Genomic DNA, 56441 nt, shown 5'->3' with positions numbered 1-56441 from the left:
ATAAGTTGCAACTCATGCTACCTCAGGGCGATGTCTGTGCGGTCGAATCCGTCGCTGACCTCAATAGTGAAAATGCGCTTGCACCTTCAGTTGGCAGGATTGCTTATTTGGGTCAAAGTTGGCCAGTATTGAGTCTGAACGGTGAATTGCAGACGCTGGACAACATACCTGCGGCACGCCGCGCCTGTGTCATGCTGGCTACCGGCAAGGGTTTCCTTGGCTTGCTGTGTGATGATGTCAGGGTACTCAATCAGCAATCTGGCAGTGACTATGCCTTGCCTGCCGCCATGCGCACTGCCAACACACCTATACAGGCTATCATGCCCTTTGAAAACGGCCTGGCCTGCCTCAGTGATGCCAGACACTTGCTGCGATATGGTGCGTTCGCGCAAGTCACGTCTGGACACCTGGAGAAAGAATATGTCTAGTGCAAATGCCTGGTTACTCGATATAGGTGATGGCAGACAAGTCGCCATAGGCCAGCGTGAACTGATACAAATCATGGATGCACAAGACAGCTTTGAAGTGCCGCTGGCACCTGTGCATATGCGAGAGGTAATTTTCTGGCAAAAACGAGCAGTGCCGGTCGTGCAATTGCCCTTGCGTTTGGGCGAAAGGGCTTGTACTGGCAATATCCTGGCCTTAGTGGCATTTCATGATACTGTCAGCAATAGCGCCGGCCTGGGGGCGATACATCTGGCAGCACCACCAGTGCGCGTACTCGTCGATGATGATCAAGCCAGCAGCCTGGATGAAATTGCTTGGGAAGACATGGCAATTTCCTGCTTTGAACAACAGGGGAAAAGCATACCTGTGCTGGATTTGAGTCGTCTGTTCGCAGCAATCCACTAACGCAGTCCATACCTGCGCATTTTGTTCAGCAAACCGACGCGGGATATCCCCAGTTGTTTTGCTGCATGCGTGTGGTTGTGCTGATTGTCATTCAATGCGCCAACGATAAGGCGCTTCTCCAGCGCGGCCACCTGTTCTTCCAATAAACCGGAATCCACCACAGGCGCATCGCTTGCGACCTCACCGCAAGCCAGGGCCAGATCATCCACTACGATTTCGTTCATTTCACCCGCCAGTGCCATTGCCGTTTGCAGGCAATGCTGCAATTCCCTGACATTGCCGGGCCAGGCATGAGATACCAACCACTCCTGCGCTGCAGCCGTCAGGCGTTTTGGTGGCGTCGATCTGGCCGCAATTGCCTGGGCTATCAAGGCAATGTCTTCTGCCCTGTCTGCCAGCGCCAGGGTGCGCATTTGTATGCCTTTGAGGCGGTAATACAAATCGTCCCTGAAACTTTTTTCTTCAACCATGACGGCCAGATCACGATTCGTGGCCGCGACGATGCGCGCATCGACACGCAATTCGGCTCGTGCACCTATGGGGAAAAAACTGCCAGACTGCAAGAAGCGCAAGAGCTTGACTTGCATGGGCAGGGGCATTTCACCGACTTCATCAAGGAATAGCGTGCCGCCATCAGCCGCAGCGATCAGGCCTTTGCGGTCACGGTCGGCACCGGTGAAGCTGCCTTTGCAGTGACCAAATAATTCACTCTCGAATAATTCTGCGGGTATGGCGCCGCAATGCACGGCGATAAAGGCTTTGCCAGCCCGCTTGCCCTGAGCATGCAGGGCGCGTGCCACCAGTTCTTTACCTGTGCCACTGGGGCCAGTGATCATGACCGGGACATCGGTAGGCGCAATACGCCGTATCAGCGAGCGCAATTCTGCCAGTTCGGCACTGATACCTATCAGGCCCATGCTGTCGTCGTCTGGCAGGGCGCGGGCACGCCATACTGCCAGTTCCCGCTCCAGCCGGCTCTTGTTGAGGGCGCGGTCAACGACGACCCGTAAGATGTCTGGGTCGAGTGGCTTAGGTAAAAAATCCCATGCTCCCAGTCCTATGGCGCGCAGCGCCAGTTCACGGTCTGCATGACCAGTCATGACGACTACTGGTACAGGTGCAAATGCAGGCAGCAGGGCCAGGCCTTCATCTGGTGTGAACGAGGGTGGCAGAGCCAGGTCCAGCAAGACCAGGTCAAAGCTGTTCTCTGCAAGCAAGGCATGTACCTGCTCTGCCGTGGCCGCGACTTTGACGATATAACCCAGGCTGGCCAGCCAGTTGCCGCACAGGCGTTGAAAGGCTGGTTCATCATCGACCAGTAAAATAGTTTGCATGCTCATGGTGTCATGGTGATTTGGGGAGATAAAGTTCAAAACAGCAGTTCCAGCCTGAATTACTGACTAGTGCAATGCTGCCGCCATGGGCTTCCACCAGCCTGCGTACTATCGCCAGGCCCAGGCCTGTACCACCAGGGCGGCGGCTCTTGAATGCCTGAAACAAATCGGTTATCTGTTCTGTTGGTATGCCGGGGCCGTTGTCGCATATGCGCAGTCTCAGCATCTGCTTATGTGTAGCCGCTTCGATGTGGATACGGGCATCTGGTCTGCCGCGCAACATCGCCAGTGCATTATTGAGCAGGTTGTTCAGAATTTGCTCAGTGCGCATGCGGTCTATATTGCCGTGTAAATTTTGTTCGATTTCGCTGCTGATTTGCACGCCATTCGCCATGGCAGGAGGACGAAGTTGCGCCACGATGTTATCAATCAGTTCTGCCACGTCCACTGGTTGGCAATTCAGGCGCACCTCACCGGAATAACTGAGCAAATCCTGTATCAGATGATCTGCTCTCTCTATCTGCTCGCGTATGTCATTGCGCACTTCTGCCGGGCAGGAAATGGCAGCCATGCTGATGATGTTCAGGGGGTTGCGCAATTCATGGGCGACAGTAGCTGCCAGCCCACCCAGTTCCGTCAGATGTGCCTGTTGCAGGCGCTGCTTTTCCTGGTCTGCGTACCGCAGCAACTGATCAAGGCGTCCGGCAGCGGCTGCCAGCAGGGCACCGAATACTGCGCCCACTCTTTGTACACTGGGGGTCGCTCCTTCCCAATGACGCAGTTCGTAATGCCATTCTGCCTGGGCGGCTTGTGCTTGCTGTCGGTAACAAATCACACAGGTTTGTTCAGCGGCACTGCTGCCGGGTGCACCATCACGGGATAGAAAAACAGGCATGGGCTGGCGCAGATGGGTTTCCAGTAAGTCAGAGGCGGTTGCCTCGAGTTCTTGCCAGCTAGCCGCCGCCTCCAGTTGTACGCGCCAGTTGCTCAGGACCGCCGCCTCCAGATGCGCACCCGGGAAGATCAGTTTCTCCATGAAGCTGCGCATGGGTCTTTCCAGCATCAGCATGATGAGCAGCATGCCTGTACCCAATAACCATAACTGCCACAGCGGCAATGCCGCCAATGGACTAAAGCCGGTTTGTGCTACCAGGCTCAGCACCAGACCCGCAATGGCTACCGTCAACAGACTCAGGGCCAGCCAGGCCAGGAAGCGGTTGGCCCACAGGTTCACCGCCATCATGTCATATCGCAATATGCCGAGGACCAGCAAGACCGCATAGAAAGGCAACAGAATCACACTGTATGGGAAGATGGGTATGCCAAATGAGGCATTCAGGAACATCAGCGTAGAAGCTGAACCCCATACCCCGGCCAGGCAAACCGCCAGGATTTGCCCGCGCTTCTTCGGTGCTGCGGCAGGCCATGCCATCAGTAAGAGCAAGTACGCCCAAGTACTCAGGCCACTGACAAAGATGCCGGGTATCCAGCCCCAGACTGGAAACACGTAATAGCGCTGGAATTCCAGCCAGGGCAGGAGGTTACCCATATCAAAGACGGTGATACCCAGCACCACCAGTAAGGCAACTGCATACCAGGCGATGATGCGTGCAGGCTGCAAACGGCCCAGAAACCGCAAGACAAAATGTAGAAAGAATACCGCATTCACTGGGCCGGTATTGACGAGCATCTTGCCCAATTCGCTAGTCCTGGCATCCCCCAGATTGATGGCTAGTTGCCCGGTTGCCCACAGGCCTATGCCCACGCAAAACAGAGCCAGGGCTTTCATGCCCGGCTGTTGCCCAGCTTTTACCCACAGCCAGATCGCCAGCAAGGGGCTGATGATGCCCTGCAAGGCGAGTGAGAAAAAATAGAGTCCGTAGGTATTCATGGGAAGTAACTGTCAACAATCTTGATAGTAAATTTCAGTCAACTATATAGCAAGCTTACAGTTTTGCTGATACGTAAAGTAAATTTCCTTAAAAAACAAGGGCTTATAAATATTTTCTGACTGGCACGCGGTTTGCGAATAAGGAGATAGGCAGTTTTCGTACCTGCCACCCAAAAAAGCCGGAAACCATATAGCGCCGCAGGAAAAATCATGAACTCAACGACATCAAGCTTCCCACATTTCACTTTGCTCACCAAGGCCAACTGGGTCAGGCTCAACCGCATCCTGGCCTGGGCCATGCTCATCACGCCTGTGCTGCAATTTTTTGTGAGGGCGAACCTTGCTCACGCCTTGCTGGTGGATCTCGGTCTCTTGCTTGCGCATGGGTTTTTGTCGTTGATTTTGTTTGGCATGCCCAAAGTCAAACATAAAAATTTTATTTTTTCCATGCATGTCATGGGTTTTCTCCCGCATCCTCTGAGTCTTCGTCATGATTTCCTCATGACGGGCTACCGTGTAGCACTAGCTAATTTCGCCAGCTTGCTCTTGTTTATTCCTGACGTCAGATGGCTGTCACTACTGTTTTTATATCCTTTGTTGAGGGCGCCGATTTCTGTTAGGCAACATTTAAAGGGCGCAATTAGCTATGCACTAAAACGCTGGGGGGGGAGAGATATACAGCAGCCTGGTAGTGGGAATCTATTTCTTCTTTTTCATCACCAACTTGCTGCGTGCCTGATCAGGAGCATGAACGTGATCCATAGTGCTACCCTGACTGATGCGGTCTTTCCTGTCGTCCGCCGTAGTGCAGTCATATCCCACAAGCAAACTGCCATAAGCACGCTCAACCGCCGCCAGGCAGGCTTGCCTAATCTGAGCAGCCTAGGCCTGGATTTGTTGAATGCCAGTAAATTACAACGCCTGTTCTGGCCAGTGCTGCCACTACTGACCCTGGCTGCCTATGCCACAGTTTTTTCCATGCAGTTATACCTCTTGCTGCCACTGGTTTTCGTCTTGCACTTTCTGGTCTCGGTGACTTTCACCCATGACGTATTGCATGGAGCTGCTGGTTTCAAGCCACGTAGCACAGAATGGATCTTGTTTGCCATGAGTATCCTGTTGTTGGAAAGTGGTCATGCCTTCCGTCAGGCGCATTTGCACCACCACAGCCATTGCCTGGAGCATGATGATTTTGAAGGCAGCCCTGCGCATCTGAGCTTGCTGGGTGCGCTGAAAGCCGGGCCTACTTATATCGCCCGTCATTGGCTGCATGCCTATCGGCTTGCCAAAAGCCCGGTGCAAAAGCGCTGGATGCAGGCAGAACTATGTGCGGCCATCCTGGGCATTGTGATTGCCATACTTGTGCTGCCCTGGACTGCCGCGCCACTGACCTATTGCGTCTTCATGTACATAGGCTCTTGCCTGTATCCCATTACTACAGCATGGTTGCCCCACTTTAAACCCGACAGCAGCATACTGGGGCAGGCCAGAAGCTTGCGTGGCAAGATCATCCCTGCCTTGCTGTTCAATCTTTCGTATCATCTTGAGCATCATCTATATCCACAAGTGCCCAGTTATAACTTGCCACAGCTGGCAGACCGGCTGGACCCCTATTTCGCCAGACTGGGTGTGTCAGTATTACATGTGGTTTGAATAAAGCATTTGATGCAAGTAGAAATACGGGGGAGCCAGGCTTGCCCGATGTTAGGGGTAAAATGATGGAATTACGGTGCCCCAAGGAAAAACAAAATGAACGCATCATTGCCCAAGCAAGTCAAAATCGTCGAAGTAGGTCCTCGTGATGGCTTGCAAAATGAAAAAGAAAGCATACCCGCCGACGTCAAAATAGAGTTGGTGAACCGTCTGACCGCCGCTGGCTTTGTGAATATCGAAGCAGCTTCTTTTGTGTCACCCAAGTGGGTGCCGCAAATGGCAACTTCGGCAGAGGTCATGGCTGGCATCACGCGCAAGCCTGGTGTCGTCTATTCGGTGTTGACGCCGAATATGAAGGGTTTTGAAGCCGCACTGGCAGCCGGTGCCGATGAAGTAGTCATCTTTAGTTCAGCCTCGGAAGCCTTCGCACAAAAAAATATCAATTGCTCGATTGCAGAGTCGATAGAGCGTTTTCGTGAAGTGGCAGAAGCCGCAAAACAAAACAAGATTCGTTTGCGCGGCAGCATCTCTTGCGCTTTCGGTTGTCCTTACCAGGGGGAAGTTGCCGTTGATAGCGTTTCAGATGTAGTGCAGCGTTTGCGTGACCTCGGTTGCGATGAAATCGACATCGCTGACACCATAGGCGTAGGCACGGCCAGACAGGTGCAAAACGTCATGCAAACAGTGGCAAAGGATTTTCCTGTTGCGGCTTTGTCCGGTCATTTCCATGATACCTATGGTCAGGCGCTCGCGAATATTTATGCGAGTCTTGAAGTCGGTATTTCCATCTTCCATTCATCGGTTGCCGGTCTTGGTGGTTGCCCCTATGCCAAAGGTGCAACCGGCAATGTATCGACGGAAGATGTACTCTTCCTCATGCAGGGTCTCGGCATACAGACAGGTATAGACTTGAATGCAGTGGTGGATGCAGGGCAATTCATTTCTGCCCATTTGGGCCGTAAAGCAGTCAGCCGCGCTGGTAATGCGCTAGCAGCAAAACGTCTGGCCTGAGTGTAGGGATGGTGGCAAGGTTGTAAAGAATTCTACTATCTCGTATGCCTTTAACTGATATTCAGGGCAAGACTTCTACCCCGCGCCAGAAGGCGATGTAGCCATTTATTACTTTTGCTGCATCCTTGGGCTCAGGGTAGTACCAGGCAGCAGCGGCATTGACTTCGCCATTAACGACGACATCGTAATAGCTGGCTGTGCCCTTCCATGGACAAACCGTATGCTTGTCACTGTCGCGCAAGTGCTCAGGATTAACCCTATTTTTAGGGAAATAGATATTGCCTTCGAGTTTCACAATCTCGCCATCACTGGCCTGGGCGATGACGGTATTTTTCCATTTTGCGGTGGGCATAAAACTACTCCTCAATAAGTGAACGTGCCAGGCGCAAGCCTGTCAGTTGCCAGCGTGATGTTGCCGGGAAAAAGTTGCGATAAGTGTGGCGGCTATGGCCGGCCGGGGTAAAGGCAGAAGAGCCGCGCAAGACATATTGATTGACCATGAATTTGCCATTGTATTCACCTACTGCACCAGCAGCCGGAACAAAGCCGGGGTAGGGGCTGTAGCTGCTGCTGGTCCATTGCCAGCAATGATCAAATAACTGGCTCAATTGACCTTCGAGCTCATGTAGCTGTGCTGCGTATTCCCATTCGGCTTCGGTGGGCAGGCGCGCACCTGCCCAGGTCGCAAAGGCGCTGGCTTCGAAATAAGAGATGTGGCCAAGCGCTTGCTGTGGATTCAGCGGCAACAAGCCATGCAGCCCAAATTCCTGCCAGTTTTGTTGAAAATCATAACGCCAGTATAGTGGGTGACGCAGGTCCTGTTGCTGGACCCAGTCCCAGCCTTCGGCCAGCCACAGGGCAGGGTTCTGGTAGCCACCATCTTCTATGAATTCCAGGTATTCAGCGTTGCTGATCAGACGTGTTGTCAGCTGGAAAGCTTCAAGGAACTGGCGATGGCGCGGCCCCTCATTATCAAAGGCAAAGCCCTTACCCTCGTGACCAATCTCAAACAGGCAGGCATCATAGTCTTGCCAGCTCAGAGTATGAGATGCGGGCAGGGGTTTGAGCATCTCGCTTGCGGGATACAGGGCCGGGAACAGGGGGTTGCATGACAGCAGATGCTTGATGTCAGTCAGCATGAGCTCCTGGTGTTGCTGTTCATGTTGCATGCCCAGTTCCAGCAAAGATACAAAGCGCGTATCGCTGAGCTTGTCCTGGCAACGCAGCATGCGTTCATCGACATTGCGCCTGTAGGCCAGCACGGTGTCCAGCAATGGCCTTGTCAGCAAGCCACGTTGCGGGCGCGGGTGCTTGTCACCAACACCGTTGTAATAGGAATTGAAGAGTACCCTGAAGTCAATATGAAAAGCCTGAAAGTCGGATTCAAATTGCTCAAGGATAAAAGTCTCGAAAAACCATGTCGTATGCGCCAGATGCCACTTGATCGGGCTGGCGTCAGGCATGGATTGTGCCATGCAGTCTTCGGCAGACAAGGGCGCTGCAATCGCGACTGAACGTAACCGGATTGCTTGCCAGCGTTCAATTATGCTTGCCTGTTGCAGGCTTTGTCCCGGCTCTGTCAGGGAATCAAACAGCTTTGGCGTGGATAACGGCGAACCATTCATTTTTGTCCGTCCAGTGGCAGCTATGGGAAAAACCAGCATCGGCCAGCAAGGCATTAAAACCCTGTATGCTGTACTTATAGCTGTTTTCTGTGTGTATGTGTTCACCCTTGATAAAATTTCTTTGCCCGCCGGGCCAGGTGACATGGATATTTTCCCTGGCGCGCAGATGCATTTCTATGCGGAATTTTTCGGTGTTAAAAAAAGCCTCGTGCTGCCACTGGCTGATATCAAAATCAGCGTGCAGTAAATGATTGATATGGCGTAACAGATTCAGGTTAAAAGCGGCAGTGACACCCAACTTATCGTCATAAGCTGCATCCAGCAAGGTCTTGTCCTTGATCAGATCTACGCCTATCAGTATGCCCGCATCATTGTCACAGGCAGCGCGCAAATGACATAGAAACGCAAGTGCCTCTTCCGGTTCAAAATTACCTATGGATGAGCCCGGATAAAAGAACAGGCGTTTATCACGCCTTACTTCTACGGGTAGTTTCCAGTCCTGTGCCAGATCCAGCCCCAGCGCTGTCATCTCTATATGTGGGAAGCGCTGTTGCAAGCGGCGTACCGCATCCTGCAAATGAGAGACTGAGATATCAATGGGCACATACTGGTCAGGATGCAGCACCGGAAACAGCCGCGCTGCCTTGGCGCAATTACCCGCACCCAGGTCTATCAGGCTGCCACCTATACCGATGACACGCGCCATGTCAGCCATGTGCTGAGTAAAAATCTCTGCTTCAGTGCGGGTGGGATAATATTCCGGCAGCACGCAAATGGCTTCAAACAAGACCGAGCCTACGGCATCATAGAAATATTTGGGTGAGGTATGGGCGGCATCGGCGAGCAGTCCGTTTTCCAGCTCGCGGATAATGTGGGGTGGCGTGGTGCGCACACTATTGGCCGTGTTAGCCAGGCTATTGGATTCGGGCATGGTTTTGGGGCTAAGAAATTCAATCGGCAGGCCAGTGTGGTTTTGGTCTGTGCTTGATACTCAATACGGCCTTTCTTTCAGCCCGCCTTTATGCGGAGCTTGCCTTGGAGTCTAGTTGTGGACTCTGGTGTGGCACAGTGTACAACTTATTGTTTGAAAAATCTTGGGGTGGGGGGGGCTCGGGTGGTTTTCCTACAAATTGCGGTAATGTTAGTAACATAATTTTGTTTGGCAGCAGTCCACTAGGCTGGCGCATTAGTTCGATTTTTCTAGAAGTTGGTCGAGCTGTGAGTCTTCGATTATCTAAACCGTTATTAACGTCATTCCACCGGGCTGGCGCTCCAGCGGCGTTCGTGGCATGCCGTGAAGTCATTTAATTTGTGATTCTTATAGATCTATCTATTTGATTTTTAAATACTTGCACAAGTCATTTGAGTTCGCAGGTCGGGGATAGCCCGACAGCTACATACCTTTCTTGCGTCGCCAAGAAAGGTATGCCAAAGAAGGCGACCCAGGCGTCGTCGCCCCCTGAAGGGGGTTCCCGTTTGTGCGGTACAAAAAATGGGAAGGTCCGAAACTCGCCTGCGGCTCAAACAGCGGCCCTTCTTTTTCCATTTTCTGTACCGCACAAACGGCGTCGACACATGGGAACTGCGGAAAGTCAAAAACAACATCAACACCAAGATCAAAAACAACGTCAATACGACCTGAGTTCATATTCTTAAAGGTAATTGATTTGATTTTTTAGGTGTCCATCAACTCAAAATGAAACACCTTGCTCACAATCTGCCACCTGCCATCCAGTTTTACCAGCGTTAAAAAATCGGTAAAAAACTTATTGGCAATCGCGCATTCGACGCGGGCGAAGGCGGTGACTGGTCCTGCTATTTCCAGGGAAACGATGCGGTCGCGGCGATTTTCGTTTTTGCTGGCGGGTGAGGGGCGTTTGTCGACGACGGGGAAGTATTGCTGCATGTCCAGATGCAGTAAATGACCTTCGGTGGCGCAGTAATAGTGGGCTTCGGGGTGGAATACCTTGGCCAGTATGCTGGTGTCACTATGGTGTATGCCATCGAAATACTGGTTCAGCATGGCGATGATGTCGGGGTAAGCGGTGTCCATTTTTGCCTTTCTTGTTTGACAGGGCGGCTGTCAGCCACCCTGTTTTTCAGTACTGCTAGGTTTGCTGTATTTGACGCAATTGCGTGACTGGTATGCCGCCTACTCCCCAGTTATCTGTATCCACTTCTTCTATGACGACGAAAGTTGTGGCGGGATCTTTGTTGAGTACGCGTACCAGCAATTCAGTGGCACCGGCTATCAGTTCGGCTTTTTGTGCTGCGCTGACATTTTCGCGGGTAACCTGTATGTGTACATAGGGCATGGCTTGCTTTCTTCACTGTTGATGATATCAGGAAGGCAGGCCCTCTGCTTTCAGCGCGGCTTGCACATGTGGCCTGGCCTTGACGCTGGCGAGGAAGTTTTGCAGGTGGGCAAAATCGCTGATATTCAGGTTCACGTGTTTGCTCCAGCCGCTGACGGTGAACAGATAAGCGTCGGCAACGGTGAAGGTATCACCGGTCAGGTAAGTGTGTCCTTCGAGGCGGCTGTTGACCCAGGCGAATTTTTTGCGCAAGAGTTCTGCTACACGCGTCTTGCCTTCCGCGGGCATGTCAGCATCAAACAGTGGTGCGAAGGATTTATGCAATTCTGAGCTGATGTAGTTTTGCCATTCCAGCACACGGTAACGTGGCAAGCCTGATGCTGGCAGTAAATCGCGGTTTTCAGCGCTTTCGGCGATGTACTGGGCAATGATGGAACCCTCGGTCAGTATCTCGCCATTATCAAGTTCTACAGTGGGGACCTGACCTTTGGGATTGATGCTGTAGAAGTCCAGGCCATCGGCAGTTTTGTGAACATAGGTGTCAACTTTTTGCAAAGTGAAATCCAGGCCAGCTTCACGCAGGATGATGTGTGGAGACAAAGAGCAGGCACCAGGGGAGAAATAGAGTTTCATGATTTTGGGCTTTCGATAAAGGTTGACTGGCGGCTCTGCCATGATGAGCAGGGCGTGACGGCATACTATGCCAAACGAAAAAGTTGATAAACTAGGTAAAAGTTACTTTATAAATTACATGGTGTAATGTGAATCGACAATTTCCGGATGTATTGCTGGGTAGCATAGAATTGTTTTGCATGGCCGCCGAGCTGGAAAGCTTCAAGGACGCGGCAAATGCAGCGGGGCTGACGCCAGCTGCTGTGAGCCGTTCGATAGCCAGACTGGAAGAGCGCATAGGCGTGCGCCTGTTTGTGCGCACCACGCGACAATTACGCCTGACCGAAGCGGGGCGTGCCTATTTTGTACAATGCCGTCAGGCCCTGAACCAGCTTGTCGAAGCGGAGCGCGAGGTGTCTGGCCAGCAAATGCAACCGGCGGGTCTGGTACGCATCAGCATGCCCACACCATTTGGGCATTACCGGGTATTGCCTTTGCTGGCAAAATTCCGCCAGATGTATCCACTTGTCAAGCTGGATTTGCAACTCAGTAACCGCAATGTCGATCTGACTGCCGATGGTTTTGACCTGGTGATACGAGGTCGTAACCCGCCAGATTCGGGCATGATCGCACGCCGGCTGGAAGATACCGAGATCGTGGTCTGTGCCGCACCAGAGTATCTGCAGCGCTTTGGCGTGCCGACCAAACTTGAGGATCTGGACCAGCATGAATGCCTGCAATTTATCTTGCCCAGTGCGGGGCAAAATATCGTCTGGATATTCAAGCGTGATGGTGAGGACATAGATTGGCCCACCAGAGGTGGCCTCACCTGTTCAGAAGACTTGCTGGGCATCATCACCCTGGCAAGACATGGCGCAGGATTGATGCAGTCTTCGCGCTTCATGGTGGAAGAGGATTTGCGCTCTGGCCGCATGGTCGAGGTGCTGCAGGAATTCAGCGGGCGTACTAGGCCATTTTCATTACTGTATCCGCGTGACCGTCACCTGCCTTTGCGTGTCAGGGTGTTTATTGATTTTCTGATTGCAGAACTGGCGCAGAAATAGTATCCCATGTCCGTACCTGTTGTATCACCCAGGCCGCATCATCCAGCGGCAAATCATGGCCTGCTGTGGTATGTAGATGCAGGGGGCTGTGCCAAAGCTTTGCCAGCTTGCGTGAGCAGTTTGCATTGACCAGCTTGTCATGCTCGCCTGCCAGTAAAAGCAGTGGGACTTTGCCTGCGTAGGGCGGCGCACGGAAACGCATGGCGGCCAGCAATTGCCGCAGAATGTTGCCAACGCTGATGGGCTTTTCCAGCGCATACGTTGTCCATCGCCTGATGATTTCTTTCGCCTGTTCTGTTGTTTGCAAATTGCTGGTGATGCGCAGGATCAGGCGTTCGCGCTGGGTGCTTGAGCCAAATAACATGGTGGCAATCAGCGCAGGATAATTTGCCGGTCTCAATCTGTGATAAAAGGGATTATGCGGTGCCACACTGGTATTGATCAGTACCATGCGCTGCAAGTCATCCGGGTATTGATTGGCCCATGCCAGTGCCACCATCGCCCCCAGTGACACTGCCAATACGTGCACAGCCTCTGTTACCCCTTGTACCTGCAATTGCCGGTGACAATGATCTGCCATCGCTGCTACCGTAGTCAGGCTATGTTCAGCATGCAATTGACCATTGCCAGGAAAGTCCAGGCACAACACGCGCTCAGCACCTACTGCCTGCTGGAAGCGTGTAGGAAAATCTCCCCAGTGCCTGCTCTCGCGCATGAGGCCGCGCAATAATACCCAGGTTGTCATGGTCGGTACCAGCGTGCGACAGCACGTTCTTGCAGCCGCAAACGGGTAGGGCCTTGTGCCAGCCACTGCGCATGGCCGCAGGTTGCCCGCATCAGGAAGTCCAGCCATGAATTATGCCTGCGCAAAACGCGGCTCAACCTGTGCTGCGCCACCGGGTTGAACATGCCGTGCCGCGAAAATAACTGACGTGGATTTTTCTTGACCCATAACCATGAGCCCATTTCCAGCGTCAGCGGCAGAAAAGTTTTGCTGCTGTCCTGCTGCGCCTGCAGGTAGAGGTAATCCCAGATATCACCATGGGTGCGGTATTGCAGGCTTTGTGGCTCGAATAGATAAGAATGATTGGGGTGCGTTTGTTCAAATAATTCTTCCAGCGCCAGGATGTCGGCCAGATGGTCTATGGGATGTACGCTATGCGCATGCGGGAACCATACACGGTCACGCAAGCCAAAGCCCGAATGACAATCTATCGCCATGCTGAAAGGCCGGGCCAGCAATTCCTGTTGCACGGTGTGACAGAGTGCCAAATTCTCCGCTTCCATCTCTGCACCGGCAGCGCCGCGATACCAGGGCAGGCGCGGGCTATAACGGTGACCACCGAGCAGGAAAGGTACCTTCTCTTGTGCCTCCACCGGCGCATTGCGCATCAGATCAACACCACTTGGATTACAGCGTGTTGCCTGCCACATGCCACCAGGATTGACCAGAGGCATGAATACCAGACGCACATCCTGTAACATATGCTGCAGGCTCTTGTCCCAGGATAGACGTGTCAGCAGACCGCGCAGGAAAGTCAGCAAGACTTGCGTGCCTATGCGCTCCAGCCCGTGTATGCCTCCAAAAAAACCGATGGCTGGCAGGCTGCTATCAGGATTGCCCAGCGCCAGCTTATAGACTGGAAATTGTCTGCTCTTGACTGCAACTTCGCACAAGACATCCACCTCCAGATGGCCGCGGCCAAGGGCGATGATGCGTTCGAGTTCATTCAGTTCAGGCAATGCAGACATGGTGGGTGCTTAAAAGTTAACCATGCCATGCTAGAGGAGCTATACGCAGAATGCAAGAAACACGCAGCTTAGATGTCAAACTCAGCAATTATGACCAACACATGACAGTTTTTAGGCGTCTGGGGAACTTTTCATCTGCCCTGGCCTCTGCATATAGAATTGTGCAGAAGATTTACATAAATCAAACAAATTGAAGGAGTTGCTTTTGTCGAGTCAAATGAAAACTATCACTGCTGATGATGAGGCCTACTGGTCAGATATCCGCGAACAATACACGGTCTCACCTGATTTTATCAATCTGGAAAACGGCTATTTCGGTGTGCAGGCGCGGCCTGTGTTTGAAGCGTTCCAGCGCTATCAGGCGCAAGTGAATGCCGAGACTTCGTATTTCTTGAGAGTGCGTTATGCGCCCATGTTTGTTCAAGTCATGCAGGCGCTCAAGGATTTTTGTGGGGTGGATGAGGGCGAACTGGTGCTGACCCGCAATCTGATCGAGGGCATGAATATCCTGCTGCAGGGTTACCCCTTGCAGGCAGGTGATGAAGTCATACTCGCCACGCATGACTATGATCTCGTCATTGATACCTTGCTGATGCTGGAGAAACGCAAGCAGATACAGCTGCGACATTTGCAATTGCCGTTAGACCCTGCCAGTGATGAAGAAATCGTGGCCCAGTATGAACAGGCGATCACGCCAAAGACTAAACTGATCCTGGTCACTCATGTGGTGCACAGGACGGGGCAGATCATGCCCGTGGCCAAGATCACCACCATGGCCAGGCGTCATGGCGTAGATGTCATGGTCGATGCAGCGCATTCCTTTGCCCACTTGAACTACCGCATGACAGAACTGGGTGCAGATTTTGTCGCGGTTAATTTACACAAATGGCTGGGCGTGCCGCTGGGCGTGGGGCTGCTGTATATACGTAAAAACCGGGTGCTTGATATTGCACCGCTGTTTGGCAATGCCAAGTTTGCCGACAATGAGATTTTCAAGTTCACACAAGTAGGTACGGTGCCACCAGCGAATGTATTGACGGTGTTGGATGCCCTGAAGTTTCATGCATCCATAGGTTCCGCCAACAAGGAGGCGCGCCTGCGTTACCTGACGCAATACTGGGTCAACCAGGTACGCGATTTACCCGATGTGCGCATCATGACGCCAACTGACCCACAACGGTCCTGTGCGATTGCCGGATTTGGCATCGCTGGCAATTCTGGTCATGCCATCGTCGATTACCTCATGCGCGAGCACAAGATATTCACTGTCACACGTGAGCTGGATGGACATGACATCGTCAGGGTGACACCGCATCTTTACACCAGTTTGGAAGACCTCGACAAGCTGGTGGCAGCGATCAAACAACTGACGCAAGCCTGATATAGGGCAAAGGCAATCGAGATAATTTCCAGTTTACAGGATTTTAATATCCTATATAATGGAATTTATGGATATCAATACGATTATTGCCCGCAGGGTGCGCGAATTGCGCGATCAACAAAAGCTGTCGCTCGATGCGTTGGCCAAGCGTAGCGGCGTCAGCCGTTCCAATATTTCCCTCATAGAACGGGGCGAGAGCAGCCCCACGGCGGCAGCCTTGGACAAGCTGGCCGTGGGTCTTGGCGTGACGCTGGCTTCCTTGTTTGAGGACAGTACGCCAGCAACCGTGGCTACACCAGTCTCGCGTCTGGCCGAGCAGGTGTGCTGGACTGATCCTGCTTCCGGTTATATGCGCCGCAATCTTTCACCTGGCCTGATTTCACCCCTGCAATTGGTGGAGGTTGAATTCCCGGCGGGGCAGACCGTGCGCTATGACAGTTTCCATCGCGACGTGGATATACAGCAGCAAGTCTGGATACTGGTCGGTGTGATGCGCTTGCAGGTGGGCGAGCAAGCCTGGGATTTGCAGACGGGCGACTGTCTTTCCATGACACTGGATAAACCAATTACTTTCCATAATCCTGGAAAAGTCGCGGCGCGCTACCTCGTCGCGCTTTGCAAGTAGCCACTTCTTACAGTTTTCAACTCATGGAGCGAATCATGTCTGAGCAAGTCCATATCCAGATTCTTGACGGTGCAGAAGCACAAGCAAGCGTAGCTGCATTGGCAGAAGTATTGACGGACTGTGTGGCCGGTGGCGCGTCCGTCAGTTTCATGTGGCCCCTGCCGCACGAACGTGCACTGCAATTCTGGCAGGATGTTGCCGACGGCGTGGCGCGCAGGGAGCGCATCTTGCTGGTCGCCAGGGATGACAACGGCGATATCATAGGCACGGTACAATTGATTACTGCCATGCCAGACAATCAGCCGCACCGCGCCGATGTCGCCAAGATGCTGGTGCACAGGAAGGCACGTCGCAGGGGCATTGCGCAAGCCTTGATGGCGGCAGTGGAACAAGCTGCCAAATCCGAAAGCAAGACAGTGCTGGTGTTGGATACCGTCACCGGAGGCGATGCCGAGCGTCTGTATGAACGTGCTGGCTGGCAAAAGGTAGGTGTTGTACCCAACTACGCCTTGATGCCAGACGGTGAATTTTGTGGGACGACTTTTTTTCACAAGCAGATATAGCAGATATAGCGGAGTAAACTAAATGCGCATCGCAGTGATTTCAGATATACACGGTAATCTGGCTGCACTTGAGGCAGTAGCTTCTGATCTGCGCTTGCGTGGTGTTGATCAGGTCGTCAATCTGGGCGACAGCCTGTCTGGCCCCTTGCTGCCTAAAGAGACGGCGGATTTCTTGATGTCGCAAGCTGGCTGGATACACCTGGCAGGCAACCATGAAAGGCAAATTCTGGAGCTTAATGAATTTTCCGGCGCTGGCGATGTTCATGCTCATGAGCAAATAACTGCAGAACAGAAAGCATGGATAGCAAGTTTAAAACCCGTGTTGCGCATAAGTGAAGAAGTTTTGCTTTGCCATGGCACGCCCACCAGTGATGTTGTGACATTGCTGCAGACAGCGGAGAGGAATGCGACTGCACAAGAAGTCGATGCCCGCTTAGGCCAGTTTGATGCAGCGGTGATAGCATGTGGCCACAGCCATGTCGCGCGCAGCGTGCGCAACGCTAACGGCCAGCTCATCGTCAACCCTGGCAGTGTCGGCCACCCTGCATATGCAGATGATTATCCTCACCCGCACGTCATTGAATCCGGCTCGCCGGATGCGCGTTATGCCATCATTGAAAAGATGGTGCATGGCTGGACCGCCAGCCTGATCAATGTTCCTTATGGATATCAGCAAATGGCAGAGCTTGCTGCCATGCGTGGACGTAAAGACTGGGCCAGGGCCCTGTGCAGTGGATACATGAATGGATAATATGGAAAAACAAAATACGGTACTGATCATCATCGACATGCAACGTGGCATGGCTGACCCTAAATCCGGGCGCAGGAATAACTTGAGTGCGGAAGAAAATATCCGGCAGTTGCTGGCAGCATGGCGCGTAGCAGACAGGTCGATTGTGCATGTGCGGCATATGTCGCGCTCACCTCTGTCAGTATTCTGGCCAGGTCAGCCTGGCAATGAATTTCAAGATAGTTTCACACCATTAGCAAGCGAACATGTGGTCGAAAAAAATGTCACCGATGCCTTCGTCAATACAGGTCTGGAACGCTGGTTGCATGTGCGTGGTATCAAAGACCTGGTGATCGTCGGTGTCAGCACCAATATGTCAGTCGAGGCAACTGCCCGCAGCGCCGGTAACCTGGGCTTTGCGACCACGGTGGTAGCCGATGCCTGCTTCAGTTTTGACAGACTCGATTTGCAGGGCAAACCCCAAACCGCAGAAGAAGTGCATCTGCATGCCCTCAGCAATCTGCAGAGTGAATACGCGACTGTGCTTGATACAGCGAGCTTGCTGGGCTAAAAATATCGCCATTACAGGTTTGATTGGAAGCGGTAATTTTCTTCAAAAATTACCGCTTCCAACATCTACCCTAAAGCCAGAAAATTTCATAGAATGCCCATCAAGCCGCGCGGGTTTGCGGAATCATATTTACTCAATGGGAAAATCATCATGGCTATGGATGTCATAGATTACAAAATTTTTGGCGACGACATGCAATTTGTCGAGGTCGAACTCGACCCTGGTGAGGCAGCCATAGGTGAAGCCGGTACCATGTTTTACATGGAAGATGACATACAAATGGAAACCATCTTTGGTGATGGTTCGGCAAGCCAGAATGGCATCCTGGGGAAATTGCTGGGTGCGGGCAAGCGCCTGGTGACGGGCGAATCCTTATTTACCACAGTCTTTATGAATAGTGGTGCGGGCAAGAAAAAAGTTGCTTTTGGTGCTGCTTATCCCGGCAAAATCATTCCCATGCACCTGGACCAACTGGGCGGTACCTTGCTGTGCCAGAAAGATGCTTTCCTCTGTGCGGCAAAAGGTGTTTCTCTTGGTATCGCCTTTCAAAAACGCCTGGGTGCCGGCTTCTTTGGCGGCGAAGGTTTTATCCTGCAAAAACTTGAAGGCGATGGGCTGGCATTTATCCATGCCGGTGGCGCCATTATCGAAAAAACTTTGCAACCCGGCCAGACCCTGCGCGTTGACAGCGGCTGCGTAGTGGCTTTCACCCAAGAAGTGGATTTCGACATCAAGTTTGTCGGAGGTGTCAAAACCGCGCTATTCGGTGGTGAAGGTATGTTCTTTGCCCATCTGCGCGGCCCTGGCAAAGTCTGGTTGCAGTCACTGCCTCTGGCGCGTCTGGCCAACCGTATTGTTGGTGCATCGGCAATCGGTGGCAGCAAAGGTGGTGAGCAAGGCTCGGTACTTGGCAGCCTGGGTAATTTATTTGAAGACAAGTAAGCCACAACTACGCCGAAACTAAGCCACATTGAAACCATAATCGTTCAAAGACAGGGGCCACTCATTTAAAACATGAGTGGCCCCTGTACTTTTTATTGCCTGGGAATTGCTCGTCGCTGGAACTAAAAGTGGTTTACGTGTGTCTATCGTGAACGCTATATTCAGCTACTACTTCTATTTTTTATTTTCCGTGAGTCTTTTATGTCTAAAAAAGCATTTCTCTTAAGTTTGATACTTGGTAGCCAGCTTGCCATGACAGGCTGTGCCGTTGTCTATGATATAGGGCAAGATTCCAACCAGCGCCAATGTGAAAAAATCCAGGACTGGAATGAACGCAAGACTTGCCTCCAGCAAAACAAGACGACTTACGAGCAGTATGAAAAGCAACGCGAGGACTTGCGTACCAAGGGTACAGAAAAGAAATAAGTCTTCAGGCTTCTTCACACCTTTTCAAGCCTTGATAGCGTGCCAGATCACTAAGCCACAACAACCATAGGACGTTGCGTTGATGATGCTATCGATCAGCGCTCCCAACTTGTGCTTGTGGATACCGAATGCATACTTATTGACTTAACCTATAGTTGTCGCGAACTCTGTGTTAATTGTCAATTTCTGCAACAGTTGGTCTACTCTTTATGGGTAAATTCTGCCCACATTCCCCGCAGGGCATCTTGCAGATTGTCGGCAAAGCGTGGTGCATCAAAAAGAGGACTCGCCAGTACCTGTTCCCGTAAAGTTGAACGCAGTTGTGACAATTTATTGAGATCGCTGGCATGTGAAATGGCAAGCGTTACGAATTCATCCCCGTTTTTGGCTATCCAGTCGTTCAGACCAGCATAAGTGAGCAGGCTTGCTCCTTGTCTGGATGCCATGGTGGAGCCAGTCAATGTCAATGTAGGTATACCCATCCACAAAGCCTCGCAGGTAGTTGTCCCTCCTGCATAGGGAAAGGTATCAAGTATCATATCCACTTGTTTGTGGGCGGCAAGATAGGCTTCACGAGAGCTTGGACCATGTAATTCAGTACGCTCAGGCGCTATGCCAAATTGACGCAAGCGCTCTTGTGTAACTAAACGTGTTTCGGCATTTTCCAGTTCCCTGCATTGTAACCTCAAGCGTGCTTCTGGCAGTCTTTGCAAGACTTGAGCCCACAATTCGAGAGTAAAGTCAGTCAACTTGCCCACGCTCTGGAAACAAGCGAAAGTAATATAGGTATTGCGTAAAGCGGGTAAAGGATTCACCGCTACCTCCAGGTTGGGTTGCATGGCAGGAGGCGTGAAGCACAAACGTGTTTCAGGCAGATGCCAGATTCTCTCGGAAAAATATTCCTCGTGCTGTTCTGGCACAGAGATGTAGTCTGCCAGGACATAATCCATGCCGGGTGCGCCGGTTGAACCAAAATAACCTAGCCAGCTACATTGTACCGGCGCAGGTTTCCAGGCAAATACAGGCAGGCGATTTCCAGCAGTATGCCCCGCCAGATCGATCAGTATATCGATGCCCTGTTCATGTATCATTTCCGCTGCGGCAGAGTCACCGATGCTCTCAATGGAGTGCCAGGAACTGAAGTACTGTCTCAGGCGTGTATTGACGTTGTCGTTGCGGGTTTTATTGGAAAATGCCACGAGTTCTATTTCCTGAAAATCAAAATGTTTCAGTACATTTTCCAGGAAATAGCCCACTGGGTGGTTTCCCATGTCGGCAGAGACTACGCCCACACGTAGTTTACGGCCAGTTTGAGATGACGTTTTCCATGTGGTATAGGGAGTACTACTCAAGGAAAGTTTATTCTGATAGGCGAGCACCTCTGCACGGTACTCTGCAGGAGCACCAGAGCTGCCAAGGCAGAGTTGGAATAGCAAATGACAATGCGCTTCCATGAAACCGGGATCTTTTGTAAGAGCAGTATGGAACCAAGTCAGTGCTTCCTTGTGTCGGCCGGTGTATTGTAAGATGGTCCCCAGAATTGTATAGGCATCCCCAAAACCATCAGGCTTGCCTTTCAGTGCCGACCTGAAACTGGCTTCTGCCTTGGAAAATCTTTTTTGGTTCAGGTGGATTTTGGCAAGGTTAATGTGCGTCAGCGGGTTGTCGGGATTGATATGCAGGGACTTGTTATAGCAGGTCTCTGCTTCACTCCATTGGCCTAGTCTGATATATGTGCCGCCGAGATTGTTCCACGTGTTTTCAATAGCCGGGTTAATTTCCAGGGCTTGCTTAAAGTGAGGAATTGCCTCGGAATATTTATTTTGCAGGTAAAAAACCATTCCCAAGTTATCATGGGCCGCAGCTTCATTGGGTTGCACTTGGATACAGTGCCGCAGACTGGTTTCGGCTTCCTGGTACCGCCCCTGATTCATGAGCAATACACCCAGGTAACCATGTGCTATGGGATGTCCGGGCATCAATTCCAGGGATTTGCGAAATTCTGTTTCTGCCTTGGTCAACTCACCCTGCTCTTCGTATAGCAAGCCCAGATCAAAATGAGCAAGGGCAAAATTGTCATCCTGTTTGATAGCATCCAAAAGCAGATTCTTGGCTTCCTCGGTGCGCTTGAGCTGCATCAAAATTCTCGCAAGCGCAGAATAGGCTTCCATTGAAGCGGGCTTGATTTCGATCGCTTTCTGGTAGCTGGCAATCGCCTCTGGCAACTGATTTTTCAGTAATTGGATGGCCCCTAGATTGGAGTAGCCCTCAGCAAAAACAGGGCGCAGTTGTATCGCGGACTTAAAGCATATTTCTGCATCTGCAAGCTTGTTTTGCTCTTTTAGCGCGACCCCCATGTTATTTTGTGTGTTTGCATCCTCAGGATTGGCCAGGCACATTTTCCTGTAAATGGATTCTGCTTCAGAATACTGTCGAGTTGAAAAAAGGATGGACAATAAGGCGTCTCTCGCCTGATCAAGCTCTGGAGCAATCTCCAAAATTTCCCTAAAGCTTTGTGCTGCTTCCTGAAGTCGATTTTGTTGTTGCAAAAAGTTGGCCAAAGTCCAATGTGCTTGAATAAATTGCGGGTCACATTCTATTGCTCGACGAAGTGCTTTTTCAGCATTGTTCACATCTCCCTGCGTTCCCAGCAGGTTTGCAAGTTGGAAGTGCGCCTGGCTGAATTTCGGCTTGAGGGCAAGCGCCTGGCGGCAAAAAGCGATTGCATCTTCTGTTCTTCCTTGTGATGTGAGGGTCACACCCAAGTTGTAGTGTGCCAATGCCTCATCCGGCTTGATAGAAATAATTTGGCGATAACAAGACTCTGCTTCAAGTAATTGTCCTGACTCGTCAAGTGTCAGCCCCAGATTTAAAAGAGCGTTAACAAAGCCAGGTTGAAGACTGACGGCCTGGCGATAATGCGCTTCTGCTACCTTCAGATCGCGGCGCTCATAATACAAGTCGCCAAGTTGATTATAGGTACTCGCGTCTTTTGGATCTATGCCGATGGCCTGTTCATAGCAATGTTGCGCTTCCAATGGTTTCCCTTGTTTTAATAAGGCATCTCCCTGCGCTTTTAGATCCGCCGCCTGTTCTGGCTGTCCAGATTCCGCTACCCTGGCTTCTATGGCTTGTGATTTTTTTTCTTGTGACGCGGAAGTAAATTGTTTTTTAAGCCAATTCAACATGAATGATATCCAAATTTGAGAAAACGCCTGTAGATAAACTGCATAGGCATTGATGACGATATTTTACATCTCGCTTATAAAACTACTTGAGTTCTATTTTTTGTTGGTTCGTGTGCGCATAAAATACCGTACTAAGCATATGGACTATGTTGATGAGTTTATCTGGCAGTGAATGCTTGCTACAAAAAGACAACAGGGGCAAAAAATTGCCCCTGTTGTTCGCTTACAACCCTTCTCTTACGACCCTTGAAGCTGTCACTTACACGTCCATGGTTTGCTTCAGCATATTACTGGCATACACATCGCAACAAATTTCGCTGGACGTACGTGAACCGTAGTGTGCGATGAATTCATCAAAGCTGCCGCTTTGCGAGCGTTCCATCTCTGTCTGTTCTGCCAGGGATTTTTCTGCCATTTTTGTATACAGGGCAAGCTGGTCTGGCGCAGGCGGGCGGGCGCGGAATTCTTCGGCCAGGCGCGTGCTTTGTTGAATAGCGAACTGGGTGAAAGAATTATTCGTTGCTCGTATGGCATCCAGTACCTGTGCTGATGGCGTCAGTTCAGGATGCTGTAGTTTTTCAGTCTGCACGCGCATGGCTTGCACATGGCTGCTATCACCACGCTGTGCATCCAGCAGGACGGCTACCGGCGCAATCTTGTCCAATAATTCCTTGCCCCAGTCTTGCAGGGAAACCGCTCGCCCCTGGCGAGACAACATCAGGCCAGGGCGGCGGCCTTGTTTGACAGTGAGGGCAAAATTCTCGACATTTTCATCGCCTTCAGCCTGGTTCGTCAAAGGGCTTTCTTCCAGCGCACAAAATAGCAGGAAGGCATCCAGGAAACGTGAAGTTTCCAGGCTGATACCGAGTGGGTCGAAAGGATTGACATCCATGCAACGCACTTCTATGTACTGCACCCCACGTGTACATAGTGCTTCAACTGGGCGCTCGCCCGTCTTGATGACGCGTTTAGGCCGTATCGTGGCATAGAACTCGTTTTCAATTTGCAGCACATTGGTATTGATCTGTACCCATTCTCCATTTTGCTGCGTACCTATTTTTTCATAGGCCGGGTAGGGCTGGCGCACTGCCAGCGACAGGCTGCGCATGTATTCTAGCAAGGTGTTATACGGCGGCACCAGGCCAGACTGGGCATTATTCTGGTAACCCAGATCGCTCATGCGCAGGCTGGTCGCATAGGGCAGATACAGGGTATCGTCGGACAGGGTTTCCAGTTGATGCGGGCGGCCACGCAAGAAAGGGGTGGACAGCGCAGGCGAGGCACCAAACAGATACATCAGCAACCAGCTATAACGATGGAAATTGCGTATCAGTGAAATATAATTTTCGGACTGCACATGCATGGCGCTGCCGCTGGTATTTTCTGCCTGCTGCAAGACTTTCCACAAATCTTCAGACAACGAATAGTTGTAATGGATGCCGGCAATGCATTGCATGCTCTTGCCATAACGCAGTGCCAGGCCACGGCGGTATACATGCTTGATCATGCCTATATGCGAATCGCCATACCAGGCGATAGGGATATCTTTTTCTTCCGGCAGGGTGCAGGGCATGGATTGATGCCACAGCATTTCATTGCCCATGACGGTATAGGCAAAGCGGTGGATATTGTCGAGTTCTTCGAGCGCGGTGGCGATGTCTGGTTCTGCTGGCGTAATAAACTCCAGCAGAGATTCGGAATAATCGGTTGTGATTTGTGGATTGGTCAAAGCTGAACCCAGGGCTGGAGAATGCGGCGTCAAAGCCAGTTTGCCATCTGCATGTACCCGCAGGGTTTCCCGTTCGATACCACGCAAACCACCGGCCAGCAAAGGTCGGTTTGCATCACTATCGAGTAGCGTCAGGCGTCGGTTTAACAGAGTGCTCACGGTGTCTTCCTTCAAGATTCAGTTGTCTTTGCAATCACGTTTGCAAAAAATATCGAGCAAGCATAGCCGAAAAATGAAAACGGCATACGAGCTTGCTTAAATTTCATATATGAAAACTTTTTTAGTTTATAACGGTCTCATGACCAGCCGATTTCAAGGCGGCATTGAAGGCCAATAGGTCCCGCACTGCAGCAATATATAAAATATTTCTTGTTTTGTTAGCATCGACTTAGAATGCATTATTCTTTTTCATACAGGAGTTGAAGTGTCCATCAAAAAAATGTCTGTATTCGTATCAGCCAGTGTACTTGGACTGGCAACATCCGGTCTGGTGTTGGCTGCCGACCCCGTGCCGCCTGTGGCTGCCAAAATCAAATGGCAAGAAACCCGTCACGGCGAAGTCGTCACTGACGATTACCGCTGGCTGCAAAAAAAAGAAAATCCTGAGGTAATTGCTTATCTTAATGCAGAGAATGCGTATACCGAAGCCCTGACGGCAGACATTAAACCCCTGTCTGACAAACTTTATGCAGAAATCAAGGGCAGGATGAAAGAGGTAGACCTGTCCGTGCCAGTGCGTCGCGGCAGTTACTATTATTATTCGCGTACAGAGGCAGGCAAGCAGTACCAGTTGTATTGTCGCCGCCGCGCCGGTGCTGACATGGCCTATGATGACAAGCTCGCCGAAGAAATTTTGCTGGACCAGAATGACATGGCCAAGGGACAAAAATTCTTTGCCGTGGGTGGCAGCTCCGTCAGCCCGGATGAGCAATTACTGGCATATACCACGGACACCACTGGTTATCGCCAGTATCAATTGCAAATCAAGAACTTGCGCACTGGTGAATTGCTCAGTGACAGTCAGCCCCGTGTAACGTCGATGGCCTGGGCTGCAGATAACAAGACCCTGTTTTTTGTGCAGGAAGACCCAACCACCAAACGTTCTGACCGCCTGTTCCGTATGGAAATCGGCAAGCCTCCGGTAGAAATCATGCATGAGGCCGTTGAGCAATTTGGCCTGCAAGTCAGCACGACTCGCGACAGACAGTTTATCGTCGTCAACAGCAACGCCACTGATACCAGTGAAGTCATGTTGCTGGCTGCAGACAAACCACAAGGGCAATTCCGTAGTGTACTTGGACGTGAAAAAGGCCATCGCTATCACCTCCAGCATCGCAATGGCGAGTTGTATATCGTCACTAACAAGGATGCCAAAAATTTCCGCGTCGTACGGGCACCGCTGGCAACACCTGACAGCAAGCACTGGCAGGAAGTGGTCAAACATGATCCTGATGTGCTGGTATCCAATGCGGACTTGTTCAAAGACTACATGGTCATCACAGAAAAGACCCAGGCTTTGAACCGGGCACGCATTTATGATTTCAATAGCAAGCAATGGAAGACGGTGAAATTTGATGACCCCGTCTACCTCGCGATGGGTGCCGCTACGCCAGAATTTTCTGCCACCCGCTTCCGCATGTCTTACCAGTCACCCGTGACGCCACCGACTACCCTGGACGTGGATATGGCGACTGGGCAGCGTTATGTACTCAAGCAGCAAGAAGTGGTTGGTGGTTACGATGCCAGCAAATATGAAAGCCGCCGCCTGTGGATGACGGCCCGGGATGGAGTCAAAGTGCCATTGTGGGCGGTGTATAAAAAAGGCGTGAAATTCGATGGTTCAGCACCGTTGCTGTTGTACTCTTATGGCAGCTATGGCTATTCAACCGAAGCGACCTTTGCTTCCAGCCGCCTCAGTATGCTGGATCGTGGCGTCATCTATGTGCAGGCACATATACGCGGTGGCCGCGACATGGGTGAGCATTGGCATGAAGATGGCATGCTGATGAAAAAGAAAAATACGTTTTATGATTTTATCGACAGCGCCGATTACCTCATCAAACAAAAATGGACTAGCGCAGGCAAGCTGATTATCCAGGGTGGCAGTGCCGGTGGTTTGCTGATGGGTGCTGTCGTCAATATGCGGCCTGACTTGTTCCGCGCCGTACATGCCGCCGTACCCTTTGTCGATGTCATGAACACCATGATGGATGCCAGCCTGCCTTTGACGACAGGTGAATATCTGGAATGGGGCAATCCGAACGAAAAACCAGCATACGACTATATGCGCAGCTATTCACCCTATGACAATATTACCCGAAAGGCCTATCCGGCCATGCTGGTGACCACAGGTTTGAATGACAGCCAGGTCATGTATTGGGAACCGGCCAAATACGTGGCCAAACTGCGTGATTTCAAAACCGATAAAAATCCGCTACTGCTCAAAATCAATATGGCTGCAGGGCATGGCGGCGCATCTGGCCGGTACGATGCCTTGCGCGAAGGAGCATTCAATATGGCCTGGATGTTCTCGCAATGGGGTATTAAAGAATAGTTGATGTGATATAGATGTGATACATGCCTGGCTTCGTTTCGCATGATGAGGCCAGGTTTAACCTGCTGCAAAATGAAGGACTGAATCATGAATTTCGCTTACACCATTATCTATGTCCCCGATGTCGCCGCATCGCTTATTTTTTTTGAAAAAGCCTTCGGTTTTTCTACCCGATTTTTGCATGAGTCTGGCCTGTATGGTGAACTTGACACCGGTGCCACGACGCTGGCCTTTGCTGCCCATGCCATGGGGGATATGAATTATTCCTGTGGCCATGTGGCGGCACACAGTTCAGAAAAACCGCTGGGGATGGAAGTTGCATTTACTACGGCGGACGTGGCAGTCGCGCATGCTCAAGCCATCGCTGCTGGTGCACAGGAACTGGCAGCACCGGCTGAAAAACCTTGGGGCCAGGTGGTATCGTATCTGCGTTGTCCTGATGGCAGTCTGGTGGAATTGTGCACCCCTATGGGCGGTTAACAATTTTTGGGAGCTCTCGTCTTGTAAAAAAGCAAGAGCTTTATTCCCAGGAAAAGTATTTTTTGCGCAGCCGCTGTACTGTGCCATCTTTTTGTAAAACTTCATAGGCTTTGCGCCAGACGCGTTCTTCCTCTTCACTGACATTCATGGAACTGGCCATGTAAAGCTCGGCGCTGCCCATATTCAGGCCGGTCGTGAAATCTTCCAGGCGGAAGCCATATTCTTCTACCGCCGATATCATGATGGAATAACCCGAGTAAACCGCATCCAGCCCACCCAACTGCAATAGTTTGAGCAAACTTTGGTAATCTTTTTCATACTGGATATTGCGAAAATTTTCAGCAAGCAATTCTTGTTCCAATGAGGAGCCGCGCACGATGCCTACCCGCAAACCGCGCAATTGTTCGATTGAAGCATGCTCAATATTGACGTTTCCAGCTATCGTAGATCGCTTGCCAAAAAAACGGTTTGGCGCTGTGCCCAAATGGATTAGCCATTTGTAGCTGCTTTCGCGTTCCAGGGTTCTTTGCAGTGGAAAGACGCCATAATTCCGGCCTTCCCTGGTCATTTTGATTGCCCTGGCCCATGGATAAATACTCAGGTCGGGTTTGCGCCCCAGTTGTGCTGACATAGCCACAATCAATTCATAGACATAGCCTTGCGGCACATTGTGGTTTAGCCATAGATAGGGCGGTAATTCTGCCGTGACCCATTTGATTTGCGCATCAGTAACTTTTTGCGCCTGACTGGGCAGGCTGCAGAGCAAAGCAAGCAGGCAAATGAATTTTTTCATTCCGGTCCCATACTGCCAATGGAGGCAATTGTTGGTCTTTTTAGCTAGCCTGTGAGCTTGAGTCAAAATCATGTTCACAGCGAAATTCTAGTATTCAGATTATGCTTAAACTGGTCAAGTGAATTTTTATCAATTTTTACAGTTTTTTCTCATGAGTGAACATGAAAACCTGGTCCAATTTGTCATTTGAAATTTCCCTGGAATTGTCTATAACAAAGATGAAGGCAGTTGCACATTCTGTCGGTTTCCCCACTAGGGATACTGATGCTTGCTGTCTTGTCCCCTGACCATCGTGGTCACCGCGATATTCTCGCAACTGCCTCCGTGCTTTCTTACCTCTAGGGAGATAGTCATGAGACGCAGACTGTATTTCATGTTGCCTGACCTGAGTAGTGCCAGGGCGATGCTGGATGAGCTTTTACTTGCTCGTATTGATGAGCGACATATGCATTTTTGTGCGAAGGAAGGCATGCTGCCATCCGATATGCCTGAAGCCAATTCCTTTCAGAAAACTGATCTCATCCACGGTGCTGAAGTGGGAATGCTGATTGGTGGCATCGCAGGTTTGCTGGCAGGTGGTTTGTGGCTGATCTTCCCGCCTCAAGGTATGGAAATGCGCATCGTAGCCGTGCTGCTGTCTGCGATTGGCGGCTCCTTGTTTGGATCATGGGCATCGGCCAAGGCAGCCAAAGCCATACCCAGTTCCAGTCTGAAGCCCTTCATGGCAGATATAGAAGACGGCAAGGTCTTGCTGATGGTGGATGTGCCATTTAAGCGGATAGCCGAAATCCAGCAACTGGTCAGAAACCGTCATCCAGAAATTCGCTTCGGTGGCGTTGATCCGCATGTGCCAGTGTTCAGTTAGCACCTGGTTTTATCAAAGCCTGCATCACACCCATCGCGGGCGGGGTGCAGCATTCCCTGAAATTTCCCTCGCTTTACATCCATCTCATTACCTAGAATAAATTCGGCATACAATGAACGTTTTTTAGACAACATTGCCGAAAATGACAGCCACTGCTCTGGAATTGCACGCGCTTTGCAAGAACTTTGGCAGACCTGCCGTTGAAAACCTCAATCTCACCGTGCGCCGGGGGGAACTATATGCCTTGCTGGGACCAAATGGTGCAGGTAAGACCACGACCTTGCGCATGGTGGCAGGCCTCCTATCTCCCGATAGTGGCAGCATACGCATACTGGGACATGAACTGGCAGCTGACCCTGCACTGGCCAAAAGCAAGCTGGCCTATCTGCCTGACGACCCCATGTTGTATAACAAACTTAAACCGTTTGAGTATCTGGAATTTGTCGCCGGCTTGTGGGGTGTACCTGCGGAAGTTGCCGAACCCAAAGCGCGTGAATTGCTTGAATGGCTGGATTTGCTCAAACATGCAGATGAACTGACGGAAGGTTTCTCCCGTGGCATGAAGCAAAAGCTGGCGCTGGCCGGGGCGCTGATACATCAGCCTGAACTTATCATCCTGGATGAACCTTTGACTGGCCTCGATGCCGCCGCTGCCAGACAAGTCAAGGATGTCTTGCTGACCCATGTCAAACAGGGCGGTACCGTCATCCTGACCACCCACATCCTCGATGTCGCCGAACGCCTGGCTGAGCGCATAGGCATCATACAGCACGGCAAACTCATCGCAGAAGGAACGCTGGAAGAATTGCGCAGCCAGACCAGCCAGACAGCAGGTACTTTGGAAGAAATTTTCCTGCAATTGACGGAGCCAGCATAATGGTCCGTAGTTGGCAATTCAAACCCGGCAGTTCACTCTGGTTGCTGACCCATGAATGCCGTCTGGCTTTTTATGACAAAGGTGATAGCAAACCTGGTCAGGCAGCGGTACGTGGCATGTCGGTGTTTGGCATGTGGTTGATAGGCTTGATGTATGTATTTGCCCATCTCGGCGTCTGGTTCTTTATGCATAAGATGCCGCCTTTGCAAGAAGTTGTACCAGCGCCCTTGCTGATGGGGGCTGGTGTCGCCATGCTGGCTGTGTTCAGTCTTATGTTGTCGATAGGCCTGGCACATAGTGTCAGGGCCTTGTTTGAGCGTGGTGATCTGGATTTGCTACTGTCATCACCACTGTCGTCGAAAACCATATTCAAGGTCAGGCTGACAGGTATCGTCTTTTCTGCTGGCATCTGGTTTTTTGCCTTGCTGACGCCAGTGGCGAATACAGGCTTGATTCTGGGGCAATGGCGCTGGCTGGGTATTTATCCTGCGCTGCTTGCCATGTCGACCCTGGCTGCTGCGCTGGCCATGTTGCTGGCCCTGGCTTTGGTCAAAAGTTTTGGCGTCCGCAAGACCCTGGTGCTGGCGCAAATCCTGAGTGCACTGACGGGTGCCAGCATGTTCCTTATCACACAATTATTTGGCAATCTGGGGAATGAAGTCCGCGAGACAGTGATGCAGCATATCCTGCCGTGGTTCCAGCCCGGTGGCATGCTGGATGCCGACAGCATGGTGTGGATGCCAGCCAGGGCTTTGTTTGGCTCGCCAGCGGCGATATTCGGAATCCTGTTTTTCAGTGCAATGGTTTTTCTGCTGACGGCGCAATCCACCCATCGTTTCTTTATTAAAGGCGTGCAGCAAGCAGTTGGTCAGCCACGCAAGCTGGCGATATCAGACGGGCAGAAAGCTATAAAGAAAACTGGCAATTTTGGACGCAGTTTGCGAACTACCATCATTCTCAAAGAATGGCGCCTGATTGCGCGTGACGCTAACCTGATTTCCAAGGTTTTGTTGCATGTACTATATATCGCACCTTTATTTCTTGTCATGTTCAAGTCCAATTCTTTATTGCCCAGTGTGGCCTCAGGTCTGGTTTTTTTGGCCGCCTCACTGGCTGGTTCCTTGATCTGGATTATCGTCTCAGCTGAAGACGCACCTGACTTGTTGTGGGCATCGCCTGTCAAAGCCCAGTTGATCCTCCCCAGCAAGTTGTTGGCGGCTATCTTGCCAGTCATGTTATTTATCTCACCAGCATGGCTGTGGCTGCTGATCAAGCAATTTGTACTGGGCCTGGCTGTCATCGTCTGTACCCTGGCGGCAATGCTGAGTTCGGCCGTTATCCATTTGTGGCAATCCAAAGCGGCCAGCCGTGCTCAGTTCAACAAGCGCGGGCAGACGCATTTGATGGCGGGCTTGCTTGAAACTGCTTCCAGCTTCTCCTGGGCTGCCTGCATCGTTGTCGGCATGTTATATGGTGTCTGGGGTTTGCTTCCCTTGTCGATAGCATTACTGATCGTGGCTATCGCCTGGTTCTCCCGTATTGAACGAAATCTATAAATAGTGGTCTATTTTTTTTACCTGTTGATGCGTACCTAACAATCTGGGATATCTCTTACCATGCCTGTGTTCACGAAGAAACGCGTTGTTGTCTCCATTGTTCTTTTACTCTCAGGCGTAGCAGCCGCCATGTACTATCAAAAGGAGCATGGTAAGCCCAAGGAAGAAGAACCCAAATACAAGACCGCCGTCGTGGACAAGGGCAATATCACGCAGACCGTGACCGCCAGCGGCACGCTCAACCCTGTGGCGCTGATCAATGTCGGCTCGCAGGTATCAGGCACCGTAGTGGAATTGAAGGCAGACTTCAATGACCGCGTCAAGCAAGGTCAGGTCTTGCTCAAGCTAGACCCTACTATTTTCAATGCCCAGATCAAGCAAAGCGAAGCCAGCCTGGCATCTGCAGAGGCGTCCAAGCGTCTGGCGCAGGCTAATCTTGAGCGTAACCAGAAACTGGTGGCGCAAAACTATATCTCCGGCACCGCCATGGACCAGGCCAAACGTGAAGTGGAAGTGGCTGATGCAAATATCAAACTGGCCAGAGCGCAACTTGACCGCGTCAGGGCTGACCTGAATAACAGCGTCATTCGTTCACCAATAGATGGCGTGATCATCAAGCGTACAATCGACATGGGTCAAACCGTGGCCGCCTCTTTCCAGACCCCGAACCTGTTTCAGATTGCGCGTGACCTGACCAAAATGCAAATCGATACCAGCGTATCTGAGGCCGATGTCGGCTCTTTGAAAGATGGCCTGCCTGCACGCTTTGTTGTCGATGCCTATCCTGACCGAGAATTTGAAGCCAAATTACGCCAGTTTCGTCTGGCGGCGAATGTGCAGCAGAATGTGGTGACGTATAACGTAGTGCTGGATGTCGACAACAAGGATGAGTTGCTGAAGCCAGGCATGACCGCGCAAGTGCGCCTGGTCGTCGGCAGCCGCGAAAACGTGATGCGCATTCCCACCGCTGCCCTGCGCTATAAGCCTAGCGAAGAAGAGCAGGCCAGAGAAGCCAAGGCGCTCAAGGAAAAGGAAAAAAATGCCAGTGGATCAACCGCAAGCGCGGCTTCAGCATCTGCCAATCTGCCTGCACCAGATGTGGATGATGACGTCGCTTTCCGTACCAAAAAAGACCTGACCCGCACTTTCAAACTTTATAAACTTGATGACAAAAACCTGGCAAAAACTGTGGACGTCAAAATTGGTTTGTCCAACTTCAAATATACCGAAGTCATTTCCGGTGATGTGAAGCCAGGTGACAAAGTCATTATCCGTGCGCTGGATAAAGCCGGAGCACGCTGATGAGCGATACCCTGATAGCCATACGCCAGGTCAGCAAGAGTTATTTCTCTGGTGGCGTGGAGACCAAGGTTTTGCATGGCATAGACGTGCAGGTGCCGCGTGGCGATTTTCTGGCCGTCATGGGACAATCCGGCTCCGGCAAGTCAACACTGATGAATATCCTAGGTTGCCTGGACCAGGCCACCAGTGGTTCTTACCTGCTCAATGGCGTCGATACCCTGAGCCTGTCGCGTGCCGAACTGGCCACCATACGCAACCGCACCATCGGTTTTGTATTCCAGAGCTTTAACCTTATCAAGCGCATGAGCGTGGCAGAAAATGTCGCGCTGCCCTTGATCTATGCCGGAGCGGGGCGTGACAAGGCGCACAAGAAAGCACTGGTGGAACTCGAAAGAGTAGGGCTCAAGGATTATGCCAAACGCCTACCGAATCAATTGTCCGGTGGTCAGCAACAGCGTGTGGCGATCGCCCGCGCCCTGGTCGCTGATCCGCCATTGATTTTGGCGGATGAGCCTACCGGTAATCTTGATACCCAGACCAGCGAAGACATCATGCGTTCGCTACAGCAATTGAACGCAGATCGTGGCATCACGATCTTGCTGGTGACGCATGAGCCGGATATTGCGGCCTACAGCAAACGGCTGGTGCGGCTCAAGGATGGTCATGTCCTGTACGATGGCCCGGCGGCAGAAGGCTTGCGCCAACTGGCCGCCTCACATGCTGAATATTCAGAAGCGCAGGGGGACAGAAAATGAATTTCCTCCAGGTATTTATAGAAGCATTCCGTTCCATGAATGCCAACCGGCTGCGCACGGCGCTGACCATGCTGGGCATTATCATCGGCATTACCTCGGTCGTTATGATGCTGGCCGTGGGTGAAAGTGCAAAGAAATTTATCGCCAAGGAACTGGAAGTACTGGGCAGTAATCTGATGATTATCTCGCCAGGTGCCAACCGTACCCAGGGGGTGCGGGCGCGTACCGGTACTGCTCCTTCGCTGTCAGTAGAGGACGCATTGGCGCTCAATCAACTCGACAGTCTCAATGGCGCTGCGCCAGCCTTGCAGGGCTTCTTCCAATTGACGGTAGGGAATGATAATTCCAATAATGCCGTGCTCGGTGTGACCCCAGAAATGTTTAAGGTGCGCAACTGGAAAGTGGACCAGGGTAATGAGTTCAGCGATTCTGATATCCGGGGTGCTGCGCGCATGGTCATCATAGGCAAGAAACTGGCTGACCAGTTTTTTTACAAGGACAACCCGATAGGCCAGTTTGTGCGCATAGACAATGTACCTTTCCAGGTAGTTGGCGTCTTACAGGGTGAGGGCCGCATGTTTGACGGCGGTGATCTGGGTGAGATGGTGTTGATCCCGATTACCTCAGCCCGCGCTACCCTGATGCGCAGCCCTTTCCCGCGCAATGTGCATTATGTGGTGGTGCAGGGCAAGAGCGACAAGCAGTTGAAGGACGCAGAGGAAGATATCAAGGACATGCTGCGTGACCGCCACCATATCAAGGCTGGGCAGGAAGATGATTTCCGTATCGATAACCTGGCCTCGATTGCGGAGACAGGTGCCAAGATCAGTGCCGGCCTGGCGGCCATGCTGGGTGCCATCGGTGCCATTTCGCTCATCGTGGGTGGCATAGGCATCATGAATATCATGCTGGTATCAGTGACTGAACGTACCCGCGAGATAGGCATACGCATGGCGATTGGTGCCAAGCCACGTGATGTGCTGTTGCAGTTTTTGACGGAGGCGGTGGTGATCTGCCTGGTCGGCGGCATCATAGGCATCTTGCTGGCGATGGCAGGTGCGGCAGCGATTACTTCTACCGGCAAACTCGAAGTCATTATAGGCCTGCAAGCCATGGTGGTTGCCTGCGGCTTCGCCAGTTTTGTCGGTATCTTCTTTGGCTTTTATCCAGCGCGCCGTGCGTCGCGTTTATTGCCAGTGGATTGTTTGCGTTATGAGTGATAAATAAGGACTTTCGCGATTCTCCTGGTTATCTGGCTTTTTTGGCAATACAATGTCGTACATTAATAAATTGCAAAGTAATCTATGAGTCTATTAGGTAATATTCTGTGGTTGATTTTGGGCGGTTTTTTGACAGGGCTGGGCTGGTGGTTAGCGGGCTTGATCGCTTTTATCAGCATCGTAGGCATACCCTGGGGCAAAGCTTGTTTTGTCATAGGGCAATTGAGCTTCATGCCTTTTGGTAAAGAGGTGGTGAATCGCGCAGATGCCAGCGGACAGGAAGATATAGGTACCGGTCTGTTGGGCATGCTAGGCAATGTCATCTGGTTCATTTTTGCCGGTGTCTGGTTGGCATTGGCGCATTTGATGTCTGCCCTGATTTGCTTTGTCACCATCATAGGCATACCGTTTGGTATTCAGCACTTGAAGCTGGCAGCAATTGCCGTGGCGCCCATAGGCAAGACTGTCGTCGATAAATGATGGTGGTCGATAAAAAAAGCTCAGGATGCGAATCCTGAGCTTTTTTAATGTGTGAAATCAGCTTACTTTTTACTTTTTGCAACTAAACTGTCCAATAATTGCATGGTGGCCTGGCCGAGTTGATCGCGTGGGATATTGGCATTGGCTGCACCTACCATGGAAGGGTTGGTCAGGTAGCGGCCATCGACGATAAAGGTTGGTGTACTGTCGACTTGATAGCTGGCAACCAGTTTGCCCAGGTTCTTCAATTTGCTGATGACAGAAAAGGAATTGTAAAAGCTCAGGAACTTGGCTTTGTCTATGCCGTTCCTGACTGCCCAAGCTGTATTGTCAGCATCGCTGGTCAGGCGACTTCTTTCTACATGCCAGGTTGCCAACACTTTGGCATGCAGGCTGGCTTCCAGATTCATTGCTTCCAAGGTCAGAAATAAGTGTGCTTCAGGATCATTTTCACCTGTCAACGGCAAGTGTATGCGGCGAAAAACGATGTTGTCACCCTGCTTTTTCTTCCACTCATTGACGATAGGCTCCAGCAGATTACAGGCAGGGCAGTGGTACATGAAAAATTCTATAACTTCAATTTTCTTGCCTGTGGCTTGCGTGGTTTGTGGCGTTTTCAGGCTGATAAAGTCTGCGCCCTCCTTGGGAGCGGCAGGCGAGGCGAGTGCTGTCGCAGAGACAAAACCCAGGGTAATGAGCAGTAAGCGTAAGAAGCGCATGAATTTCCTTTTAACAGAGAGCAAAACAAGTCGTTGAGCTTACCAGTAATTTCGCAATTTGGCAGCGCAGCTACCGGACGAACTCTGTTTTTTTGACAAGCCGGCGACTAAAATGTTCATAAACCCAGACTATAAATTGCGACATATTCATGAACTATCTTTAAATGCAGATATAAACCGAATAAATTTTTATGCAAAAACTTGCGTGCTCCAGGTATTCATAGAAAAATGAGTTTTAGCTAGCAGGAATTGAAGCCCGGGCTTTGACTCCCGGCTCCTGGCTCAAATTGCCACACTATCACCCAGCGGAGCATATGCGATGATGACCGTGCCTATCGTGATTGATTTCGAAGCTTCGGGCTTTGGCAAAGGTAGCTATCCGATTGAGGTTGGCTTCTCACGTCGTCATGGCGAAGGCTGGTGCACGCTGATCAGGCCGGAATCTGAGTGGCAGCACTGGGATGTTCATGCCGCACTCATACACCGCATCCCGCGTGAAATCCTGGTCGAAAGAGGCAAATCCGTCAGCCTGGTGACGGAACAACTCAATACCCTGCTGGCCGGGCTGACAGTCTATACCGACGGCTGGACCCAGGACTACGTCTGGATGGCGCGCTTATATGATGCTGTCGACAGGGTCCCTAATTTTCGCCTGGCAGATTTGCGCGAAATCATCAGTCCGCAGCAAGAAAGCCTGTGGCATGCAACCAAGCACCAGGTGCAGGAAGATTTGAATATTTCCCGTCATCGCGCCAGCAATGACGCGCGTATTTTGCAAATGACCTGGTTGCGCACTTACGACGCTGTGCGCTGCCTTGGTTAAAATCCTGAGCACGCCATTTTCTGCCTCATTGCAACATCTCGTAAAATAAATATCAAAATATTATCCGGACAGTGCAAAATACAGAATTGCCGGGGATACCCCCTTGGGGATTCCTGTTGCGTAGTCTTGAAATGCGAGGAGATAAGTGTTGAAGAAATGGATCATACGCCTGCTGTTGCTGGCGCTGGCCTTGCTGGCTACCGTTCTTATCTATCTCTTGCTGGCACCTGTGCCTATCAACCCCGTCGCCTGGCAAGCCACGCCTTTTGCTGGTTATTCACCACCGCATGCCCGCAATGAAAAACTGGCGGCATTGAAAACCATAGCAATAGGTGAAGAAACCGGCCCTGAGCATATCGCCATAGGCCCGGATGGCAAGTTGTATGCCGCCGTGACATCCGGCGCGATTTTGCGCATGCAGGCCGACGGCAGCCAGCGTGAAGTCTGGGTGAATACCGGCGGACGGGTACTGGGTTTCATGTTTGATGCTGCAGGCAATATGATCGCTGCCGATGCCTTTCGCGGCATACTCTCGATTTCACCTGACAAGCAAATAACGGTACTCACCGACAAAATCGGGGATAGTCCAATTTTGTATGCGGATGCCGTGGTGGTCGCCAAAACTGGCAAGATTTATTTCACCGATGCATCGCAACGCTTTGGTGCCAGGGAATCTGGCGGCACCTTCCATGCCAGCGTTCTTGACATCCTCGAACACTCTTCTACCGGGCGCGTACTGGAATACGACCCCGCCAGCAAACAGACGCGCGTCATTGCTGACGGCCTGTGTTTTGCCAATGGCCTGGTACTCAGCGCAGACGAGCAGCACCTGATTGTTGCCGAAACAGGCGAGTACCGCATCTGGAGAATTTCGATCGATGCCCATCAGTTGCACTTGAAAAACAAGCCAGATAAAAAACTGGCCCGTCTCTTGCTGCGTGATTTGCCAGGTTACCCTGACAATCTCATGCGTGGCCTTGATGGCCGTATCTGGCTGGGTTTGGCCAAGCCACGCGGCGCTGCGATTGATGACATGGCAGAACAACCCTGGTTACGCAGCATCACCTTGCGCCTGCCGCGTGTGTTGTGGCCAGTGCCACCCGCCTATGGCCATGTGCTGGCATTTAACGAAGCCGGAAAAATCGTCGCCGATTTGCAGGACCCGACCGGCCGATATCCAGAAACCACGGGCGTCACTGAGACGGAAGACCGTTTATACATACAGAGCCTGCATGCCCATGGCATAGGCTGGTTACCGAATCATCTGGTCAAAAAATGAAGAGCAAGCCTGCCATGCGGGAAGTCGATGTGCTCGTCATCGGCGGGGGCATTAATGGTGCGGGTATAGCGCGCGACGCTGCTGGCCGTGGCTTGAGCGTACTCTTGTGTGAAAAAGACGACCTGGCTTCCCATACATCATCCGCATCGACCAAGCTTATCCATGGCGGTTTGCGTTATCTTGAATATTATGAATTTGGCCTGGTGCGCAAGGCTTTGCAAGAGCGCGAAGTGCTCATGCGTTCTGCCCCACATATCATCAGTCCGTTGCGCTTTGTCATGCCGCATGATAAAGGACAGCGCCCGGCCTGGATGATCAGGGCAGGCTTGTTCCTGTATGACCATCTGGCGAAACGCGAATTGTTGCCTGGTGCTGAATCCATCAATTTGCAAAAACATATCGCCGGGCAACCCCTGCTCGCTGACTTCCGCCGTGGTTTTGCCTATTCAGATGGCTGGGTCAATGATGCCCGTTTGGTTGTCTTGAATGCCATGCAGGCGGCAGAAAAAGGTGCTGTCATCATGACACGCACCCGTTGTGTCTCTGCCAGACGGCAAGAGCAGTACTGGCTGGTGCAATTGCAAACGGCGGACGGCAGCATGATGATGGTGCAAAGCCGTAGTCTGGTGAATGCCACCGGCCCCTGGGCCGTCAATACCCTGCAGCAGGTTCTGCATCAGGGGGCAGCAAAAACCCTGAGACTGATCAAGGGTAGCCATATAGTCGTGCGGCGTTTATTTCATCATCCTTATGCCTATATTTTCCAGCATCCCGATGGCCGCATCGTGTTTGCCATCCCTTATGAACAAGACTTTACCCTGATAGGCACGACCGACCTGGATTACCAGGGCTCGCTGGATGAAGTCTCGATCAGCGAGGAAGAAGTAGCCTATCTGTGCGGGTTGGCCAGCCATTATTTTACCCAGGCAATCAGTCCTGCCGATGTGTTGTGGTCTTATTCCGGTGTGCGCCCGCTGGTGGAAGAGCCGGTTGTGGGAGGCAAGGAAAAGGCCGCTGCCCTGACCCGTGACTATAGCCTGGAACTCGATACTGCCGGTGCGCCAGTCTTGAATGTGTTTGGTGGCAAAATCACCACATACCGCAAACTGGCTGAAGAAGCACTGTCCATACTGGCTCCCCTGCTCAACAATGCCAATACTGCCTGGACCGAGCATGCCTGCCTGCCCGGCGGTGATATTTATAGTGAATCCCCGGAAAATCGCGCTGTCAGCGAATTTCCCTTATTCATACAGCAATGCCAGCAGCAATATGCCTGGCTGCCACCGCATCTGGCAGAACGCTATGCACATGCCTATGGCAGTCGCATTCATGTTTTGTTGAAAGATAAATATTCGCTGGCCGATATGGGTGAAATGCTGGTACCCGGCTTGTATACCGCAGAAGCGGCCTATCTGGTCAAGCATGAATGGGCGCGTACGGTTGACGATATACTCTGGCGCCGCAGTCGTCTGGGTTTGCACTTACTGGGTGAAGATGCCAGTCACTTGCAGGAATGGCTAAATTTTAATGCAACATCGGTCCAGTGGCCAACTTAGTAGCCTGTCTCAGGGTGACATGCTCATGTCATAGCAAACCAATATTATTCCCTTCTGTTGCGACTTTAGATGACTGCTGACTATCCTCAGGTTTCGCAGTTTATCCCTAGAAATTTGCGCACTGTCGCAAGTCTGTGGCTGCCTTCCTTTACTTTGCTTATTCTGAATATACCAAATCAAGAACGGGAGACGGCAATGAACAAGACTGCATATATGAACGCGCTGCGTCAGGCCCTGGACGGCTTACCAGCCAAAGTCATCGAAGACACCATGTGGGAATATGAGCGCAAGTTTACTGACGCCATGGCCGCTGGCAAGTCGGAAGAGGAAATTGCTGCTGGTCTGCCCAAGCCAGAACTGTTGGCGGCGCAAAAGAACGCCAGCACACGTTATGAAGCATTAAAAACAAATTTTAACCTGGGTAATGTTGCCAGTTTGCTGGTTGCCCTGATCGGTCTGATGATCTTCAATCTGTTCATGCTGATACCTGCAGTGGCGTATTTCAGTCTCTTGTGCTCGACCTATGTTGTCGCATTGGTGATGTATGTAGCGGGCATAGGCATCACTGCGGCCAGTATCTCTGGCGTCGAGCAATTCAGTGTTGATATACCTGCTGGCAGGCAGCATGTACATAGACACCATGATCGTAATGTCAGCGTTGATATTACTGAAACGGGTATCTTGATAGATGGTGAAAAACTGGATGACAGTGGTAAGACCGCATCTGTTGTAGCACAGAAGGGCAGCACAGAAAGTCATGCAGAAAAGCTGCATATAGAAGTTGGTAATCAATATTCTGTTAAAAAGCTGTTCGCAGGTCTGGGTTTGCTGCTGGGTTCCATCCTCTTGATGATGCTCAGTCTGTTCATGACCAAATATACCTTCATCGGTTTTAAACACTATTTGCGCTGGAACTTGTCACAACTGCAGCTTTCCCATGCAGCCTGACGAGCAAGTAGTGGCAGTAGTCCTTTTTAGTTTTAGTCTAGCTTCAGGAGAAAAAAATGAATAACATCATACGCACAGGCGTAGGCATGTTGGGTCTGGCAGTGGTTTTAACTGCATCCAGCGTGGTCTTTATCCGGGCCCATGCCAGCACGGTAACGGTTGCCGGTTCGGCGGCCAGTGAAGTTCGTCCGGTCACTGCATCCATCGTCAATGTCATACTCAGCGGACCTATAGATCTGGCCTTGAAACAAGCTGCCACGCCAGAATTACTGGTCAAGGGTGACGCCAAGCTGGTTTCTCGGGTGACGACCAGGCTGGAAGGCAATACCCTGTATATAGGCACACGTGGGATCTATATTTCGGTAGGGAAAACTGAGCAAACCAAGATAGAACTGAGTTTGCCTAACCTGGAAAAGCTGCAGACTTCCGGCAGTGGTGACGCCGTCATCAAGGGCTTCAAAGGCAACAAACTTGAAGTCAGCCTGCAAGGTTCGGGCAATATCAATCTGGATGGCGAATACCAGCAGGTATTTGCCAGCCTGAATGGCAGTGGCGACCTGAATCTGGGGGTTGGGACAGCGGAGCTACTGGAACTTGCTTCCTATGGCTCTGGCGACAGCATCGTTAGAGGCCAGGTCAAAAGCTTTAATGCCAGATTAACAGGCTCAGGTGACTTGAAAGCCGTTGCCTTGAAAAGCGCTGCGGTCAATTTGAATTCCACAGGATCATCCAGCTCCAAAGTATTTGCAGGTCAGGAAATCAAGCTGAAAGTCACAGGGAGTGGTGATGTTCATGTCATGGGCAACCCGGCAAAGCGCAATGTAGAGCGCAGCGGCTCGGCAGAGGTACATTGGGAGTAAGGCTAGCCTCAATTTGTAGTTGCACGTACCACATTGGTGCAGCTTAAACTGTTGTTAATTGGTACGTCTTAGTAGGTGTTGCTTAAAAGAATGAAATTTTCCATAAGAAATTCTTGCTTGTGGAAAATTTTATTCTTTATATCAATATATTTTCTGCTTAATATTCGACGCTGAGGCCGTGGTACTGAAACTCTATTTACTTGACGCTTTTTTCTGCAATAATCATTGCGCAGTTGTAAGTATTTGTTTCAACCACGAATTAAAGTTTGCGTAATTACAGATTTTTTACCAACCTGACCAGCCAAGAATCATGACTGCTACTAAAAGTAAGTGCTTGACCGCGTTGTTTGTTGTGTTCAGTTTCATTAGTGCTGCCGCTGCACAAGAAAATCCCATGCAATTTCTCAGTCGCGCCAATGCCAAGGTGGCCAGGGCTGCATCGGTGAAGAATCGTTGGGAAGGTCCTACAGAAGGACCGCAACTGCAAAAGAAAAAGAAAATTATTTTTATTGCTGCTGATCTGGGTGATGCTGGTGTCAATGGCGTATTCAATAGTGTGCGCGAAGCCAGTGCCGGCGCTGGCTGGGAAGTCTTGCCCATCAATTGTCGCGGTCGTTGCAATCAGGGCGCTGCCATCATCAGTCAGGCACTGGACATGAAAGCGGACGGCATCGTCCTGGCAGGGGTGGACGTCAGTAGCCAGGGCAAAGGGATGGCTGCTGCTGCCAAGGCCAAGGTGCCTGTTGTTGGCTGGCATGCCTCCGTAAAAAGCGGTCCTACCGATGGCCTGTTCACGAATATCACCACTAACCCCAAAGAAGTCGCTCAAGTAGCTGCCTTGTATACAGTGGTAGATTCAAACAACAAAGCTGGTATCGTCGTATTTACTGATTCCACGAATCCATTTCTGCTGGCCAAATCTAGCGCTATCGTTGAAACCATACGCCAGTGCGAAGGTTGCAAATTACTGAGCCTGGAAGATGTGCCTCTGGCCGATGCCAATGCCAAAATGAAAGGCGTGGTAGAAAACCTGGTCAAGCGCCACGGAGCCAAGTGGACGCATGCGATAGGCGTCAACGATTTTTATTTCGATTTACTGGAAGTGCCGGCTACCGCAGCACTGATCGCGAATAACAAACTGGTCGGAGTATCTGCTGGTGATGGTTCGCAGACGGCGTACAAGCGCATACGTGCCAATAGCCTGCAGTCTGGCACAGTACCTGAACCCCTGTCCATGCAAGCCTGGCAAATCGTCGATGAGTTGAATCGCGCATTTGCAGGTGCAGAACACAGCGGCTTTGTCGGTACACCACATCTGGTGACTGCGCAGAATATCGCTTATGACGGTGGGCAAAAGAATATGTTTGAACCAGCGAATGATTTTCGAACGCACTATCAAAGATTCTGGTCCAAATAAGCCTGATTAAGCTACTGCGCGACCTTATTTTTAGCCTGCGATGCTCGCCGTACTAAAGTACGACTGCGCTTCTTAACTAAAACTAAGGCCGCTCGCTACGCTTACTCAGGCCTATTTCAAAACTACTGAGAGTTTAAAAGCCGGATTTTCCGGCTTTGTTTTTTTATGCGCCCTGGGTTACGGCTGCCAGGATATTTTCCGGGACTGACTTGTCGATATACATGCGCTGGTCGGCGACTTGCATGAGCTTGTCGGCGCTGCGGCCATCTGTGGGGAAGAGGGCACTGCCCAGGGCGGCCTCGATTTCTACGGTGTGGCCTTGTATGGTGCAGGGGCCTTCGAGTATTTTCTTCAAACGTAGCAGGGTGCTGTCCAGTTGCGATTCCTGATTGACGCCGAATGTCAGGGCCACGAATTCATCTCCGCCTATGCGGCCTACAAAGTCGGCGTGGCGGCAAAAGCTTTTGAGGCGTCTGGCAACTTCCTTGAGTAACAGGTCACCAGCCTGATGGCCAAATCTGTCATTGACTGACTTGAAATGATTGAGATCTATCAGGATAAAACCAAAACCTTGCTGGTTACGGCCACTCTGGGCGATGGCTTTGTCCAGCATTTCATCGACATGGCGGCGGTTGGGCAAGCCAGTGAGCACGTCTTCGCGAGCCATCTCCAGTATGCTTTTCTGGACGCGCAAATTACAGCAGACACTGACGCCATAAGTCCAACCCAGCAAGCAAAGCACCACAAGCAGATAGATAAAATTCAAAAGAGGATGGCTGGCCAGTTCTGCATTGTTATTCGAAATGAAAGCCAGATGCCAGCGCATAAGAAAACCAACTGCCATGATCGCGAGGGAAATCGCACCTATGCAGGCGGCCAGCAAGTCTACGTCTCGGGTTTTCCAGACCAAAATAAAGGCATTACTCAACATCAGGCTGGCAGCGATGACATCATGGAACAGATATCGGCGTATCATGTCGTCCCGGTTGAGGAAGGCCAGCAAGACAAATGCCGGGATCAGTACCAGACCCCAGCGCCAGCGTAGTCGGGACGGATAACCGCGAAAACGCAGGGTGCCTTCCAGCATCAGCAGGGTAGTGGTCAGGGTCAGGGAATTATTGAAAGCAACGATCAGGGACATGGGGATGTTGATGACGTCGATCAGGCGTATCAGTAAAAATGCTGGTGCGATCATGGACGCAGCGGCTGCCCAGACGCCGGTGCCGGGTATGTCACGGTTGATATGCCAAACAGTCAGCATGACCAGCATGGAAATCACGCTGATGCAAGCAACCACTAAGTCTAGCGTAGCACGATCCAGATTGACCATAGGGAGACCTGGTTGTAACTTCTGGTAAATTCAGGCAGATACAAAATCAGCTTTGCTTGCAGGTACCGGTGCAGGAAAGCCGCACATGAAAAACCATATTATGACGCAAACTTATGCAAACAAAAGCGAGTAATTCTCATCATCCACAAGCCAGTATTGTTGCCATTATTGGTGGTGGGCCAGCTGGCCTGATGGCGGCCGAAACTCTGGCTCTGCAGGGTATAGCCGTGGATGTTTATGATGCCATGCCTTCGGTAGGACGCAAGTTCTTAATGGCTGGCAAGGGGGGAATGAATCTCACACATTCTGAAGATTCTGTCTCTTTCATGACACGGTATGCCGAACGCGAGCTTCAACTGGCACCGATCATAGACCAGTTTGACGCCGCAGCCTTGCGCGTCTGGGTCAAGGGTCTGGGTATAGAAACTTATGTAGGCAGTTCCGGGCGGGTGTTTCCGGTTGATATGAAGGCTGCTCCCTTATTGCGTGCCTGGCTGCATCGCCTGCGCCAGCAGGGAGTGCGCTTTCATATGCGACATCGCTGGCTGGGCTGGGATGAGCAAGGCCAATTGCGCTTTGCCACGCCTGATGGCGAAGTCTGCCTGCCTGCACGAGCGCAGGTATTCGCGCTCGGAGGCGGTAGCTGGCCCAGGTTGGGTTCGGATGGTGCCTGGGTAAGTTTGTTGAGACAGCGTGGTCTGGATGTGGCGGATTTACAGCCAGCCAATTGCGGCTTCGATGTGAACTGGACAGCTTTCTTTAAAGACAAGTTCGCTGGACAGCCTTTGCTGACAGTGGCAGCCAAGGTGCAAGGCAGTGGCCAGCCCATGCGCAAGGGGCAGTTTGTGATCACTGAAAGCGGGGTCGAAGGCAGCCTGATTTATGCATTGTCTGCAGCACTGCGTCAGCAATTACATAGTCAGGGTAAAGCTGTGCTTGAACTGGATTTATTGCCGGATACTGCGTTGGAGAAAGTACAGGCAGAACTGGAACATCCGCGTGGTTCGCGTTCCCTGTCCAGTCATCTGAAAAGCCGTCTGGGTCTGGATGCATTAAAAATGGCTTTGTTGCATGAATGCCTGGATAAAACTGATTTTGCCCAAGCGCCCATCTTGGCACAGGCCATCAAGGCATTGCCTGTGGTGCTCAACGCAGCACGCCCCATAGATGAAGCTATCAGCAGTGCCGGTGGACTGCGCTTTGAGGAGCTCGATGAAAATCTCATGGCGCTGCGCTATCCTGGTCTGTTTTTTGTCGGTGAAATGCTGGATTGGGAAGCACCGACTGGCGGCTATTTGCTGACTGCCTGTTTCGCTACCGCAAGGCTTGCTGCGGCAGGCGTAGCAAACTGGCTGGAGCAGAATTCAAGCGAATTGAAAATGAGTTGAAATAGTTTCCGTTGGGAAGCGTAGAAGTTGGTACAATCATAATTTTTGCGCCGCATCATTTTATTCTGTCCATGAGTTTGCATTTCAGGTATTTGTCCGTATGAGTGATTCCCGCAACGCTGCACGCGCCAACGTTACCTGGCGCGGTGCTATACAGGTGGTTCCTGGTCAGATTGTGCCAGCGAGGATAGTTAGCTTTACTTCTGCCAGCATACAAATGCAGTGCAGCGCTGTTCTCAAAGAAAAGCAGACTTACCAGATGATGATGGAAGTCCCCAAACCAGGCGACGCCTCTCAGCGTACCCAGGTAGTCTGCAAGGCAACCTGCATTTATTCGATATTGAGTGGTAATGAGTATCGCGCTGCCATGAAATATTTTGAAGTGCCAGCCCAGCACGCAGCCTTACTGGCTGAATGGCACGGTTAGAACTTGCCAGCCAAATACACACACTGAGCATACAGACTTTGCTTGTGATATAAACAGGCTTTGCTTTATTTGCCTGCGCATCATGTCCAAAGATACTGCCTTACCCGAAACCGCCCAGCGCGTTGCACTATTGCTGCATAACCTGGGGCATGATCAAGCTGTCGTCATGTTGCCTGAGTCAGGCAAAACTTCTGCCGAGGCTGCTGCCGGCCTGGGTTGCCTGGTGGCAGAAATTGCCAAATCCATCGTCTTTCGTCGCTTGCTTGATGATGCAGCCGTCATGGTCGTTGCCAGCGGTATCAACCGTGTTGATGAAAGCAAGGTGGCAGCGATTGTCGGCCCTTTGGGTAAGGCGGATGCCCGTTTCGTTAAAGAAAAAATCGGTTATGCCATAGGCGGGGTTTGCCCTATCGGTCATTTGCAAAAAACTGTGATGCTCATTGACGAAGACTTGCTGCAATACCCACATGTGTGGGCTGCTGCTGGCCATCCTCACGCTGTCTTCAAACTGACGCCAGCCCAATTGAAAAACATGACCGGTGCGCCGGTCGCTGATGTGGCTTTGCGCGCATGAATATCCTGTATGAATTTGATCCCGCCCAGTTTGTCATGAAACCTGGCGCGACCGTGCCTTCACCCTGCATCAATATTTGCCGCATGGATGACAAGACGGGTTTGTGCACAGGTTGCTATCGCAACATTGATGAAATCATTTGCTGGAGTAAGGCAGACAACCACAAGAAACTGGAAATCTGGGATCTGGTACAGCAAAGAATGCTGCCATGAGTGTTTGACGATGAAAGGATAGAGAGTGAAACAGCTAGACTGGTATTTTGATTTTATTTCCCCTTTCGCTTATTTGCAAAGCGAAATGCTGCCGCGCCTGCAAGGGGTAGAGCAGATCAATTATCGACCAGTCCTGTTTGCTGGCCTGCTCAATCACTGGGACAACAAAGGTCCGGCAGAAATCGCACCCAAGCGCCAGTGGACCTTCGAGCATTGCGCATGGCTGGCACACAAGCATGGCATTCCTTTGCGCATGCTGCCCGAGCATCCTTTCAATCCCTTGCCTTTATTGCGCCTGTGCCTGGCGCTTGGCAGCACTGAAGCTGCCGTGCACAGGCTATTCCGTTTTGTCTGGCGTGATGGTCATATACCCGCACAGACAAAACACTGGCAAGCCTTGCTCGACGAATTGCAAGTGACACCTGCCATGCTGGATATTGCCGCTGTCAAAGATGCGCTAAGGCGCAATGGTGAACTGGCTATCGCCGCCCATGTATTTGGTGTACCGACTGCGGTAGTGGATGATCGCTGTTTCTGGGGCCTGGATGGAACTGATATGCTGCAAGCTTACCTGCAAGGCGATGCCTTTTTCGCATCGGCAGAATTGGCAGCCGCGCAAACTATGCCCTATGGCCAGCAGCGCAAAGTCGCAGGTAGGGCATGATGCAACTGCCCGCCTGCATGCAAGTCTTTGAACGGGGATGGCTGTCCTCGAATAACATCCTGTTTATTGATGAACAACAGACTGCTCTGGTGGATAGTGGTTACTTCAGCCATGCACCACAGACCCTGGCACTGATACAACATTCCCTGGGTGATCGCAAACTCGATTTACTGGTCAATACCCATCTGCATTCTGACCATTGTGGTGGCAATGCCGCATTGCAGCGCCACTATGCTTGCCGCACGCTGATCCCTATTGCTGACGCGGCTGCGGTGGCACTCTGGGATGAGACAACTCTTACCTATACCGCCACAGGCCAGCGCTGCGAGCGTTTCAGTTTTGATGCAGCGATACAGCATGGTGACGAACTGCGGCTTGGTGGCATGGACTGGCAGGTGCTGGCCGCGCCCGGACATGATCCACACTCCATGATCCTTTATTGTGCGCAGGAAGGCATATTGATTTCTGCCGATGCCTTATGGGAAAACGGCTTTGGCGTGATTTTTCCTGAACTCGAAGGGGAGTCCGGTTTTGCTGAGCAAGCAGCAATACTGCAAGTCATCCGTGAACTGAATCCACGTATCGTCATTCCCGGACATGGTCCTGCCTTCAGCAATGTCGCTGTCGCGCTGCAAAGGGCGGAATCGCGGCTGGATTATCTGAGTACCGACCCACGCCGCAATGCCCGCAATGCGGTAAAAGTGATGCTTGCCTTCATCTTGCTGGAATTCCAGCAACTTAGTCTGGCAGCAACCATATCTCAACTTGGCAGCACTCGCCTGGTGATGTCGTCGGCCAGGTTGTTGTGTCTGGAAACAGACTTGCTGATATCGCAAATGGCAAACGAACTGGTGACTGCCGGAGCCGCCCGTCTGGAAGGTGATTTGCTGATCAGCACGCGCTAACCTACCATTGATACATCGAACTTTAGGAATAAAAATGCTACATCACATCTCCTTGGGCGTACGCGATCTGATACTGGCTGGCGCATTTTATGATGCTGCCCTCGGTGCTTTGGGTTACAGGCGCGTGTTTGAAGACGACACCGCCTTGGGCTATGGCTTGCATGATGATGAAGATATCCTGTGCCTGAAATTAAGAGCGGATGCCAGCCCGCCGGGCCCGGGTTTTCACCTGGCCTTTACCGCAGCGACGCGCTCCGCGGTTGATCAATTTCATGCATCTGCGTTGACTGTAGGCGGCAGCGACAATGGCGCACCAGGTTTGCGTCCTGACTATGGAACTTATTACTACGCTGCATTTTTAGTTGATCCTGATGGACACCACATCGAGGCGGTGACCAAGGTGGTAGCTTAAAAATTTTTGCAACCTTTTTTCCTGCTTGCGTCTATACCTGTGTAACACCTTTCACATGTATTTTTCCGGACAGGAGTAAGAAATGAAACGCTTTCATGTACATATCGCCGTAGAACATCTGGATCACAGCATTGCTTTTTATAGTCAACTGTTTGGGCAGATGCCCGCAAAGCAGCAGGCAGATTATGCGAAATGGATGCTGGATGATCCACGCGTCAATTTTGCCATTTCCACACGCGGCCATGCAACTGGCCTGAATCATTTTGGCATGCAGGCTGATACGGTTGAAGAACTGGCGCAATTGAAGATGTTGGCTGATGCCGCTTCAGGCACGCAGGTATTAGACCAGGAAACAGCTACCTGTTGCTATGCTAATAGCAAAAAACACTGGATAGTTGATCCCCAGGGTTTGCCGTGGGAACATTTCTTCACGATGTCAGACGCCCAGGTATTTGGTGAAGACACTGCAGCACAAGATGGCGCTTGCTGCATTCCCCTGCATAATGGTAGTGGTGAAAAAGCTGCAGAGACCGTCGCTTGTTGCGTTCCCAAGGCGGACAATGCCGGTAAGAAATCATGCTGCAACTGACACAAAATAACGAAGATTTGACGCAAGCATTTGGCGACCTGCAGGCAAGCCTGCGCACTTATCTGCGCAGGCGCATTGCCGATGCCAGCCAGGCAGACGATATCTTGCAGGACATCTTTGTCAAAGCCCTGCTAAGCAAACGCGCCGGTCGCGAAATTGATAACCTGACCGGCTGGCTATATTCGGCTGCCCGTACCACACTGGTCGATTATTACCGGGCCCAGGGTATGAGTATGGAAGAGCTTGATGAAAATATGCCTGAACAGCAGAGTGAAGACCTGCAACTGCATGCAGAGCTGGCAAGCTGCTTGCAGGCATTCATCCAGCAATTGCCGGACAAATATCGCGATACCCTGATGGCAACGGAGTTGCAAGGTAATAGCTTGCGTCATCTTGCTGAGCAGGAAGGACTCAGCATGTCTGCCATCAAAAGCAGGGCCGCGCGTGGCCGTACTATGCTCAAGGACAAATTGCTGGCTTGCTGCAATGTAGAAATCCAGAATGGACTGGTGACGGATTATCGTCGCCATGCGGCCACCAAGTGTGGGAAGAAGTGCGATTAGCATATTTCTGCTCCATACTCAGACAATAACTGTCTGAGTATGGAGCGATGGCAGTGGCCTTCCCCCCTCGCAATAACAACCCACAGAAAAATTCGTTGTCTTTGACATTGTAGCCAGCAAGTTGTATTGGGCAAAACATCGGTGTCGTATGTGCAGGATTTGCGTATAGAAAAGGCGGTGCATTTGTTGAAGACTTCCAACCATAGTGTGGAGCAGATTGCGGGGTTGGTGGGGTATGCTGATGGGGTGAGTTTGCGGACTTTGTTGAGGAGGAGAGTGGGGAAGGGGATACGGGAGATTAGGGTAGGGTGAGGGGGGTGCTGCTCGTATCGACGATACGCAACGAGCTTAAAACTCTTGATTTTCGACTAATCTTAGTTACGTCATTCCAGCGTGCTTTTGGCTGGAATCCACCGGGCTGGCGCTCCAGTGACGTTCGTAGTCTGTCTTGTTGCTTGTTGAATGCCGTACTTTGAATAAAAAGATTGCCCTTCATGGGTACAAGCCGGGTCTCGGCCCGGCAGCCGAAATACTTTCTTTGCGTCGCCAAAAGAAAGTATTCAAAGAAAGGCGACCCAGGCGTAGTCGCCCCCTGAAGGGGGTTCCCGTTTGTGCAGTACAAAAAATGGGAAATGCCCGAAACTCGCTACGCTCAGACAACGGTCATTTCTTAATCCATTTTCTGTACTGCACAAACGGCGGCTACACATGGGAACTGCGAAAGTCAAAAACAACGTCAACGCGACCACCAACCATATATCTTGATACCGGTTTGACCGTCGATTGGAGGGAGATGAATACTATTTACTTCAAATGATAGACCGCCTCAGAAAACGAACTAACCGGCGCCAGATCCGCATACTCAGTCGGTCTGCCTTGCTGTTTCGCCATGAAAGCTTCCATCAGGTTACTGCTTTGCCAGATACCGGATTGCAACCAGCCCATTTGTTGCAGGGCGTCGTGGGTGCTGTGGTCGCGGGCGTAGTGGATGGCTTGTTTGCTGCCCCAGATCGCGACCGGGGGTTTTTCGGCGATTTCTGTGGCCATTTGCAGGGCGGCTGCCAGCATGTTTTCCTGGGTATCAAATACTTCGTTAAGCAGGCCAACCGCGAGGGCACGTTGTGCTGGCAGGCGGCGGCCGGTGTAGGCCATTTCGTGGACTATGCCTTCAGGGATGAGTTTGGGCAGGCGTTGCAGGGTACCAAGGTCGGCGGTCATGCCTATGTTGATTTCCTGTATGCAGAAAAAAGCATCGCTGCTGGCCAGGCGTATGTCGCTGGCACAGATCATATCGACACCACCACCTATGCAACCACCGTGTATGGCGGTAATGACTGGCATGCGCAGGGATTCAATAAGATTGAAGGCATGGTGCATGTCTTTCAGTGCCATTGCAATATTGGCGCGGCCAACGGCGCTGGCATCGTCGAGCGTGATGCCGCCACCGGCGAAGACATCCAGCGCCATGCCAGCGGTGAAATGCTTGCCAGTTGAAGAAATAATGAGCACACGGGCATTCGCCTGGTTTTGCAGGTTTTGCAAAATCTCTGTCAGTTCACGAAAAAATACCGGCTGCATGGTGTTCAGCGTGGCGGGGCGGTTCAGGCGCAGGTGGGCGATTTTATTGCTGATACTGAAGTCAAAACATTGATAAGTCATGGTGTCTCCACAGGAATTTTATTTGCACGGTAAAATCATACTGGATATGTACGTCCATCAAGCATTCTATGCTCACCGTTAGAGGATACCGACTATGGCTCTCGACTCACCCGCATCAAGTTCAGTTTCACGCTTGCCATCAGCTTTGCAACACCTTAGCCTGCCTGTCATTGGCTCTCCTTTGTTTATTGCCAGTGGCCCCAGACTGGTGGCAGCGCAATGCAAGGCGGGCATCGTCGGTTCTTTCCCTGCCCTGAATGCCAGACCTGCCGAGTTGCTGGATGTATGGCTGACAGAACTGCAGGCCGAGCTGGCAGCGCACCAGGAAGCACATCCTGATGCGGTAATAGGGCCGATTGCTGTCAACCAGATCGTCCATCAGTCGAATGACCGGCTGGCACATGATGTCGAGGTGTGCGTCAAACATCAGATACCCATCATCATTTCTTCGCTCCGTGCGCCACCACCAGAAATGCTGGATGCGATACACAGCTATGGCGGCATAGTCATGCATGATGTGATTTCGATACGCCATGCGCAAAAGGCGCTGGAAGCCGGAGTCGATGGCCTTATTCTGGTGGCAGCCGGTGCTGGCGGGCATGCGGGTGGCCTGTCGCCGTTTGCCCTGGTCGGTGAAGTACGGCGCTTCTTTGATGGCCCGATTGCCTTGTCGGGTTCTATCGCAACGGGTGATGCAGTGCTGGCTGCGCAAGCTATGGGTGCCGATTTTGCTTACATAGGCTCACGCTGGCTCGCTACGGTTGAATCAAACGTGGATGACGCTTATCGACAGGCCATCCTCGATTCAGCTGCGGCAGATATCGTCTATACCAATCTGTTCACCGGTGTGCATGGCAATTATCTCAAGAAATCCATCATCGCGGCAGGACTGGACCCGGACAATCTGCCGGTGGCTGACAAGAGCCAGATGAACTTTGGCTCTGGCGGCGGTAGCAAGGCCAAGGCCTGGCGTGATATCTGGGGCGCGGGTCAGGGCGTGGGCTTGATGGATGATGTGTTGACCGTGGCGGAAGTGGTAGCACGTTTGAAATCTGAATATGCTGCCGCTAAAGCGCGTGTGTTGTCATTGTAACTAATTTTCAAATAACTACTTATCAGGAATATCATGAGTAAAGCTTATGTCGTTGCAGAAATCCAGGTCACTAACGCAGATGCTTATGCTGATTACCGACCATTGGCCACAGCCAGCGTGGCTCAATATGGCGGGCAGTTTTTGGTACGAGGTGGTACACGGGTGCAAAAAGAGGGCAGGGATGATGCGCATAATGAAGGCTGGCGTTCTGTCATCGTCGAATTCCCCAGCCTGCAACAGGCGCAGCACTGGTATGACTCGGTCGAATATGCCAAGGCCATGGAAATTCGTCATGCCAATTCTATTGGCCGTTTGTTCATTGTTGAGGGCGTGTAAGCTAAGCCAGCGGTAGCGTGAGGGTGAAAAAACCACAAATTGCTCTCAGGATTCAAGTTTGCAAAGAGACTTGCCGTAACTAGGGTATCTCTCTGCAAACTCAATCCCAAATTCAATTCATTATGCGCCGCTCTCTCGCTTTGCTGCTTCCCATGCTGTTGGCCCTGTCCGCTCAGGCGAACGACCCGCCACCATCCAAACCCATCAAGCCGGCGTCGGCGAAAGAAGAATCTTCCAGTCCGGCTTCTGCATCAGCTAAAGAAGAACGCAAGCCATCATCCAAGGAAAGCAAGGACAGCAAGGAATCCGCCAAGGAAGCCGCTATCCGCGCCAAGGAAGCACTGGCTGCCGATGAACTGGCAGCTCGCATCGCTGAACGCCTGAGCGTCATCCGCAAGGAAAAAGACGAAGCAGCCGCGCGCAGTGTGCCTAGACCTGTAGTGCGGCCCTCGTATGCGCCAGCTGTGCGCAAGCCTGAATCCGTCAAAACCAAAAATGATCATGGTACCAACAGTGCCGCAGCAGCAGGCGGGCAGGCGGCCAGCCATGCCAATATCCACTGGAGCTATAAAGGCGAAGGCGGACCTTTAAACTGGGGCAAGCTCAATGCGGCCAATGCCAAGTGCGATATCGGTGAAAGGCAGTCTCCTATCGATATCCGTGATGGTATCAGGGTGGACTTGGACCCGATCGCTTTTGATTACAAGCCCAGCCGTTTCTCTGTGATTGACAATGGTCACACCATACAAGTCAATATCGGTGCTGGCAACTATATCAATGTGATGGGTATTAATTATGAGCTGGTGCAATTTCATTTTCACAAGCCGTCTGAAGAACGGGTAAACGGCAAGAGCTTTGAAATGGTTGCCCATCTGGTACACAAGGATGCTGATGGCAAACTGGCCGTGGTGGCCGTGTTAATTGAGCGCGGCAAGTCACATAGCCTTGTGCAGCAGGTCTGGAATAATCTTCCACTGGAAAAGAATGATCCGGTACAGGCCTTGACGACCATGGACATGAGCGACATCCTGCCCGTCAAACGTGATTACTATACCTATATGGGTTCGCTGACGACACCACCTTGCAGTGAAGGGGTATTGTGGCTGGTCATGAAAGAGCCGGTAGAAATTTCACCAGACCAGTTGGCGATATTCAGCCGTCTGTATCCCATGAATGCGCGACCCATACAAAAGAATTCTGGTCGTTTGATCAAGGAATCAAATTAAGCGGTAACAAGCATCAATAGACGATGTTATGAGGCCGGCCAGTCCGGCCTCAATTCTTTGCGCACCACCAGTTTCAAGCCTGACCATATATCGCTGACAGCACAGACCTTGATATCGACGTAACCCAGGGGCAGGGCGACTTCCCTGATCGTATCTTCAGTGATGTCGGTAGCCACTTTCGAGGCTTTCTTGGGCCAGGATACCCAGATTGCGGCATCACTTCTCAAGCTTGCTTTACAGTTCAGCAATTCTTTGACGAGGACAGCTTTCTTGTCGGTGAACAGGTGGACGATATCTGTCGCAGGCGTAGTCTTCTTGTAAAATACCACCGCAGCTGGCAAGTCGGCCAGCAAATCCAGATAGTTTTCAGGCGCATGCCTGGCGCAAACATGGCTGTCAGCTTGTATCCCCAGTTTCTTTGCCAGTAGTGTACGGGAATAGCCAGTGGATGTAAGGTTCATCGTAAGAAAAAATCAAAAAGCAGTACCTGTGCAGATACTGCTTTACATCAATCAGATGAGCTTGAACAGCATTTACTTATAGATACCACAGCCAACGACGACATCATCAGATTTCTCAAAATAGGTGGATTTTAATTCTATGGCTTTGGTAGTTGGGTTAGGCCATTTGTAATCTATCCAGCCTTTTCCCTTGCTCTTTGCGGTTGCCAGGAGTTCTTCAATAAAGGCTTTGTTATCGACATCTCTCAGCGTACTGATATTTTTCCCCAAGAGCTTGGGATTGGCACCATGGGCCAGGGTCTTGCCACTCATGTCGAGTACAAAAATATACAGGTCACGGTCACTGAAACTGCCTTTGGGATTATTAAATTCAGGGTAAGCTGCATCTGCTCCCTTGGATTTAATATGGGCGATGGCTTTTTTCACCATGGCTTCTGCTTCTTGTGCCGTACCATGGTCTGCAGCGAATACGCTCTGGCTGAAAAAAATGCTGAATAGACTCAGTGTCAGGAATTTAATGAAACTACGCATGATAAGTCTCCTGTATTGTGGGATACCAAATTCCAGCAGTTCATCAAACTCCAGGAATCTGATATCTCACAACATACTACTATCTGCGCTTCATTTCCATGTTTCTTGTATGCAAGTAATGATGCTTCGCGTTGCTTATGTGAGTTTTTATGTAAGTTTATAAGGCAGCTCACGCCAGCGCTTGCCACTGACTCTGGCGATAGCATTCGCAAAAGCCGGTGCCAGTGCTGGCAAACCAGGTTCACCCATGCCGGTAGGGGCATCTGCACTAGGGACGATATGCACGGCAACCTGTGGCATATCGGTAATGCGTGGCACCACAAAGTCACCGAAGTTGCTTTGTTCGACTACACCGTCCTTGAGTGTGATAGCAGCACCTGGCAGGCACATGGAGAGACCCATTAGTGCCGCACCCTGTACCTGGGCATCTACACTCCTGGGGTTGACAGCCAGGTTGCAATGCACACCCGCAGTGACCTTGTGCAGCTTGGGCTGGCCATTTTTCATGGATGCTTCAACCACGTAAGCGACTACGGAAGAAAACGATTCATGTACAGCCACACCATAAGCGCGGCCTGCCGGTAACTTTTTCTTGCCATAGCCAGACTTTTCTACCGCCAGTTGCAATGCCGCTTTATGCCGTGGATGTTTGTCACCCATGAGCTTCAGGCGGTAAGCTACCGGGTCTTGTTTGGTAGTCTGGGCAATTTCATCGAGCAGTGTTTCCATGACAAAGGCGGTATGGGTAGAACCCACGCTACGCCACCACAGGACCGGCACATTGATCTTGGGATGATGGACAGACAGGCGCATAGGCATTTCATACGGTTCTTTCATGCCTTCGACTGCCGTGATATCCACGCCATCCTTGACCATCATGGATTCAAATGGTGTGCCACCGACGATGGACTGGCCAACGATGACATGATCCCATCCGAGGATATTACCCTGCGCATCAAAACCGATTTCAGCCTTGTGCACATGCATGGGGCGATAATAGCCACCCTTGACATCGTCTTCACGGCTCCACAGCGTGCGTATTGGTGCATCCAGCCCCGCTGTTTGCGCAGCCTTGGCAACATTGCAGGCTTCCACCACATAATCACTGGTGGCGATCGCACGACGGCCAAAGCCACCACCCGCATACTGAGTATGCACTGCGATATTTTCCGGTTTCAAACCCAGGGTCTTGGAAGCCGCAAAACCATCGAGGCCAGGCATTTGCGTGCCCACCCACAATTCTGCCTTGTCGCCCTTGATGGCAACCGTGCAGTTCAGTGGTTCCATAGGGGTATGTGCCAGATAGGGGAAAACAAATTCGGC

At 51.4% G+C, this 56441-nt stretch carries 59 protein-coding genes and 1 pseudogene (2 of these 60 cut by a window edge); 40 read left to right on the top strand and 20 right to left on the bottom strand.

Annotation, left to right across the window (positions count from 1 at the left end; all coding sequences use genetic code 11):
* A protein-coding gene (locus H8L47_RS22960) for a hypothetical protein (RefSeq protein WP_186955938.1) crosses the window boundary here: on the top strand, window positions 1-428 show its 3' portion. It extends 61 nt beyond the left edge of the window; only the last 428 of its 489 coding nucleotides appear in the window; its start codon lies beyond the left edge, outside the window; its stop codon occupies window positions 426-428.
* Window positions 421-852: a hypothetical protein gene (locus tag H8L47_RS22955; RefSeq protein WP_186955937.1), complete on the top strand. Its 432-nt coding sequence runs from the start codon at window positions 421-423 to the stop codon at window positions 850-852. The genes H8L47_RS22960 and H8L47_RS22955 overlap by 8 nt, the downstream gene beginning before the upstream one ends.
* Here the strand turns inward: H8L47_RS22955 and H8L47_RS22950 are convergent.
* Window positions 849-2186 carry a sigma-54-dependent transcriptional regulator gene (locus H8L47_RS22950; protein ID WP_230413880.1) on the bottom strand — a complete coding sequence of 446 codons (1338 nt, stop codon included), beginning with the start codon at window positions 2184-2186 and terminating at the stop codon, window positions 849-851. The two genes, H8L47_RS22955 and H8L47_RS22950, sit on opposite strands and share 4 nt — an antisense overlap.
* Before the next feature lie 10 nt (window positions 2187-2196).
* Window positions 2197-4077: a sensor histidine kinase gene (locus tag H8L47_RS22945; RefSeq protein ID WP_186955935.1), complete on the bottom strand. Its 1881-nt coding sequence runs from the start codon at window positions 4075-4077 to the stop codon at window positions 2197-2199.
* Between the two features lie 210 nt (window positions 4078-4287).
* On the opposite strand from H8L47_RS22945, the gene H8L47_RS22940 reads away from it, so the two are divergent.
* Window positions 4288-5730, top strand: a complete 1443-nt coding sequence (locus tag H8L47_RS22940; RefSeq protein WP_186955934.1) for a fatty acid desaturase family protein — start codon at window positions 4288-4290, stop codon at window positions 5728-5730.
* A 96-nt stretch (window positions 5731-5826) separates the two neighbouring features.
* On the top strand, window positions 5827-6741 hold the full coding sequence (locus H8L47_RS22935) for a hydroxymethylglutaryl-CoA lyase (protein WP_186955933.1): 915 nt from the start codon (window positions 5827-5829) through the stop codon (window positions 6739-6741).
* Between the two features lie 61 nt (window positions 6742-6802).
* On the opposite strand, the gene H8L47_RS22930 is transcribed toward H8L47_RS22935, so the two are convergent.
* The 7 genes from H8L47_RS22930 to gstA all read right to left on the bottom strand — a co-directional run bounded on the left by H8L47_RS22930 (window position 6803) and on the right by gstA (window position 11314).
* The gene (locus H8L47_RS22930) at window positions 6803-7093 is read right to left on the bottom strand and encodes a DUF427 domain-containing protein (protein WP_186955932.1); all 291 of its coding nucleotides are present in this window, start codon (window positions 7091-7093) and stop codon (window positions 6803-6805) included.
* 4 nt (window positions 7094-7097) lie between these two features.
* On the bottom strand, window positions 7098-8366 hold the full coding sequence (gene egtB / locus H8L47_RS22925) for an ergothioneine biosynthesis protein EgtB (protein ID WP_186955931.1): 1269 nt from the start codon (window positions 8364-8366) through the stop codon (window positions 7098-7100).
* Window positions 8329-9297: an L-histidine N(alpha)-methyltransferase gene (gene egtD, locus H8L47_RS22920; protein ID WP_186955930.1), complete on the bottom strand. Its 969-nt coding sequence runs from the start codon at window positions 9295-9297 to the stop codon at window positions 8329-8331. Before egtD ends, egtB begins: the two co-directional genes overlap by 38 nt.
* Before the next feature lie 462 nt (window positions 9298-9759).
* Window positions 9760-10014, bottom strand: a complete 255-nt coding sequence (locus H8L47_RS22915) for a hypothetical protein (RefSeq protein WP_186955929.1) — start codon at window positions 10012-10014, stop codon at window positions 9760-9762.
* A gap of 27 nt (window positions 10015-10041) precedes the next feature.
* Window positions 10042-10419, bottom strand: coding sequence for a nuclear transport factor 2 family protein (locus H8L47_RS22910; RefSeq protein WP_186955928.1), 378 nt, complete (start codon window positions 10417-10419; stop codon window positions 10042-10044).
* Window positions 10420-10474: 55 nt separating this feature from the next.
* The gene (locus H8L47_RS22905) at window positions 10475-10681 is read right to left on the bottom strand and encodes a tautomerase family protein (RefSeq protein WP_186955927.1); all 207 of its coding nucleotides are present in this window, start codon (window positions 10679-10681) and stop codon (window positions 10475-10477) included.
* Between the two features lie 27 nt (window positions 10682-10708).
* A complete protein-coding gene (gene gstA / locus H8L47_RS22900; protein ID WP_186955926.1) occupies window positions 10709-11314 on the bottom strand; it encodes a glutathione transferase GstA in 606 nt (201 codons plus the stop codon).
* Between the two features lie 128 nt (window positions 11315-11442).
* Here gstA and H8L47_RS22895 point away from each other — a divergent pair, with 128 nt between their 5' ends.
* Entirely contained in the window at window positions 11443-12357 is a 915-nt protein-coding gene (locus tag H8L47_RS22895) for a LysR family transcriptional regulator (RefSeq protein ID WP_186955925.1), read from the top strand.
* On the opposite strand, the gene H8L47_RS22890 is transcribed toward H8L47_RS22895, so the two are convergent.
* Both H8L47_RS22890 and H8L47_RS22885 read right to left on the bottom strand, forming a co-directional pair.
* Entirely contained in the window at window positions 12320-13102 is a 783-nt protein-coding gene (locus H8L47_RS22890) for an alpha/beta fold hydrolase (protein ID WP_186955924.1), read from the bottom strand. The two genes, H8L47_RS22895 and H8L47_RS22890, sit on opposite strands and share 38 nt — an antisense overlap.
* Window positions 13099-14109: a M14 family zinc carboxypeptidase gene (locus H8L47_RS22885; RefSeq protein WP_186955923.1), complete on the bottom strand. Its 1011-nt coding sequence runs from the start codon at window positions 14107-14109 to the stop codon at window positions 13099-13101. Before H8L47_RS22885 ends, H8L47_RS22890 begins: the two co-directional genes overlap by 4 nt.
* Window positions 14110-14326: 217 nt before the next feature.
* Here H8L47_RS22885 and H8L47_RS22880 point away from each other — a divergent pair, with 217 nt between their 5' ends.
* The 7 genes from H8L47_RS22880 to H8L47_RS22850 all read left to right on the top strand — a co-directional run bounded on the left by H8L47_RS22880 (window position 14327) and on the right by H8L47_RS22850 (window position 19347).
* The gene (locus H8L47_RS22880; protein WP_186955922.1) at window positions 14327-15490 is read left to right on the top strand and encodes an aminotransferase class V-fold PLP-dependent enzyme; all 1164 of its coding nucleotides are present in this window, start codon (window positions 14327-14329) and stop codon (window positions 15488-15490) included.
* 67 nt (window positions 15491-15557) lie between these two features.
* Window positions 15558-16115, top strand: coding sequence for a helix-turn-helix domain-containing protein (locus H8L47_RS22875; protein WP_186955921.1), 558 nt, complete (start codon window positions 15558-15560; stop codon window positions 16113-16115).
* Window positions 16116-16150: 35 nt separating this feature from the next.
* Entirely contained in the window at window positions 16151-16678 is a 528-nt protein-coding gene (locus tag H8L47_RS22870; protein WP_186955920.1) for a GNAT family N-acetyltransferase, read from the top strand.
* A gap of 22 nt (window positions 16679-16700) precedes the next feature.
* Window positions 16701-17429 carry a metallophosphoesterase family protein gene (locus H8L47_RS22865; protein WP_186955919.1) on the top strand — a complete coding sequence of 243 codons (729 nt, stop codon included), beginning with the start codon at window positions 16701-16703 and terminating at the stop codon, window positions 17427-17429.
* Window positions 17422-17979, top strand: a complete 558-nt coding sequence (locus tag H8L47_RS22860) for a cysteine hydrolase family protein (RefSeq protein WP_186955918.1) — start codon at window positions 17422-17424, stop codon at window positions 17977-17979. Before H8L47_RS22865 ends, H8L47_RS22860 begins: the two co-directional genes overlap by 8 nt.
* Window positions 17980-18129: 150 nt before the next feature.
* Complete coding sequence (locus tag H8L47_RS22855; protein ID WP_186955917.1) at window positions 18130-18921, top strand: TIGR00266 family protein; 792 nt, start codon at window positions 18130-18132, stop codon at window positions 18919-18921.
* 201 nt (window positions 18922-19122) lie between these two features.
* Entirely contained in the window at window positions 19123-19347 is a 225-nt protein-coding gene (locus tag H8L47_RS22850; protein WP_186955916.1) for a hypothetical protein, read from the top strand.
* A gap of 200 nt (window positions 19348-19547) precedes the next feature.
* Here the strand turns inward: H8L47_RS22850 and H8L47_RS22845 are convergent, their stop codons facing one another.
* The gene (locus H8L47_RS22845; RefSeq protein WP_186955915.1) at window positions 19548-22535 is read right to left on the bottom strand and encodes a tetratricopeptide repeat protein; all 2988 of its coding nucleotides are present in this window, start codon (window positions 22533-22535) and stop codon (window positions 19548-19550) included.
* 259 nt (window positions 22536-22794) lie between these two features.
* Window positions 22795-24423: a glutamate--cysteine ligase gene (gene gshA / locus H8L47_RS22840; protein ID WP_186955914.1), complete on the bottom strand. Its 1629-nt coding sequence runs from the start codon at window positions 24421-24423 to the stop codon at window positions 22795-22797.
* Between the two features lie 265 nt (window positions 24424-24688).
* On the opposite strand from gshA, the gene H8L47_RS22835 reads away from it, so the two are divergent.
* A complete protein-coding gene (locus tag H8L47_RS22835) occupies window positions 24689-26818 on the top strand; it encodes a S9 family peptidase (protein WP_329605483.1) in 2130 nt (709 codons plus the stop codon).
* Between the two features lie 87 nt (window positions 26819-26905).
* Window positions 26906-27298 (top strand): VOC family protein, encoded by a 393-nt coding sequence (locus H8L47_RS22830; RefSeq protein ID WP_186955913.1) that lies wholly within the window; start codon window positions 26906-26908, stop codon window positions 27296-27298.
* 40 nt (window positions 27299-27338) lie between these two features.
* On the opposite strand, the gene H8L47_RS22825 is transcribed toward H8L47_RS22830, so the two are convergent.
* Window positions 27339-28091 (bottom strand): substrate-binding periplasmic protein, encoded by a 753-nt coding sequence (locus H8L47_RS22825; RefSeq protein WP_186955912.1) that lies wholly within the window; start codon window positions 28089-28091, stop codon window positions 27339-27341.
* 352 nt (window positions 28092-28443) lie between these two features.
* On the opposite strand from H8L47_RS22825, the gene H8L47_RS22820 reads away from it, so the two are divergent.
* The 7 genes from H8L47_RS22820 (at window position 28444) to H8L47_RS22790 (ending at window position 35146) form a co-directional block, all read left to right on the top strand.
* Window positions 28444-28956, top strand: a complete 513-nt coding sequence (locus H8L47_RS22820) for a DUF1269 domain-containing protein (protein ID WP_230413879.1) — start codon at window positions 28444-28446, stop codon at window positions 28954-28956.
* A gap of 142 nt (window positions 28957-29098) precedes the next feature.
* Window positions 29099-29833, top strand: a complete 735-nt coding sequence (locus H8L47_RS22815) for an ABC transporter ATP-binding protein (RefSeq protein ID WP_186955911.1) — start codon at window positions 29099-29101, stop codon at window positions 29831-29833.
* A complete protein-coding gene (locus H8L47_RS22810) occupies window positions 29833-31389 on the top strand; it encodes a hypothetical protein (RefSeq protein ID WP_186955910.1) in 1557 nt (518 codons plus the stop codon). Before H8L47_RS22815 ends, H8L47_RS22810 begins: the two co-directional genes overlap by 1 nt.
* Before the next feature lie 129 nt (window positions 31390-31518).
* On the top strand, window positions 31519-32691 hold the full coding sequence (locus H8L47_RS22805) for an efflux RND transporter periplasmic adaptor subunit (protein WP_230413878.1): 1173 nt from the start codon (window positions 31519-31521) through the stop codon (window positions 32689-32691).
* A complete protein-coding gene (locus H8L47_RS22800; RefSeq protein ID WP_186955908.1) occupies window positions 32691-33446 on the top strand; it encodes an ABC transporter ATP-binding protein in 756 nt (251 codons plus the stop codon). The genes H8L47_RS22805 and H8L47_RS22800 overlap by 1 nt, the downstream gene beginning before the upstream one ends.
* Window positions 33443-34666 carry an ABC transporter permease gene (locus tag H8L47_RS22795; protein WP_230413877.1) on the top strand — a complete coding sequence of 408 codons (1224 nt, stop codon included), beginning with the start codon at window positions 33443-33445 and terminating at the stop codon, window positions 34664-34666. The genes H8L47_RS22800 and H8L47_RS22795 overlap by 4 nt, the downstream gene beginning before the upstream one ends.
* A gap of 84 nt (window positions 34667-34750) precedes the next feature.
* Window positions 34751-35146, top strand: coding sequence for a YccF domain-containing protein (locus H8L47_RS22790; RefSeq protein ID WP_186955907.1), 396 nt, complete (start codon window positions 34751-34753; stop codon window positions 35144-35146).
* 62 nt (window positions 35147-35208) lie between these two features.
* Here the strand turns inward: H8L47_RS22790 and H8L47_RS22785 are convergent, their stop codons facing one another.
* Complete coding sequence (locus H8L47_RS22785) at window positions 35209-35865, bottom strand: thiol:disulfide interchange protein DsbA/DsbL (protein ID WP_186955906.1); 657 nt, start codon at window positions 35863-35865, stop codon at window positions 35209-35211.
* Window positions 35866-36184: 319 nt separating this feature from the next.
* Here H8L47_RS22785 and H8L47_RS22780 point away from each other — a divergent pair, with 319 nt between their 5' ends.
* The 6 genes from H8L47_RS22780 (at window position 36185) to H8L47_RS22755 (ending at window position 42748) form a co-directional block, all read left to right on the top strand.
* Window positions 36185-36688, top strand: coding sequence for a hypothetical protein (locus H8L47_RS22780; RefSeq protein ID WP_186955905.1), 504 nt, complete (start codon window positions 36185-36187; stop codon window positions 36686-36688).
* Window positions 36689-36833: 145 nt separating this feature from the next.
* Entirely contained in the window at window positions 36834-37967 is a 1134-nt protein-coding gene (locus tag H8L47_RS22775) for an SMP-30/gluconolactonase/LRE family protein (protein ID WP_186955904.1), read from the top strand.
* A complete protein-coding gene (gene glpD, locus H8L47_RS22770; RefSeq protein ID WP_186955903.1) occupies window positions 37964-39523 on the top strand; it encodes a glycerol-3-phosphate dehydrogenase in 1560 nt (519 codons plus the stop codon). Before H8L47_RS22775 ends, glpD begins: the two co-directional genes overlap by 4 nt.
* Window positions 39524-39718: 195 nt before the next feature.
* Complete coding sequence (locus tag H8L47_RS22765; RefSeq protein ID WP_186955902.1) at window positions 39719-40471, top strand: DUF1700 domain-containing protein; 753 nt, start codon at window positions 39719-39721, stop codon at window positions 40469-40471.
* A 56-nt stretch (window positions 40472-40527) separates the two neighbouring features.
* Window positions 40528-41331 (top strand): head GIN domain-containing protein, encoded by an 804-nt coding sequence (locus tag H8L47_RS22760; RefSeq protein ID WP_186955901.1) that lies wholly within the window; start codon window positions 40528-40530, stop codon window positions 41329-41331.
* A gap of 310 nt (window positions 41332-41641) precedes the next feature.
* Window positions 41642-42748 (top strand): substrate-binding domain-containing protein, encoded by a 1107-nt coding sequence (locus H8L47_RS22755; protein WP_222616653.1) that lies wholly within the window; start codon window positions 41642-41644, stop codon window positions 42746-42748.
* Between the two features lie 163 nt (window positions 42749-42911).
* Here the strand turns inward: H8L47_RS22755 and H8L47_RS22750 are convergent, their stop codons facing one another.
* Window positions 42912-44078: a GGDEF domain-containing protein gene (locus tag H8L47_RS22750; RefSeq protein ID WP_186955899.1), complete on the bottom strand. Its 1167-nt coding sequence runs from the start codon at window positions 44076-44078 to the stop codon at window positions 42912-42914.
* A gap of 113 nt (window positions 44079-44191) precedes the next feature.
* On the opposite strand from H8L47_RS22750, the gene H8L47_RS22745 reads away from it, so the two are divergent.
* From H8L47_RS22745 to H8L47_RS22700, 10 genes and pseudogenes are all read left to right on the top strand, one after another.
* On the top strand, window positions 44192-45466 hold the full coding sequence (locus H8L47_RS22745) for a TIGR03862 family flavoprotein (protein ID WP_186955898.1): 1275 nt from the start codon (window positions 44192-44194) through the stop codon (window positions 45464-45466).
* Between the two features lie 100 nt (window positions 45467-45566).
* Complete coding sequence (locus H8L47_RS22740; protein WP_186955897.1) at window positions 45567-45893, top strand: hypothetical protein; 327 nt, start codon at window positions 45567-45569, stop codon at window positions 45891-45893.
* An 82-nt stretch (window positions 45894-45975) separates the two neighbouring features.
* On the top strand, window positions 45976-46467 hold the full coding sequence (locus H8L47_RS22735) for a YbaK/EbsC family protein (protein WP_186955896.1): 492 nt from the start codon (window positions 45976-45978) through the stop codon (window positions 46465-46467).
* Entirely contained in the window at window positions 46464-46679 is a 216-nt protein-coding gene (locus H8L47_RS22730) for a DUF1289 domain-containing protein (protein ID WP_230413875.1), read from the top strand. The genes H8L47_RS22735 and H8L47_RS22730 overlap by 4 nt, the downstream gene beginning before the upstream one ends.
* 25 nt (window positions 46680-46704) lie before the next feature.
* The gene (locus tag H8L47_RS22725; protein WP_186955895.1) at window positions 46705-47343 is read left to right on the top strand and encodes a 2-hydroxychromene-2-carboxylate isomerase; all 639 of its coding nucleotides are present in this window, start codon (window positions 46705-46707) and stop codon (window positions 47341-47343) included.
* Window positions 47340-48248 (top strand): MBL fold metallo-hydrolase, encoded by a 909-nt coding sequence (locus H8L47_RS22720; protein ID WP_186955894.1) that lies wholly within the window; start codon window positions 47340-47342, stop codon window positions 48246-48248. Before H8L47_RS22725 ends, H8L47_RS22720 begins: the two co-directional genes overlap by 4 nt.
* Window positions 48249-48282: 34 nt before the next feature.
* Window positions 48283-48660 carry a VOC family protein gene (locus tag H8L47_RS22715; protein WP_186955893.1) on the top strand — a complete coding sequence of 126 codons (378 nt, stop codon included), beginning with the start codon at window positions 48283-48285 and terminating at the stop codon, window positions 48658-48660.
* A gap of 82 nt (window positions 48661-48742) precedes the next feature.
* Window positions 48743-49249 (top strand): ArsI/CadI family heavy metal resistance metalloenzyme, encoded by a 507-nt coding sequence (locus tag H8L47_RS22710; RefSeq protein ID WP_186955892.1) that lies wholly within the window; start codon window positions 48743-48745, stop codon window positions 49247-49249.
* Window positions 49237-49812: a sigma-70 family RNA polymerase sigma factor gene (locus H8L47_RS22705; protein WP_186955891.1), complete on the top strand. Its 576-nt coding sequence runs from the start codon at window positions 49237-49239 to the stop codon at window positions 49810-49812. The genes H8L47_RS22710 and H8L47_RS22705 overlap by 13 nt, the downstream gene beginning before the upstream one ends.
* Window positions 49813-49929: 117 nt before the next feature.
* A pseudogene (locus H8L47_RS22700) lies at window positions 49930-50124 on the top strand (helix-turn-helix domain-containing protein); the annotation flags it as partial.
* Window positions 50125-50616: 492 nt separating this feature from the next.
* Here H8L47_RS22700 and H8L47_RS22695 read toward each other — a convergent pair.
* The gene (locus H8L47_RS22695; RefSeq protein WP_186955889.1) at window positions 50617-51471 is read right to left on the bottom strand and encodes an enoyl-CoA hydratase-related protein; all 855 of its coding nucleotides are present in this window, start codon (window positions 51469-51471) and stop codon (window positions 50617-50619) included.
* Window positions 51472-51565: 94 nt separating this feature from the next.
* Here H8L47_RS22695 and H8L47_RS22690 point away from each other — a divergent pair, with 94 nt between their 5' ends.
* The 3 genes from H8L47_RS22690 (at window position 51566) to H8L47_RS22680 (ending at window position 54126) form a co-directional block, all read left to right on the top strand.
* Window positions 51566-52564, top strand: coding sequence for an NAD(P)H-dependent flavin oxidoreductase (locus H8L47_RS22690; protein ID WP_186955888.1), 999 nt, complete (start codon window positions 51566-51568; stop codon window positions 52562-52564).
* 33 nt (window positions 52565-52597) lie between these two features.
* The gene (locus H8L47_RS22685; protein ID WP_186955887.1) at window positions 52598-52900 is read left to right on the top strand and encodes a DUF1330 domain-containing protein; all 303 of its coding nucleotides are present in this window, start codon (window positions 52598-52600) and stop codon (window positions 52898-52900) included.
* 122 nt (window positions 52901-53022) lie between these two features.
* A complete protein-coding gene (locus tag H8L47_RS22680; RefSeq protein ID WP_186955886.1) occupies window positions 53023-54126 on the top strand; it encodes a carbonic anhydrase in 1104 nt (367 codons plus the stop codon).
* 26 nt (window positions 54127-54152) lie between these two features.
* On the opposite strand, the gene H8L47_RS22675 is transcribed toward H8L47_RS22680, so the two are convergent.
* The 3 genes from H8L47_RS22675 to H8L47_RS22665 all read right to left on the bottom strand — a co-directional run.
* A complete protein-coding gene (locus H8L47_RS22675; protein ID WP_186955885.1) occupies window positions 54153-54587 on the bottom strand; it encodes a DUF3052 family protein in 435 nt (144 codons plus the stop codon).
* A 72-nt stretch (window positions 54588-54659) separates the two neighbouring features.
* Complete coding sequence (locus H8L47_RS22670) at window positions 54660-55118, bottom strand: cache domain-containing protein (protein WP_186955884.1); 459 nt, start codon at window positions 55116-55118, stop codon at window positions 54660-54662.
* A 147-nt stretch (window positions 55119-55265) separates the two neighbouring features.
* Window positions 55266-56441 carry the 3' portion of a xanthine dehydrogenase family protein molybdopterin-binding subunit gene (locus H8L47_RS22665; protein WP_186955883.1) on the bottom strand. Its footprint extends 1083 nt past the window's final position, so only the last 1176 of its 2259 coding nucleotides appear in the window; the start codon falls outside the window, past its right edge; it ends in the stop codon at window positions 55266-55268.

The sequence above is a fragment of the Undibacterium umbellatum genome (assembly GCF_014284125.1).
Lineage (GTDB): Bacteria > Pseudomonadota > Gammaproteobacteria > Burkholderiales > Burkholderiaceae_D > Undibacterium > Undibacterium umbellatum.
This window is presented reverse-complemented; position numbering and strand designations above follow the sequence as displayed.

Coding starts and splice junctions, on each gene's coding strand:
- H8L47_RS22930 (WP_186955932.1), bottom strand. CDS start 7,093: ATGCCCACCGCAAAATGGAAAAATACCGTCATCGCCCAGGCCAGTGAT.
- H8L47_RS22830 (WP_186955913.1), top strand. CDS start 26,906: ATGAATTTCGCTTACACCATTATCTATGTCCCCGATGTCGCCGCATCG.
- H8L47_RS22685 (WP_186955887.1), top strand. CDS start 52,598: ATGAGTAAAGCTTATGTCGTTGCAGAAATCCAGGTCACTAACGCAGAT.
- H8L47_RS22860 (WP_186955918.1), top strand. CDS start 17,422: ATGGATAATATGGAAAAACAAAATACGGTACTGATCATCATCGACATG.
- H8L47_RS22890 (WP_186955924.1), bottom strand. CDS start 13,102: ATGACAACCTGGGTATTATTGCGCGGCCTCATGCGCGAGAGCAGGCAC.
- H8L47_RS22875 (WP_186955921.1), top strand. CDS start 15,558: ATGGATATCAATACGATTATTGCCCGCAGGGTGCGCGAATTGCGCGAT.
- H8L47_RS22720 (WP_186955894.1), top strand. CDS start 47,340: ATGATGCAACTGCCCGCCTGCATGCAAGTCTTTGAACGGGGATGGCTG.
- H8L47_RS22905 (WP_186955927.1), bottom strand. CDS start 10,681: ATGCCCTATGTACACATACAGGTTACCCGCGAAAATGTCAGCGCAGCA.
- gstA (WP_186955926.1), bottom strand. CDS start 11,314: ATGAAACTCTATTTCTCCCCTGGTGCCTGCTCTTTGTCTCCACACATC.
- H8L47_RS22935 (WP_186955933.1), top strand. CDS start 5,827: ATGAACGCATCATTGCCCAAGCAAGTCAAAATCGTCGAAGTAGGTCCT.
- H8L47_RS22765 (WP_186955902.1), top strand. CDS start 39,719: ATGAACAAGACTGCATATATGAACGCGCTGCGTCAGGCCCTGGACGGC.
- H8L47_RS22825 (WP_186955912.1), bottom strand. CDS start 28,091: ATGAAAAAATTCATTTGCCTGCTTGCTTTGCTCTGCAGCCTGCCCAGT.
- H8L47_RS22780 (WP_186955905.1), top strand. CDS start 36,185: ATGATGACCGTGCCTATCGTGATTGATTTCGAAGCTTCGGGCTTTGGC.
- H8L47_RS22715 (WP_186955893.1), top strand. CDS start 48,283: ATGCTACATCACATCTCCTTGGGCGTACGCGATCTGATACTGGCTGGC.
- egtD (WP_186955930.1), bottom strand. CDS start 9,297: ATGCCCGAATCCAATAGCCTGGCTAACACGGCCAATAGTGTGCGCACC.
- H8L47_RS22710 (WP_186955892.1), top strand. CDS start 48,743: ATGAAACGCTTTCATGTACATATCGCCGTAGAACATCTGGATCACAGC.
- H8L47_RS22730 (WP_230413875.1), top strand. CDS start 46,464: ATGAATATCCTGTATGAATTTGATCCCGCCCAGTTTGTCATGAAACCT.
- H8L47_RS22785 (WP_186955906.1), bottom strand. CDS start 35,865: ATGCGCTTCTTACGCTTACTGCTCATTACCCTGGGTTTTGTCTCTGCG.
- H8L47_RS22795 (WP_230413877.1), top strand. CDS start 33,443: ATGAATTTCCTCCAGGTATTTATAGAAGCATTCCGTTCCATGAATGCC.
- H8L47_RS22735 (WP_186955896.1), top strand. CDS start 45,976: ATGTCCAAAGATACTGCCTTACCCGAAACCGCCCAGCGCGTTGCACTA.
- H8L47_RS22850 (WP_186955916.1), top strand. CDS start 19,123: ATGTCTAAAAAAGCATTTCTCTTAAGTTTGATACTTGGTAGCCAGCTT.
- H8L47_RS22885 (WP_186955923.1), bottom strand. CDS start 14,109: ATGTCTGCATTGCCTGAACTGAATGAACTCGAACGCATCATCGCCCTT.
- H8L47_RS22805 (WP_230413878.1), top strand. CDS start 31,519: ATGTACTATCAAAAGGAGCATGGTAAGCCCAAGGAAGAAGAACCCAAA.
- H8L47_RS22815 (WP_186955911.1), top strand. CDS start 29,099: ATGACAGCCACTGCTCTGGAATTGCACGCGCTTTGCAAGAACTTTGGC.
- H8L47_RS22865 (WP_186955919.1), top strand. CDS start 16,701: ATGCGCATCGCAGTGATTTCAGATATACACGGTAATCTGGCTGCACTT.
- H8L47_RS22800 (WP_186955908.1), top strand. CDS start 32,691: ATGAGCGATACCCTGATAGCCATACGCCAGGTCAGCAAGAGTTATTTC.
- H8L47_RS22760 (WP_186955901.1), top strand. CDS start 40,528: ATGAATAACATCATACGCACAGGCGTAGGCATGTTGGGTCTGGCAGTG.
- H8L47_RS22820 (WP_230413879.1), top strand. CDS start 28,444: ATGAGACGCAGACTGTATTTCATGTTGCCTGACCTGAGTAGTGCCAGG.
- H8L47_RS22810 (WP_186955910.1), top strand. CDS start 29,833: ATGGTCCGTAGTTGGCAATTCAAACCCGGCAGTTCACTCTGGTTGCTG.
- H8L47_RS22940 (WP_186955934.1), top strand. CDS start 4,288: ATGAACTCAACGACATCAAGCTTCCCACATTTCACTTTGCTCACCAAG.
- H8L47_RS22790 (WP_186955907.1), top strand. CDS start 34,751: ATGAGTCTATTAGGTAATATTCTGTGGTTGATTTTGGGCGGTTTTTTG.
- H8L47_RS22675 (WP_186955885.1), bottom strand. CDS start 54,587: ATGAACCTTACATCCACTGGCTATTCCCGTACACTACTGGCAAAGAAA.
- H8L47_RS22915 (WP_186955929.1), bottom strand. CDS start 10,014: ATGAACTCAGGTCGTATTGACGTTGTTTTTGATCTTGGTGTTGATGTT.
- H8L47_RS22670 (WP_186955884.1), bottom strand. CDS start 55,118: ATGCGTAGTTTCATTAAATTCCTGACACTGAGTCTATTCAGCATTTTT.
- H8L47_RS22695 (WP_186955889.1), bottom strand. CDS start 51,471: ATGACTTATCAATGTTTTGACTTCAGTATCAGCAATAAAATCGCCCAC.
- H8L47_RS22755 (WP_222616653.1), top strand. CDS start 41,642: ATGACTGCTACTAAAAGTAAGTGCTTGACCGCGTTGTTTGTTGTGTTC.
- H8L47_RS22880 (WP_186955922.1), top strand. CDS start 14,327: ATGAAAACTATCACTGCTGATGATGAGGCCTACTGGTCAGATATCCGC.
- H8L47_RS22950 (WP_230413880.1), bottom strand. CDS start 2,186: ATGCAAACTATTTTACTGGTCGATGATGAACCAGCCTTTCAACGCCTG.
- H8L47_RS22945 (WP_186955935.1), bottom strand. CDS start 4,077: ATGAATACCTACGGACTCTATTTTTTCTCACTCGCCTTGCAGGGCATC.
- H8L47_RS22910 (WP_186955928.1), bottom strand. CDS start 10,419: ATGGACACCGCTTACCCCGACATCATCGCCATGCTGAACCAGTATTTC.
- H8L47_RS22745 (WP_186955898.1), top strand. CDS start 44,192: ATGCAAACAAAAGCGAGTAATTCTCATCATCCACAAGCCAGTATTGTT.
- H8L47_RS22690 (WP_186955888.1), top strand. CDS start 51,566: ATGGCTCTCGACTCACCCGCATCAAGTTCAGTTTCACGCTTGCCATCA.
- H8L47_RS22955 (WP_186955937.1), top strand. CDS start 421: ATGTCTAGTGCAAATGCCTGGTTACTCGATATAGGTGATGGCAGACAA.
- H8L47_RS22855 (WP_186955917.1), top strand. CDS start 18,130: ATGGCTATGGATGTCATAGATTACAAAATTTTTGGCGACGACATGCAA.
- H8L47_RS22870 (WP_186955920.1), top strand. CDS start 16,151: ATGTCTGAGCAAGTCCATATCCAGATTCTTGACGGTGCAGAAGCACAA.
- egtB (WP_186955931.1), bottom strand. CDS start 8,366: ATGAATGGTTCGCCGTTATCCACGCCAAAGCTGTTTGATTCCCTGACA.
- H8L47_RS22740 (WP_186955897.1), top strand. CDS start 45,567: ATGAGTGATTCCCGCAACGCTGCACGCGCCAACGTTACCTGGCGCGGT.
- H8L47_RS22845 (WP_186955915.1), bottom strand. CDS start 22,535: ATGTTGAATTGGCTTAAAAAACAATTTACTTCCGCGTCACAAGAAAAA.
- glpD (WP_186955903.1), top strand. CDS start 37,964: ATGAAGAGCAAGCCTGCCATGCGGGAAGTCGATGTGCTCGTCATCGGC.
- H8L47_RS22750 (WP_186955899.1), bottom strand. CDS start 44,078: ATGGTCAATCTGGATCGTGCTACGCTAGACTTAGTGGTTGCTTGCATC.
- H8L47_RS22705 (WP_186955891.1), top strand. CDS start 49,237: ATGCTGCAACTGACACAAAATAACGAAGATTTGACGCAAGCATTTGGC.
- H8L47_RS22680 (WP_186955886.1), top strand. CDS start 53,023: ATGCGCCGCTCTCTCGCTTTGCTGCTTCCCATGCTGTTGGCCCTGTCC.